Raw genomic sequence first — 52,606 nt, 5'->3', positions numbered from 1 at the left:
ACGCGGCATGGCTGCATCAGGCTTGCGCCCATTGTGCAATATTCCCCACTGCTGCCTCCCGTAGGAGTCTGGACCGTGTCTCAGTTCCAGTGTGGCTGATCATCCTCTCAGACCAGCTAGGGATCGTCGCCTTGGTGAGCCCTTACCTCACCAACTAGCTAATCCCACCTAGGCATATCCTGACGCGAGAGGCCCGAAGGTCCCCCTCTTTGGCCCGTAGGCATCATGCGGTATTAGCCATCGTTTCCAATGGTTATCCCCCACATCAGGGCAATTTCCTAGGCATTACTCACCCGTCCGCCGCTCGACGCCGTTATCGTTCCCCGAAGGTTCAGATAACTCGTTTCCGCTCGACTTGCATGTGTTAGGCCTGCCGCCAGCGTTCAATCTGAGCCATGATCAAACTCTTCAATTTAAGATTTTGTTCGGCTCAATGAAAATACTGAACATTACATAACGTAATGTTTGAATTGACTGTGCTGAATCCGAAGATTCAATGGTCACTTCGTATCATTGAAACCTAATTTGAAACCGCTCTTTATTAAGAGAAATTTCTAATTGGATTATCATCAACGAGTGCCCACACAGATTGATAGGTCTATATTGTTAAAGAGCTTGCTTCGTAAGCTTTGCTATCGAAGCGGAGGCGTATTCTAAGGAATTAACTTTCAGTGTCAAACACTTTTTTAAATTAATTTTTAGAAGCTTTCTTTCGCCTTATTGCCAATTGCTTTTGCGTTTCCGCTTTGCCCTGACAACGGAGGCGCATTATAGGGAGATGATTTTTCTTGGCAACCCCTTTTTAGAAAAAAACTTAAAAAAAAGCATCGAGTGATTAAATCTCACTCAAACGCTTAATTTTAGCACTCAGTTGTTAACTTCAAGTAGCAAATAGGCAATCAGTATGTGTCTACCCAGCTCTCTTTAAAGCTGGTGATATCAAGATCCAGTGATTGCGCCGCTTCGATTTGCTCAATGGCCTCTAATTCTTTATTTACACTATTCATCGTCAATGTGTTGTTGTCTAACTCAAACACTTGTTGTTGAGTTTTGTAATAGAACTTAAGCGTAGTGAGCGCTTTTACATCGTCATTGCTCGCGGCTGCTTTAATGCTTTTTAGTTTACGAAATATTTTGTTGTGCTGTTGCTTGAGCTTCCAAACGTACAGCACCTCTTCCATGTATGGTCGAGTTTTAATTTGATTCAATAAAGAGAGGGAAGTTGCGACTGCGAGAACGACACCAATCAAATTCCAATGAAAGTTTCCCGTTGATTGTTCAGGTACGGCTTGAGTATTGCCAAACAAAACAATAAGCAAGGTACTAAAGGCAAGAGATGAGATAGCGAGCAACGCAACAAAACCGCCAATCACCAGGTTTGCTTTCTTTTTATAAATGTCTTTATTTATCTTTTTGATTTCCATATACCGCTCCTAACAGGGTTGCCTCCTATTCTAACCAGCATACTCCGCACGACAATCGAAGCTTTGTAAGTAAGTTCACATTTACTATTAAACTCGCATCCCTTCCCTGCTTGGGTATATACTTCCGCGCATTCACTCTTCCTATATAGAGGCTAAATTCATGCGCTCTTTTGTTTTACGAGCTCGCGCGGCGCCAACCACCAGCAAAGCACTATTAGAAGGTGTTGGTAACGAGGCGCATACCGAGATCCTTGCTCATACCATGATGAACACTATGTTCGTGGCACAATCTCACCGTGAAGATGTGGTTGTCCACTTGGTATTAGAGAGCACGAAGGATTACTCGCGCACGATTACCATTCGTTCAAACGACATTACCAATATTGGCGGTTTTCACGAGTCAACGTTGATCGCTGCCGTTGCCCGTGCGTTGGACGCATCTGTTGGCATGGGTAAAGAGCAGCTTCGTGAAGTTGAACCAGGTATTACGGTTCGTACAGTGAGCTTTGAACGCTTGGTGCAAGAACTGGCGGAAGATCACCAACTTTATATGTTGGACAAGAAAGGCGAATTTGTTCGTGACGCAGAAATTGGTGAAAACCCATGTTTCTTACTAACCGATCACATTCCGATGCCGAAGAAGTCGTTCAACAGCTTGAAGCGCCTAGGTACTGAGAAGATCAGCTTAGGTCCTAAGATGCTTTTCGCTTCTCAGTGTGTGGTATTGATCCACAATGAGTTGGACATCCGCGAATTTTAGTTATTCGCGTACACGTTGCTAGATGATGAAAGAGGACTCGATTGAGTCCTCTTTTTTTGTTTCTGACTTTCTATGCAACGCTTATTTACCACCAATGCTCAAACGAGCAAAGCGAACGTCTGGCGAGAAGAAAGTGCGGCTATCGTTGATTAGCTGAGTATCACCTACTGCCTCAACTTCTTGCAGCATCTTGTAGAAGTTACCCGCTACCGTGATCCCACGAACTGGTTGAACGCGCTCTCCATCACGGCACAAGAAGCCACTCGCACCAAATGAGAAATCACCACTGACAGCATCCGCACCAGAGTGGACACCTTGCAGTTCGACTAACTCTAGGTACTCACCTGCTTTGACTTCTAACGCACTGCTGTTGCCTGTCGCAATCACTTTGTGATTCGCTGATACGTCTAAGCTCGATTTTGCACTGCGAGATGCACTTGCTGTCGAGACTGCGCCCAAGTAACTTGCGGTCTGGCTGTTGTGTAGCAAGGTTTTCAACTCACCATTAGCAATCATCACATTATCTTGAGTAGCGAAGCCTTCACTATCAAAACTCGCGATTGCCATACCATTTGGCATGTAAGCCGCATCGGTAAAGGTGATCAGTTCACTTGCAACGCTTTGACCAAGCTTGTCACCCAGTGGCGAGATGCCTTTCATCGCACTCACACCAGAAAACGCACTGCCGAAAGCACCGAATAAACTTGCAAGCGCATTGATGTGGAAAATAGCGGGGTAGTTACCCGTCGCAACTGGTGCGCCATCAAGGAGGTCGCGAGCAAGGTTGTAACCGCCTTCTATACAATAAGCTGGATCCAACTCATCAAAACGGCGACCTAGCGACATTCTACCTGCCATCGACTGTTTGCCATCTTTTTCAAATAAGGTATACGCGTAACAAGTGAACGAACGCTCGAAATGTTGACATAACGTACCTTGAGTATTCGCGATGATGAGCTGAGTTTCACCGTCACTGTAACCATTGTATGGTGAGCTTGAAGCGTGAGGCAGGGCCACAACACCTTGCTCAAGTGCAAGGGACAGCTCAATTTTCTCATCGACCGATGTGGTATCTTCTTGCGCAATTTCTGCAATATCAGTGGTGATTTTGCTGTTTACGCAGCTGATGGTTTGATGTTCATCTTGCTTGGAAAAGCGAGCACTTTGCAGCGCGTTGGTGAGCATCAAATCTAAACTTGGTTGCTCGAGTGATTCAGAATAACTGGTCGCAACACGGGCATCTTTAATGACTCGAACGCCCAGCACTTGGCTTGAGCTAACTTTGTACTCATCCAGCTTGCCTTGGTTTGCTTTCAGCGAAAAGCTGCTGTTACGGTTCACAATCACGTCCGCTTCCGCACCTTGGCGTTTGGCTTCTGACAGGACGTAATCAACCGCGTTAAGAAGTTGTTGTTCTTGGCTCATTAGTTACCGCCTCCTACCAGAATATTGTCCACTTTAAGGGTTGGTTGGCCGACTGTTGTAGGTACTGAGCCACTCACTGAACCACACATACCTGGAGCAAGTGCCATGTCCTTACCGACCATACTGATTTCTTTCAATACTTTAGGACCAGTGCTGATCAGTGTCGCCGCTTTCAAAGGCTTGGTAATTTTGCCATTTTCAATCAAATACGCTTCACGAACAGCGAAGTTAAATTCGCCCGTCCCAGGTTGAACGGAGCCACCACCCATCTTCTTGGCGTAAATACCGCGTTCGATTCCCGCAAGCATATCATCGAGTGAATGCTCGCCTTCTTCGATAAAGGTATTGCGCATGCGCGAGGTTGGTGCGAACTTGTAGTTCTGACGACGACCAGAGCCTGTTGGCTCGTAACCTGTCTTCATGCCGCCCATTTTATCGACCATAAAGCTAGTTAGCTTACCGTCTTTGATCAGTTGGGTACGCTGCGTTGGCAAACCTTCGTCATCAACGTGGATTGAGCCCCATTCGTTGGTCATAGTGCCATCATCTACTGCGTTTACTGCGGTATGAGCGATCATCTCACCCATTTTGTCGTGGAATACTGACGCCTTCTTCGCAACCGAAGTGGTTTCGAGTAAGTGACCACACGCTTCGTGGAAGATAACGCCGCCAAAGCCGTTACCAATTACCACCGGCATTTCACCCGATGGACAAGCATCCGCCCCCAATTTCACTAGCGCTTGTTGAGCGATAGTTTGACCCAGCTCTTTCGCTTCGATCTGTTCGCTAAACTCCCAACCGGCAAGTGCCCCTGGGCCTTCCATGCCAGAAGACTGCTCATTACCTTTTTGAGCAACGGTGTTACCCGCCACACGAATGTAGTGACGCGTATCGTCTACATGCAAACCTTCTGAGTTGAAGATAGACACTTGCTGCTCGCGCTGAAGCACACTACCAATGAACTGGCTGATGTACTCACTTTCTGCACGCGCAGCTTGGTCAACTTTCAATAGAAACGCGATTTTTGAATCTAAGTTGGCATCCTGACTTAACGGCATGCGGCAACCGTGTTGGATTGGGTAGCGGTTCAAATTTAAAGAACCTGCTGACGCGATTTGCTCACGCTTGTCTTTTGCCGCAAGCAATGAGGTTACGCGTTTTAGCTCGGCTTCGTCCGTGCTATTGGTGTATCCATAAAGCACTTTGTGACCGAAGAAGAGGCGAATACCGATACCAAAATCAATCCCCGAATTGATCTTGTCCACCTCACCAGATGCGATCTGGACGGTGTTAGTTTGATGATGTTCAACGAATAGTTCAGCGAAATCAGCCCCTAAAAAGAGAGCATGATCGATCACTGACTTCGCTGTTGCAGAATTAAGCATGAAGTCTCCTTGCTCGATGATCGTCTTAGCCTTCCTAATTAACTGTCGAAAAGTTCAACAAAGTTAAATTGGCAACGCGTTAAATTTTAACAGTTTTTTAACCTTGTTTTGTGCTAATCCTTGCTTAGCGAGACCACGATTATTTATTAAATATTCCAGGTTCAGCTCTTTCACCAGAGCGTTGCACTAGTAAATTCCACACGACGAACCATTTAGATGCTTACTCTATCACTCACCTCGCATAATTGAATACTCAATAATAATTACTCTCAAAAAACGTATCCCTTCCGCAATGGTCCTGCTATCATCCGAGCGAAATAGTCGGGGGGCCACGCGATAAGCGTTGGCTGAGATCGAGATTCGAGACCCGTTGAACCTGATTCAGTTAGCACTGACGTAGGGAACTATGCGCACTTTGCCTTTCGCCGCCCCTCTTAGGTAAGCGATAGCGATCGAAAAATCGATCTATCTGCAACGGTCAAAGTCAGTTCCTATACGTCTTGTAGTAGGAGCGACCATGACGCAGCAATCACAACCTCATTCACATCACACGCCAGCCTTGCCTACCCCTATCGTATTGACCATCGCGGGCTCAGACAGTGGTGGCGGTGCAGGTATTCAAGCCGACATCAAAGCGATGTCCGCAACCGGCAGTTTTGCTTGCTCGGTAATCACGGCGATTACTTCGCAAAATACCCAAGGCGTTTCTGCGATTTTCCCCATTCCTCTCGACCATGTAGAGAGCCAACTTGATGCAGTATTTACCGACCTCAACATCGTTGCAGTCAAAGTGGGCATGCTAGCCGACTCCAACATCATCAAAGTTGTTGCAGACAAAATTAAACAATACCAGCCAAAACACCTCGTGATTGACCCTGTAATGGTGGCCACCAGCGGCGATCTATTACTGGAACAGTCGGCAATCAGCACATTAAAAGAAGAGTTAATTCCACTGGCAGACATCATCACTCCTAACCTGCCAGAAGGTGCAGCATTGACGGGTAAGCCAGTGCCTCAATCAGAATCTGAAATGAACGATATGATTACCGACCTTCGTGCACTTGGTGCCAAAGCTATTCTGCTCAAAGGCGGTCATCTTGAAGAAAATGAAAACAGCAACGATCTGCTGATCATGCAAGACTGTGCCGAGTTAATCAGCGCCAAGCGTTTTCCGACCAAAAACACCCACGGTACGGGCTGTACACTGTCTTCCGCCATTGCGTCTTACCTTAGCCAAGGCAACAACCTACACAAAGCAGTGCACCTTGGTAAGCAGTACATCAGCCAAGCTATCGCACACGCTGATGAATTGGATGTCGGTAAAGGTCACGGCCCTGTGAATCACTTTTTTTCGGGTCATACTTATGTTCGCTAACGCGATTGGCATTCAGCTTTCCGACGCCAGTTTGCAATACAAAGACAGCCAAACACCGACTTTAGCGAAAGTGAACATGGTCATTCCTATCGGTCAATGGACGGTATTACTCGGGCGAAGTGGCTGCGGAAAAACCACGATATTGCGTTACTTAGCTGGCCTACTGGATAACCAAGTTGACTGGCATGGCGAACTCATCACAACCGATGGCGCCGCACTGCATGACCGTATCGCTTACATGGCTCAGCAGGATTTATTGCTACCGTGGCTTAACGTGCTGGATAACGTCTGCCTTAGCTCGCGCTTTTCTCACGCCAACTCAAATTCAGCGGATGATAAACAACGTGCTCTCAACTTATTAGAGCACGTTGGGTTGGCTGATTATGCTAACGCCAAACCCGCTCAACTCTCTGGAGGTATGCGACAACGCGTAGCCCTTGCTCGCACTCTGATGCAAGACAAACCTTTGGTTTTGATGGATGAACCTTTCTCGGCATTGGACGCCGTGACTCGCCACAAATTGCAAACTCTCTCTGCCGAGCTACTAAAGGACAAAACCGTTGTCTTGATTACGCACGACCCACAAGAAGCGGTGCGATTGTCACACCAACTCTATGTGTTGCAAGGCACGCCTGCTCAAGCGCAGCACTTGGTTGTTCCGGACGCCAAGCCACCAAGATCTCTCGATGGAGAATGCGCAACATTGCAACAAGCGATTTTGGATCAATTGGAGAAAGACTATGAGTGATATGACTCAGTACAACTCCGTTTCGGCGCGTATTAATAAAAAGGAACGCGTGACTAACCCAGCTCTGCGTCTGCTGATCAGCGCAGCCGTGATCTTAGGTTTGTGGCAGCTCATTGTAGTGGTGTTCGACATGCCAAGCTTCATCTTGCCATCACCAATTGAAGTATTGGATAGATTAGTCACTCGATACGACGTGCTGCTCAAACACACTTGGGTAACGGCACAAGAGATCCTACTTGGCCTCACACTCGGCTTATCGGTGGGTTTGCTATTTGCTTTGCAAATGCTGATGTTCGAGCCGCTCAAACGCTGGTTATTGCCGATTCTTATCGCTAGCCAAGCCATTCCAGTATTTGCTATCGCGCCCGTGTTGATGCTGTGGCTCGGTTACGGCATCGCGTCAAAAGTGGTGATGGCGGCGATCATCATCTTTTTCCCTGTAACAACTTGTTGTTACGACGGACTGCGCAACACCCCCACCGGCTATCTCGATCTTGCCAAAACCATGGGCGCATCGAAATGGCAATTACTGCGCCATATTCAACTACCTGCCGCCCTACCAACGTTAGCGTCTGGTATTCGTGTTGCCGTGGTTATTGCGCCGATTGGTGCCGTGGTCGGTGAATGGGTTGGTTCAAGTGAGGGCCTAGGCTATCTGATGCTGCAAGCCAACGCTCGCATGATCATCAATGAAATGTTCGCGGCGCTGTTTATTCTCGCCGCACTGTCTATCACACTCTATTTCACCACTGACAAATTACTGAAAAAAGCCATTCCCTGGGAAAACAAATAGGGAAAGAAAAAGGAAGAACCCCGTGAATAAAAACAAACTCATGAGCGCTGTAACTCTGCTCGCATCAATTGTTTCAACTAACGTACTTGCTGCCGAAAAAGAGCTTACTTTAATGCTGGATTGGTTCGTTAACCCGAACCATGGCCCTATAGTGATTGCACAAGAACGAGGCTACTTTAAACAGCAAGGTTTGAAGGTAGATATCCAAGAACCCGCCGACCCAAGCACACCACCTAAACTAGTTGCAGCTGGCAAAGTCGATATGGCGATTTCATACCAACCTAGCCTGACCATCGACGTAGCGGCTGGCTTGCCATTAATTCGCTCTGCGACCTTAATTGCAACTCCCCTCAACACGTTGATGGTGTTGGATAACGGTAAGAACGATAACCTTGGCGACCTTAAAGGCAAGAAAATCGGTATTGCTATCGCAGGTAACGAAGAGGCGACAATCGGCACCATGCTTGCGCAGGAGAACGTGAAGTTTTCTGACGTGCAAATCATCAACGTCGGTTGGGCTCTCTCTTCCTCTCTCGCATCCGGTAAAGTAGACGCTATTTGGGGCGGCTTGCGTAACTTCGAAACCAACCAACTTGCGCTAGAAGGCTACAAAGCCAAAGCCTTCTTCCCAGAAGAACACGGCGTACCAGCGTATGACGAACTGGTGTTTGTGGCGAATGCAAAAACCTATGACAAAGCGGCTATCAAAGCGTTCAACAAAGCGCTGGAGCAAGCGACCACTTACATCGTCAACCATCCTAAAGAGTCTTGGAAAGAGTTTGTCGCTTACTCGCCAGACACACTAAACAACGAGCTCAACCAACGCGCTTGGAATGACACGTTAACTCGTTTCGCGCTTCGCCCATCAGCAGTCGATCTAAAACGCTATGACGACTACGCCGAGTTCATGTATTCACAAAAAATCATCAAAACACTGCCAAAAGCGAAAGATTACGTACCGAGCTTTGACTAATTCTACTGACCTTAGGATCTCAGCCTAGGGTCTTTTGATAACGAGATACCCATAATGAAATACCAAGATTTGATCGACGCTTGCCGCCAAGATTGGCAAGAATACACCGAGCATGCCTTTGTGCAGCAATTGGCCAAAGGCACACTGGCTCAACCTTGTTTTCTGCATTACTTAAAGCAAGATTTCTTATTCCTAAAACAGTACGCACGAGCTTATGCGCTGGCAATCTACAAAGCGCGTACGTTAGACGATATGCGCCGCGCACTACCAAGCGTACATGCGCTTTTAGATTCAGAGATTGCCCACCATGTTACCTACTGCGGGCAGTGGGGATTGACGGAATCTGATCTCGAAAACGAGCCGGAAGATTTTGGCACGGTGGCTTACACGCGCTACGTATTGGATGCGGGAATGACGGGCGACTTAGTTGACTTGTATGCCGCGCTCGCCCCTTGCTCCATCGGCTACGCCGTCATTGGTAAAATGCTGATTGAAGATGAAAACACGGTATTCGAAGGCAACCCTTACGCAAGTTGGATTAACTTGTACGGCGGTGAAGAGTTCCAATCAGGCGTGGCAAGTGGGGCCGAACACTTTAACCAGTTGCTGGCTGAAATCGACATCCACAGCCAGCGCGGTCAAAACCTGATTCAGGTCTTCAAAACCGCAACGCGTATGGAAGTGGCGTTTTGGCAACAAGGTCTAAACGCACAATAAGGTTAATTGGAGAATCTCATGTTAATAGAACAAATCACTCAAACATTAACCGCAGTGCGTCAGCAAAAGCCTTTAGTCGTGAACATTACCAACTACGTGGTGATGAACAACACGGCGAACGCTTTGTTGGCTATCGGTGCTTCGCCAATCATGGCGCATTCAAAGCAAGAAATGGCAGAAATGATGTCGTTTGCTGGCGCTTTGGTGATCAACATCGGCACCCTAGACAGCGTTTGGACACCGCGCATGATCTACGCTGTCGAGCAAGCTAACTCGAACGGTAAAATCGTTGTGCTCGACCCTGTCGGTTGCGGCGCAAGTTCACTACGTACCGAAACCTCGCGCGAAATCGCCCGCCTTGCAAACAAGTTAATCATTCGTGGTAATGCGTCCGAAATCATTGCTCTCGCTGGTGAGCAAGCGCAAAGCAAAGGTGTAGATGCACTCGACAGTAGCGATACTGCGCTAGGAGCCGCTCACTTCTTAGTTGAAGAATACGGAGCAAGTGTGGTGATCTCCGGCGAAACTGACTACATCGTGACAAAAGAGCAAACCGTACAGCTGAATAATGGTCACGAGATGATGCCATACGTAACCGGAATGGGCTGCACACTGACGGCACTGACTGGCGCTTTCGCAGCAATCGGCGACGAAACAGGCCTTGCTGCGGCAGCGGTGCTTGGCGTTGTGGGTGAAATTGCGGCTGAGCAAGTGCGAGGGCCAGGTAGCTTGCAAATGCATCTTTTGGATGAGCTTTACCAACTGGATGAAGAAACACTGGCAACACGTCTTAAATTACAAGTGAGATAAATCACTTCTCAATGCTTTAAACGCCTCTCACTCCAAAGACAGTGGGAGGCAAAAGGAAACATAATGAACGCCTATCGTTTGTATTTGGTCACCGACGACCAACAAGATTTATCCACTCTCAAACACGTTGTAAGAAAGGCGGTAGAAGGTGGGGTCACCATGGTACAGGTGCGCGAAAAACATGGTGACGTTCGTGCATTTATTGAACGAGCTCAAGCCGTAAAGACGATCCTTGAAGGCACTGGAGTCCCGTTAATCATCAATGATCGTGTTGATGTTGCCCTTGCTGTTGATGCTGATGGTGTCCACTTGGGGCAATCAGATATGCCCGCAACTATCGCTCGCGAGTTGATTGGACCAAACAAAATTCTCGGTTTATCCATCGAAAATGAAGAGCAGCTTGCAGAAGCGGACTCTCTTCCGATTGATTACATCGGTTTGAGCGCGATCTTCGTGACGCCAACCAAAACCAACACCAAAAAACATTGGGGTATTGATGGTTTGAAGATGGCGTTAGAGACGACTTCACTACCGATTGTTGCCATTGGCGGCATTAACGAGAGTAACATTCCGCAGCTTAGCGCCACTGGTGTTCATGGTTTGGCTTTGGTTTCTGCCATTTGTCATGCAGAAAATCCAACCAAAGCAGCAGAATACTTACTTTCTCTGATGGATTAAGACCCCAACGCTTAAGGATGAGCGCCTTTACCCTTCGGATAAATGTCATCAATTCATCACTCAACCTTCATTCTCTCGTCAAATTGACAAAGCGTTGATAAGTTTTTCACGCCAGATAACGTAAGATAAGCCCCTTATTTTCACGTGGTTGAATAACCCTCAATAAAAACAAAACGCTCTCAATGAAAACCAAAAAATATGGATTGATGATGCTCGCCTTGTTTGTTCTTGGCATCATCCCAATGTCGCTGTTTGGCTCTTATCATGATCTCACCTCACAGGTGCCTGAAAGTCTGGGTATTACTTTTACTTTGCTCACTGATTCTGCTGGCAGCAAAGGCTTTTTAATTACCTTAACACTGCTACTGCTTTCTTTATTTCGCTTTAAACCAAGTCGCACTGAGTGGATGCAAAAACTCTCAATGTTAGGGCTGTTACTTGTGATTGGCTTTGCCAGCAAAACGGGGCTAAAACTGATGACAGAAAGCCCGCGCCCGTACACGGAATTGCTCGCAGCAGAACAATTGATTGAAACACCAGAAACGTTTTATCAGTTGGAGACAAAGCAACAAGCCAACGTAATTAACCAGATTTCTGAACAAGTCAGTGATTGGCGGACACGCCATTGGCAAGGCGAGAAAGACTATTCTTTCCCATCCGGCCATACGATTTTCGTTTCGATTTGTTTGGCTTTCTTTGGTGGGTTGTTCTTACAGAACAAGTGCTATATCTCTGCACTGTCATTGTGGATGTGGGGAATGAGCGTCGCATATAGCCGCTTATGGCTGGGCATGCATCGCCCTGAAGATTTAATAGGTTCGGTCTTGTTTGTCGCTATTGTATTTACTTTACTCCCGACATTTCAAATTAAGAAACAGATGCCATTTGTTTCTCTCGCTTCGCGCTAATGTGAACGATGACTAGATAAAAAAGAAGCCAGCGATTCGCTGGCTTCTTGCTTTCAAGCGCTACTTTTTTCTAGCCATTTTTTGGTGGTTCAAACGCCGTTAGTTCTAATTCTGGGCCAGTGTATTTTTCAATACGAACCAGTGCCGAGTTCGCCGCACAGCCGTTTGCAAGTCGAGAGGTCGGAATATCCAACGTTAACACGTTACAACCGCCGTTCTTACAAATGCCGGTTTTCGGATCCAAATCCGGCCAACCGCCTTCATGAATACACACTGAACCTTGCTTGATTCGGTCAGTCACTTCTGCACCAACCAATACTTGGCCACGGTTGTTAAACGCACGAACTAGATCGCCCGTTTTAATACCACGCGCTTTCGCATCTTCAGGGTGAATCCAAATAGGTTCACGGTTTGCAATTGCGTACTCTTCGCGAATCTTCGCGTAGTTAAACTGGCTGTGTAGACGATGCGCTGCGTGCGCGGTCATCAGCTGCAACTCGCCATCTTTTGCATTGCCGGTGTACTCGGTTGGTGCCATCCATGTTGGGTGTGGAGGACAGTCTTCCAACTGGTAACCTTCAATCGTTTTCGAGAAGATTTCAATCTTACCACTTGGCGTACCTAGCGGGTTCATGATCGGGTCTTCACGGAAATCCGCGTAACGAACAAACTGTGCGTTCTTCTCGTTCCACTTCATCTCGATCAGTTGGTTATCTTCCCAGAACTTGCTGAAGTTCGGCATTGCTACGCGAGAGCCACGGCCACCTTGTTGCGCCACCTTGTAGAAGCCGTACAGCCATTCCATTTCAGTTTTACCTTCGGTGTACACATCACGTCCACCCGGTGCTAGCATCTCCGCCATGTCCGCGAATACATCGAAGTCATTACGCGCTTCACCTTGCGGCTCAACCACTTGCTTCATTGGCACCAAGTGTTGGTTACTGTAGTCACCCGTCATCGTTAAGTCGTTGCGCTCGAACGATGTGGTGATTGGTAGGACGATGTCCGCGTGCTTCGCAGCCGCTGTCCAGTAAGGTTCTGAAATCACGATCAGTTCAGGCTTTTGCCATGCTTTAATCAAGCGGTTGGTATCTTGGTGGTGAGTAAAGTTCGCACCACCTGCCCACCAAATCATCTTGATATCTGGGAACGTCAGTTCATGGCCGTTGTGATGGTAGGATTGACCTGGGTTTTCCAACGCCTCGACAATACGCGCCACAGGGAAGCTTTGCACCGCGCCAGATACCGCCCAGTCGTTACCCGCAGAAGAGCCGCCACCCAGTGATGCTGAAATCGCAGGAAGCACGCCAGCGTCACGAGCAGGGTTACCACCGTTTGAGTAGTGGTAAGAGAAACCAAAACCACCGCCCGGTAAGCCGATTTGACCCAACATCGTTGCCAGTGTAACCAGCATCCAGTGACGCTGTTCACCGTATTGTTGGCGCTGCATGCCCCAACCCGCCATCAGCATGGTGCGGTTTTTACTGAAGATGTCAGCTAAGAGCTCAAGTTGCTTCGCGGGTACGCCACAGATTTGCGATGCCCACTCCGCTGATTTTTCTACGCCGTCTTCTTCGCCCATCAGGTACGCTTCAAATTTGTCGTAACCAGCGGTGTATTTATCGAGGAAGGCTTTATCGTGCTTACCTTGTTTCACCAAGGTGTGTGCGATACCCATCATCATCGCTACGTCGGTCATTGGGTGAGGAGCAATCCACTCCGCATTCTCGCCAAAGAACTCGATGGTTTCAGAACGAATAGGGTCAATCGCAATAACCGTCTTGCCTGATTTTTTTAATTGATGGAAGAACTCAAGACCAGCACAGTCTGTTGAGCTCCACGCGATTTTTAGGGTGTTGATCGGGTTTAAGCCCCAAAGTACAACCACGTCGCTGTGCTCTAGTACCACTGGGTACGTGGTTTGTTGCTCGTACACTTCGATAGAGCCCACAACGTGCGGCATGATGATCTGCGCAGCACCCGTTGAGTAGTCACCCAAGTGGCCTGAATAGCCGCCCGCCATGCTCATGTAACGTTGCAGCAAGGTTTGTGCTTTGTGCAGCACGCCACTTGAACGCCAGCCGTAAGAACCAGCAAACACAGAAGCTGGGCCATATTCTTTGCGAATTCGCATGTGCTGTTCGTGGATCAGCTTGTAAGCCTCATCCCAAGACACACGCACAAACTCATCACTACCGCGCACACCTTCTGGCGACGATGGGTTTGCCAAGTAGCCTTTACGTACCATTGGGTACTTCACACGCGCCTTGGTATGCACTTGGTCAGGCCCAGTAGTTTGTAGACTATTTGGTACAGTTTGTGGAAGAGCATTAGTAGTCGAAACCAACTTACCATCTTTCACTTCACATAACATTGGGCCCATGCGGCCCGCTGTCAAAATGCCCTTGCCACGCTGGTTTGAAGACGCAACAGACATAGGTGCAAAAGAAGTAAATGCCATGGCGCCAGCCGCCATACCTGTGCCTTTTAGAAATCCACGACGGGTTAAATTAGTCATAATCTTATCCTTCTATTTATCGTTAGTGACCAACCACATCTTTCGCGTGGTGCTGGAAGAACTTAGTAAGAATTTCTAGGTTTTCGGCAGTGATGTCTGTTCGATCACCCATACTCTTCGCCACTGGTCCCCATGCGTTCACTGTGAAGTGATTTGAAGGAATTTTCGCGTGACAAGTTGCACAATAAACGTTGTCTAGCTCTTCTGCGTATGACCAAACTGGGTCAAGTGTATCCACAACAGGAGAATCGATCGTGCCTGTTAGTGACACTGCGCGCCATTCGTTGCCGTAAACGTCGGCCTTAAACTCACCGCCCTCAAGAGCTTGCTGACCTTGCTCGGTTAGCGTTGCTACGATGGCACGTTGACCTTCACCCATGTACAGCACTTGCTCTGCGCCTTTCATTTGGAATGCGTCCAACTTAACAGTACGCTCATCACCTTCAGAGCTGATTACTTCTAACTTCGTCGTTGGGTTAATTTTACCCATCTCACCCATTGCGATTTCAGTCACAGGGTAAACGACTTTGGCACCAGGTGATGTTTTTGTGGTGAAGCTCATCAACGTTTCAAATGCCTTGCTGTCTAGCTCAGCTTCTGGTGCAAAGTGAGCAACGCCTTTGTGACAATCGATACACGTTTGATCGTTCGCTTTTGCGTACTCGTGCATTTTCGCTGCATCGCGAGATTGCTCAAATTCTTCCATCGCGTCAAAGTCGTGGCAAGAACGGCACGTTGCAGAGTCGTTTTCACGGAACTGCTCCCACACCATCTCCGCAAGCTCTTTGCGGTGCGCTTCGTATTTTTCTGGCGTGTCGATCTTGCCAGTCACAAACTCATGGTAGATGTCTTTCGATGCACGAATCTTCGTGATCAGGTAGTCCATCGGTTCTTGTGGGATGTGGCAATCAGAACACTCGGCACGAATGCCTTTCGCATTACTGAAGTGCACTGAGCCTTGGTACTCTTTGTAAGGGATTTCCATAGAGTGGCACGAGAGACAGAACTCAGTATCAGAGGTGTAATGCATTACCGCTGCAGTACCACCTAATGTTAACCAGCCCACACCAATGCCGGCAGCAACCAGCAGTGCAACATATCGTTTTTTTATTGACATAATTAGCAACACTTCCAAATAAAATGTAATTATAGATCGCAAAATACTACTTTATAGGTAGTTCTCTCTTGATCCACATCATTTCCGTGTTGCTCTATGTGTCTCAAGTATGAAATTTCGTTATTTTCATCCCATAAATGAATATTCAGTAAGAATTCATTACCCAACCAGGCATTCACCACACAAATCACTTTTGTAAGTGCAACCGTTTGATTAAAGAGATAAGAGGATGAGAAACTGGCTCTCTACATAAATGCTGTAAGGACACGCATGTCAGTTTATATTGAGACTCACCGAAGCCGATTAAGACCTATCGAAGCCAGCGATTGGGAACTATTTCAGCGATTACATTCCGAACCAGAGATCATTGAGCTCTGTTTTGATCGCCCGAGCGAAAAACAAATAAAAGAAAAATTTGCTTCGCGATTATTACCATGGACACCAGACAGTCCGCACTGGCTTTGCCTCGTCATACTAGATAAGCAATCTGAACAACCGATTGGCGTCACTGGCCTTGCCATTGAAGAAGGTAACGCAGAGGTGGGTTACTTACTTTTGCCTGAATTTCATGGCCGACAGTTTGGAACAGAAACCCTTCAAGCGCTTCTAAATTGGGCGAGAGCAACACATGACATCGACCGCTTTTCCGCTACGGTCACTGAAGGGAATATTGCTTCAGAGCGTGTTCTCATGAAGTGCGGATTCGAGCTATCTGAAGTCATTCCTGACGCATACCAAATTGGCGACAAGCGTTACGCCGACAAAATCTACTCGCTACAAAAATAAGGATGTATTTTGAATAAAGTAGTCATCGTTACTGGCGCAAGCCGAGGCATTGGAGCCGCAACAGCGAAAAAACTGGCCGAGCAAGGCTATGCCGTGTGTGTTAATTACCGTGCGCAAAGTGAAGCAGCTCACCAAGTGGTCAGAGATATACAAGCAAATGGCGGAAAAGCGATCGCCGTTCAAGCAGATGTATCGGACGAGCAACAAGTGCTCAATCTTTTCGATGCAACAGAAAACGCACTAGGCTCAGTCACCCATTTGGTCAACAACGTTGGCATTCTATTTACTCAGTCACCGTTGGCGGAAATCAGCTTGGAACGCTTTCAGAAAGTAATGAACACTAATGTGAATAGCTGCTTTCTTTGTTGTAGAGAAGCGGCGAAGCGATTCAGTACTGGTGGCGCAATTGTGAATGTTTCTTCTGGGGCATCACGCTCAGGCGCGCCATTCGAATATGTCGATTACGCCACATCAAAAGGCGCAATGGATACCTTAACCAAAGGGCTATCGCTTGAATTGGCAGACCGAAATATTCGCGTCAATGGCGTTCGACCTGGTTTCATTTATACCGATATGCACGCCGATGGTGGAGAACCAAACCGAGTGGATAGGCTCAGCCCTCAAATTCCACTGAAACGGGGCGGTACGGTAGAAGAAGTGGCGAATGCGATCACTTGGCTACTCAGTGATGAAGCTTCTTATGTTACAGGCTCTTTTATCGATCTTTCAGGCGGTAAGTAAAATGGAAGTCAACATTCGACAAGCAACTCCTGACGATTTGGATGCAATTTTTGAATTAAACCTACAAATCAACGCACTGCATTTTGCCAACGCGCCTGAAGCTTTTGTAGCACCTTCGGAAGACGACCGAGCGTTCCTCACTCAGGCTCTCGAGAATGATGAACGCTTGTTTTTAGTCGCAGAACATGAAAAGGAGGTAGTCGGCTTTTTAACCGCGATGATCACTCAGAATGAAACCGTCAGCTTTCTGATCAAAGATCCAATTTGTCGAGTAGGAACGATTGTCGTCAATGAAGAACATAAGCAGCAGGGCATCGGTCGCCAACTGCTTGAGGCTTGTGAGCAATGGGCTCGCGATGCCAATGCTACACAAGTTCGATTAGAAGTGATGGAATTCAATCAATCAGCACAGCGGTTTTACGACAAGCAAGGTTTTAAAACTAACTCACGCATTATGCTGAAACATTTGTAACGATAACGACAATTAAGCGCTTTTCACGACTAAAGCCACCTAAATCGCATTTATCGATGCAATTTATCCCCTGATTTTAGAAAAGACGATATGATGTGCGGATAAAGGAGATTCGAACATGATTTATCTTTTCGATTGGGGGAACACCTTAATGGTGGATTTCCCTCACGCACAAGGAAAAATGTGCGATTGGGAACACGTAGAAACGATTCCTCTGGCCAAAAAAACACTGGCAACACTTTCCCAAAATCATGCTATTTACATCGCGACCAGTGCGTCTGATTCCAACATGGAAGAGGTTCAGCGTGCGTTCGTCCGCGTCGACTTAGACCAGCACTTAAATGGCTACTTTTGTTTTGCCAATCTCGGCATCGCTAAAAACCAACCTGAGTTTTATCTTGCTATCGCAAAACAGCTAGGGGTTAACGTGAGTGAGTTAACTATGGTTGGCGACTTGCCCTATAAAGACATTTACCCTGCAATGCAAGCTGGCGTAAATACGATTTGGTTTAATCCAACAGGAGCCAATGCGCCAGCCGATCCCATTCCGAATCAAATTCGCTGTTTATCTGAACTCGTACCTTAACCATCACTAACCTGCACTAATCAAGGAAGATGAATGCAAATCAGACCCATCCAGGTAAGCGATATCGAGCGCTTTACCGAACTGTGGAACCGAGTCTATGCCGAAGGTAAATACCTGCGCAGTCCGGCTCCAGATAAAGACACCCTGACCAATATTTTACGTCGCGTAGAACTTGAATCGATTCCTCAATTTGTTGCTTTGGACCATCACGTTCTGATTGGTAGTGTAGAGATTTTTCCTGCCGAACTGTGCGGTTATGAAGGCGGTCAACTCACTAGCACAGGCATTTTAGGTATTCATATTGATAGAACATTCAGAGGAAAAGGGCTAGGTAAGCAGCTATTGTCTGTCGCACTTAAAAGTGCCTGGGAATATGGTTACGACACCATTGTACTTAATGTTTATAAGGACAACCTTGCCGCGATAGCGTTGTACGAACGATTTGGATTTGAGCACCATGGTGAACTAGGAGAAGTCACTCTCCCCAATGGCGAAGTGTTGATGAGTCAGAAGATGATGTTAAGCGCGCCTAACAACCCTCAGTAACGTGTCCTCGGACGATAGACTCTGTGGATGCTTGATTTACATAATAGAAATAGCATGCCTCTTCTGCCAAGGTATAACCTTGCGGCCAAATGTACACCACCCGATCAAGACCTGACTGGTCGACAAATTGATAATCGGGAATAGATACAAAGTGGGTACTGTTTGGGTGTTGCTGACCAATAATACAAAAGTCACTGCCTTTGCAGGGAACAGCAATTTTGGACACGCCACTCTGCGGCAAATCGATTTCTAATAACGCGCCAATGCTATTGGCGCTCGCTTCTGGCATACCACTTAAGGTTTTTACGTTCCTATCAATATAGTGGACTTGGTTTTGCTCGGCAGCATTGTCTATCACCACTCGGGCGTTAAAAAATTTAAGCGCGGTACCCAATGACGAATTGGAACTGTGTAACATCGACGCATAGGCTTGGCGATGAATGTGGAGTAGTGTTGGCAACGCAGCCAAAGCGATGAAAGCCAAAGTGGCGAGCACCATGGTGATTTCCATCAGAGTAAATCCCTTTAATCTCACTTTTTTATCTCAGCAGAATGAATGGTCGTTTGCCTCACATCCATGTGAGACCTTGCCAATATATCGCTGATTTAAAACGTTTAAAGCCCTAGTAGATGACAAACAAGAGTCATGGGCCAAAGTTGAGACCGCTCGCCAAGTTACTATGCAAACGCACACATTTATGTGTCAATTTTAGGACTTTATTTATCAATCACTTATTTACTGAAGTAGATTACCCGAGTAGTGGAACGTTATTACGAACAAGTCCGCGACGTACGTTAGTGCACATCTTCCCGAAACGACGGATCTCATCAAACTGCGGAATCACACCCCGCTCCATGGCTGACTCCCAATAAGTAACCTCTGAATCCACCATTTCCAGTAACTTCTTTGGACAACCGATGCACTGCCCTTCCGGCCCACACACAAAGGTTTCCGGTTCGTAAATCGGTAGTTCAGCTTTTACTTGCTCGATGATATTACGCATCGCGGTCATTCGGTCTGGCTTTGCCGTCATCACTCTGCTCCACGGATTAAGATGAAGCAGAATTGTACTCACTGGCACGTGAATGTCCCTACCCAATTTAGGTATATTCTGTTTGAACCGATTTTTTTATCGTCAGATCTGGCTTTTTAACCACTAGATAGACCGCCGTGGCCGCCAATGCAAAGCCAGAAATGCCCATCCAATCAAACGACTCACCAAACGCGAGCCAAGCTTGAATCGCGGTTGTTGGCGGCACGAGGTAAAACACAGACGCCACACTCGAAGACGCGCCATTTCTCACCATGTACAGCAGCAGTAGGATAGCCACACAAGAGAGCACGACGACCAACCACAACACGGTCAAAATAAACTCCAGTTCCCACTGAACTTGCATGGTTTCAAACTGCATCGCAACAGGCAGAAACATGATGAGTGCGGCCAAATATTGCACCGTCGCACCACCAACCATATCCACCTGTTGGCAATGTTTTTTCTGATACAGCGTCCCTAACGTTATACCAACCAAAGACAGTAAACAGACTCCAATGGCTAAGAACTTATGTTGCTCAGACTGCCACTCCATGTTTCCCATCAGCACCATAGCGATGCCGACAAAGCCAAGAGCCAAACCCAGCCATTGCGAGGGTTTAAATTCCTCTTGAACAAACACCACCAGCAAAGCCGCGGTTAAAATCGGCTGAATGCCCACCAACAACGAACTCAGCCCTGCAGGCATACCCAAATCAATAGCGAAATAAGTGCCGCCTAAATAGAAGCCATGGATCAACACACCCACCACACAGCTGTGCCAGAAATCGCTTCCTGTTGGCAACCTTCTACGCAACATCGCCACAAGAACCAAAAACAGTAAGACATTGAATGCCATACGGATAGAAAGTAGTGTCGCTGGCTCGGCATACTGCAAACCAAAACGCGCACCAACAAATCCAGAAGCCCAAAGGATGACAAATACAAAAGGGATGGCTCGGATTAACATGATCGCCTCACTCACGCTTGTTTTATGTTTTGAGATACTGTTAATGTAATTAGGTACAGTGTTTTCAAAAAGTGACAGATGGAAGTGTTTTTATGGGTACAGATTTATTGGAAAGCGTTGAAGGGAATAAGTACCTCGTGGTGGAAAAGCACCTTAAACAAGCCATCAATGGTGGCGTTTACCAAGTGGATGATCGACTACCCTCCATTCGCTCGTTGAGCCAAGAATTAAACGTCAGTAAAAATACCGTGATTCGTGCGTATCAAGAGCTGGAAGCACAAAACTTGGTGTACTCGGTTCCCAAATCGGGTTATCGAGTTAAAGTCGCTTTGCCGACCTCTCGCTCGATTCCGGATCCGACTCGCGTGGATTTGCTCTCGATCTGCAAAGAAATCCTCACGTACCCTGAATACCAAGAGCGTTTGCCCGCAGGCTCTGCCCACCCAAACATTGACTCCCCCGCGATCAAAAGCTTGTACGCCGAGATTGGCCGCCACAGCCGCCAGCAAACGCATGTACCGAGCCATTACCAATTGCCACCCGGTGATCACCTCTTAATCAAACAACTGGCGAAAATCACACAAGATTTGGGCACGCCAACCAAGTTGGATGAGATCATGGTGACGCACGGCGCGCAGCAAGCAATTAGCCTAGCGCTGCGCGCAACGACACAAAAAGGCGATATCGTCGCGGTGGAGTCCCCTTGCTATTTTGGTAATTTATTGATGCTCGAATCACTCGGCCTCAAAGTGGTGGAAATTCCGAGTTGCCCACGAGACGGTATGTGCCCCGAAGCCTTAGCAAAAGCAATGGCGACATGGGACATAAAAGCGATCATCGTAACGCCAAACTTCACCAACCCAACTGGTGCCATGATGCCGCTAGAAAAGCGCCAGCAATTGCTATTGGCGTCTGGCAATATTCCTATTATCGAAGACGATGTGTTTGGCGGGTTAAGTTATAACAAGCCTTTGCCAAGCTTGAGGTTGCTCGATGACAAGCAACGCGTAATTTACGTGAATTCGTTATCCAAAACGCTCGATTCGCGTTTGAGAATTGGTTGGATGTTGGCGGGGCGATATCGAGATCAAATTGAGCAATATCTACTGTGTGAGAACATGGGCAGTTTGAATCTGATGCAATCTGCCGTGGCAACGTTTCTAACGTCAGGCAAGTATCGAACGCATACTGCGCGAATGGGTCGGGTTTATCAAAACAACATGCGCCGATTTATCCAGATGCTTCATCAATACTTAGATGAATACGAATCTCTAAAAAATCGATACCAGATCAACGCCGTGCAAGGTTCGTTCTTGCTTTGGTTGCGCCTGCCCAAAGAAACGGACAGCTATGCGTTGTATCAAGCGTGTAATCAACACAGAATCAGCCTACTTCCCGGTACCGTATTTGGCACTCAAGGACAATATCGACATTGCGTGCGCCTCAGCGTAGCAAACTTTGGTAGTGAAACCGATTGGATTCACGCGATGCAAACACTGGCAAAGTTGATAGCAAAGCATGTTCGTTAACTCGCTCTTGCTAAATGAACTTATGCCCGCATACGTAGACTGGTAACAACAAAAAACTCCACGCAAAGGTGGAGTTTTTTCGTATCGTTATCGCCCTCAGTGCGACTTAATTTGCCACATTCTCGCGACGTTTTCGGCTAAATTGGCAACGTTGACGTCGGCCTCTTTCATGGCCTCAGGTAAGCTCATCGCCCTTGGTACACAAGCAAACACCGCATCAATGCCGCACTCATAAACCGCCTGATAGTTGTCGCCCACACAGCCTGCTAATGCAATGACTGGTAAATTACACTGCTTAGCCACCTGAGCAACGCCCATCGGCGTTTTGCCATGTGCGGTTTGATGATCGATTCGACCCTCGCCTGTAAATACGATATCCGCATCCGCAACATGCTGAGCAAGTTTGACCGTTTCAAGCACAATCTCAATTCCCGGTTGCAAACGTGCTGGCGTGTACCCAAGCAAGGCCGCTCCCATACCACCAGCAGCACCCGCCCCTTCACGAGTCAGTACGTGCTTACCCGTCGCTTGTTCCGTCAACTCGCCAAACTTGCGCAATGCGTTATCGAGCAGAGTGACGTCTGACGCCGTCGCTCCCTTTTGTGGGCCAAAGATAGCCGACGCGCCTTTGTCACCACAGAGTGGGTTATCAACATCGCACGCTACCAACACTTCGCAAGTTGCTAAACGAGGGTCAAGACCAGAAATATCGATGGACGCAAGCGCCGCTAACCCGTCTCCATTTGGGGTAATTGCATGACCAGATTCATCAAGAAACGCCACCCCCAACGCGGTCAACATGCCCACGCCACCATCATTGGTAGCGCTGCCACCCAAACCAATGATTAAGCGTTGAATACCTCTGTCTAGCGCGTGTTTGATCAGCTGTCCGGTACCAATGCTGCTGGTCAGTTTTGGGTCGCGAGCATCACTCGGCACAAGGTGCAGCCCACTGGCCTCCGCCATTTCAATAACCGCGGTTTCGCCGTCGCCGAGGATGCCATAAAACGCTTCAACATCATTCCCTAATGGCGCGGTCACCGTTGTGAAGACTTGTTCGCCTTGAGTTGCATCAATCAAAGATTGAACCGTGCCTTCGCCACCGTCTGCGACCGGAACCGTAACAAACTCAGCATCATGCCATACGCGAGCAAGACCTGTTTTGATTGCCTCGCTCACTTGTTTGGCGGTTAAGCTTTCTTTAAATGAATCAGGTGCAATTACCACTTTCATACGTATTTCCAGAGACTTATAAGAGAACGAGGCTCAAAATGTACACCAATGCCATTGCCGTGACACCTTGAACGAGCGTAGCCATGGTTTGCGCGCGGTACGCTAAGCCCACCGACATGCGACTAAACTGCGAAACTACCCAGAAGAAACTGTCGTTTGCATGAGAAACCGTCATCGCACCTGCACCGATCGCCATCACCGTTAATACGCGGCCCATTTCTGAATCGAGCCCCAATTGCGTAAGCATAGGCGCAACCAAAGCCGATGTGGTCACCAATGCAACCGTTGATGACCCTTGCGCCGACTTTAGCGCAGCCGCAACGATAAATGGCATGAAAATACCCACGCCCAGCGCCGATAGCGTCGTACCTAAGTATTCACCTAGCGGCGTGGCTTTTAATACCGCGCCAAATGCACCACCCGCACCGGTAATCAAAAGAATAGGCGCAGCAGCCGTAATACCTTGGCTGATTCGCTCGCCAAATTCTTCAATCTTGTTGTCTGACTTGAGTAGGCGAACAGAAAGGAACAGGCCAATCACCAATGCCGTTAGTGGCTGTCCTAAGAAAGTCAGAACATCAAACACAAAACCTTCGCCCAACGGTAAGCTTGGGAATTTCGCGATAGAGCCAAAACAGATCAATAAGATAGGAACAAAAATAGGAGCGAATGCTTGGCTCGCCGTTGGCAATTTGCCGTAAGACGCTTTGAGTGCTTGCCAGTCTTGCTGAATTTCTTCTACGGCTTCAATGCCATCTGGTTCAACATGTTGGAATCGGTTCGCCCACAGCATACCCGCTAACGCCGCAACCGCTGCAACAAACACACCCACACCAATCACTAAACCAAGGTTAGATTCCAGGCCTAAGTTACCCGCAGCGGCAATCGGGCCAGGAGTTGGCGGCACAAACGTGTGCGTCGCGTATAGGCCAGTAGCCAACGCCACACTCATCGCAACGCTTGAGGTTTTTAAACGCTTCGCGAGTGATTCTTTGAGCGAGTTCAGAATGACAAAGCCTGAATCACAAAATACCGGAACAGAAACGATGTAACCGATGATGCTCATAGTCAATGTTGGGAAACGCTCACCCAACACTTTAATAACCGTATCAGCCATGGTGATCGCCGCACCACTTTTCTCCAAAATAACACCGATGATGGTACCTAAAACGATAACCAAGCCAATGTAACCAAGGATGCCGCCAAAGCCAGAAGCAATGGTTTTGGCAATGCTATCTGCCGGTAAGCCGTAAGCAAATGCCGCAAGGAACGCCGCGATGATCAGCGCTAAAAAGGGATGTAATTTGAATTTGGTGGTCGTGAGCACAATAAATGCGATCACCCCGAGCAGGATTAATATAAGGTTCATGATAACTCCATTTATTCTTATTTTGCTGAGCGAGTCCGTGTTGGCTCACTCAACATGTAGGGACGCATGAATTATTAATCGTTTGCTTTCGAATTCCTTTAGGCGGAGTGACAAATGATGTGGTCAAAAAATGACGCGTATTGTGCAAATGCACAATATCACGCCATTTTTGAGAGCCGAGTCGCAATATAAAGCTCCGCTAACCCCACAAAATTGGTGGTTGGCAGCCCTGTTATCTCGGTGATTTTTTCTAACCGATAACGCAGAGTGTTCCGGTGAATAAACAGCATTTTAGAGCATTCCGTCACATTGCCATTGCATTCAAACAATGCATCTAGGGTTTTCAGCAATTGCCCAGACTTGTCTTTCTCTTTCAATCGTTTCACGCCATCAATAATTTGTTCACCTTGCCAAATATCCGCCAACGGCGCTAACAGCACAGGCAAACGAAGTTCATCGAACAGGTACTTACGTTTCTCTGGGTAGAACTGCTTGCCAATGGCTAATACCTGCTTCGCGCTTTGGTATGACAACGCGACATCTTTAGGCTCATTAAACAGCTGCCCTAGCGCAATGTGAAACGTATGCGAATCGTGATCGCTTAAACGCGACATCAACTTATCAATGCGTTCACTTTCGATTTGGCTATCCCACTGCTTGGCGGAATGACATGGTTTCAACACCACAATTTCATTCACCGAGACAATCGCAACCAGATTGTTACGCTCCGGATATTCAAGCAGCTCAACAATATTGCGCACGCTCTTCATGCTTTTTGAAGCGGACGGCGTCGAGACTTCAATCACCGTTGCCACTCTTGGTTGAGTCACATCGATAGAAAGACGCATCGCCCAATCTTTCAGCTCTTCATCGGTCAATTTGCCATTGATCCAAGCCAGAATAAACTCTTCGCGATGACGTCTGTCCCACTGAAATTTTTCCACCAGCGCGGCTTGCTCGATTGTTAGTTCAGCGGTCATTTTGACCAGCTTGGCGAAATCTCGGATTTTCTCCGGCTCGCCTGTCACACCAACAATACCGACCACGTCGCCATGCAATTTCAACAGCATATTGATTCCGGGTTTGACACCTTGCAACGTCAAGCATTGCTGCTCATTCAGCTCTAGTGAATCGCCGTGATTCAACGCCAATACCGCGCCATCATGCACTTGCCCAACGCGTTTTGGATCACCACTGCCAATGATGATGCCCGCTGAGTTCATCACATTTACGTTGTGACCAATGATGGACATGGTTCGATCGACAATTTGCTGTGCTAAGGAGTGGTCGAGAATAACCATTTCGATTTTCCAGATTGACAATTTAATCATTCAATAAATCACAAATAGCCAACTATCGCGACGATACAGTTAAAAATAACTGAAGCAGCTCAAAGCATTACTCAATTAACCACACGATAAAAATGGATTAAACCCTCATTTTGAGCTGAGAGTTATATACTTAGAACAAAGGTCACCGATGCATTCGTCACTGTGCATCGATACCGCTCGTCTACCTACAGAGGAGGAAACAACATGGAATTACGTAATAAATCGGGTGAAGTCGCAAAAATTGCAGATAACCTCACATTAAAGGAAATCACAGAAATGGGCTACACCGTAGATTTATGCGATGAAGCATTTGACCCCGGTGAGCATTGGAAAGCGGAAGGTAAAACGCAAGGTATGGGCGAGTACCCAGAGGAGTAAACGTCCTGACGGGCCAGCGCACGAAGCGATCCATAAACAGAAAAACCGAGCGACTTAACGCTCGGTTTTTTACTTTTGAACTTCTTGAATAAACAAGCCCATCTCTTCAAGATAATTGCCGTTTGAGCATCCCCAATCGGTGACTTCAATCAGCTCGGTAACTAACTGTCCAGATTCATCATTTTGTACTCGCTGCACAAACGCTTCAAAGCGTTCGAACTGCGCCTGAGTTTTAATGCCATGCACAGCATATTCTACAAGCAAGCCGTTGTATGTCTGCCAGCGCTGTTCACCTGAAACATCACTGCTTAAAATTACAGAGCACTTTTGTTGAATGTTCTCAACCGCATCATTTCTTGGCGGCGTGACTGAAGAGCATCCAACCAAAATCGTACCTAGCGCCAATAGCGTAACTTTTGTCTTATTTATCATATCGTTTCCATATGTACTGCCGCGATATAGAAATATTATTACACATGACAAAGATCATCGAGAGCGCCTCGCAGATTAATTAACTGATGAACTGTAAAACCCGTGCCAGCCTTAACACTGCGCACTCCGAACGCGTAACAACTCTTGCTAACTCATTAAAATGTAAACAAATAGTAAAATCACGTTTACGCAGTACACTACCAGCAAATTAATTTGTCCCTCCTTTATTATCAACAAGCGTGCAATAATTAGGGGTCTACTCCCAACCATTTGAAGGATCAAAATGACCGCAACGGATTATCTCAACGACCTCAATCAACGTTACCTCGCGATTCACCGCACCAAAGAAGATTTCTTTTGGGAAACTTACATGGGGATCAGCGATGACCATGATGGCTCGACGCAAGCACAAACCGCATGGACAAGCTTTTTAAGCAACGCCGAGCAAATTACTGCCATCAAACAACAGCTTGAAGCCGCGGACTCAATTACCGACCCACAAGAGAAACAGCAAACCATTACGGGTCTTTCTGGTTGGCTGGCGATGTTTGAATCTCACGCAATCGAGGGCGAAAAAGCACAAGCGTTGAAAAATCAGCTCATTGCCTTTGAAGCTGAGCTGTTCGAGAAAAAACAGAACCACGTACAAACGTTTACCGATGAAAACGGCGAGCAAGTGGAAGGTTCACTGCCAGTATTGAGCTCAACCATTCGCACCAACAATCATGAAGAAGTTCGCCAATCGGCTCACCAAGCGTTGCTGAACCTTGAACAATGGCTACTGCAAAACGGCTTTATAGAACTGATCAAACTGCGCAACCAGTTCGCTCGCTCACTGGGTTATGCGACCTTCTTTGATTACTCCGTGCAAAAAACGGAAAAGATGAGCTCTGAGCAGCTATTCGAGATTTTGGAAGATTTCGAACAACGCACGCGAGATGCGCACCTAAACAGCTTAGAAAACTTGGCGAAAGAGAAAGGCGCAAGCGCGCTAACAGGCTTCAACTTTGTTTACTCGTTCGCGGGTGACGTCATGCGTGACCTTGACCCATACGTGCCGTTCTCAAAATCTCTGAGACGCTGGGTAGAATCGTTTGGTCGTCTGAATATTGATTACTCTGGCGCGACGCTAACGCTTGATTTGTTAGACCGCAAAGGTAAGTACCCGAACGGGTTCTGCCACGGCCCTATCCCTTCTTTCTACAATCAAGGTGAATGGGTCGCAGCACAGGTGAACTTCACCAGCAATGCCAAACCAGACCAAGTGGGCAGCGGCTACGATGGCATTAACACGCTGTTCCACGAAGGTGGCCACGCAGCACACTTTGCGAACGTAAAAATGAACGCGCCTTGTTTCTCGCAGGAGTTTGCGCCGACTTCAATGGCTTATGCAGAAACTCAGTCGATGTTCTGTGACAGCCTGTTAACCGATGCCGATTGGCTAAAACAATACGCACTGGATGATGAAGGGAATCCGGTTCCTGATGAGATCATTCAAGCGATGATCAACAGTCGTCAGCCATTCAAAGCTTATGAAGAACGTAGCATCTTGGTTGTGCCGTACTTTGAACGCGCGTTATATCAACTTAGCGATGACGAGTTAACGCCAGAGCGCATCACTAAGCTGGCTCGCGATTGTGAAAAACAGATCCTTGGTTTGGAATGCAGCCCTCGCCCACTGATGGCGATTCCACATTTGCTATCCGACGAAGCGGCTTGTGCGTATCAAGGTTATCTACTCGCGCACATGGCGGTGTATCAGACCCGCGCATACTTCCTTGAGAAGTTTGGCTATCTGACGGATAACCCAGAAATTGGCCCACTGCTGGCAAAACACTACTGGCATGCAGGCAATCATTTGTCGCACAACGAAACCATTTTCAGCCTGACTGGCGAGGGGTTCAATGCTAAGTACTTGGCAGATGTATGTAATCTATCGCCAGAGCAAGCGTGGGAAGTACAGCAGAAGAAAATCGACTCACTTGCAACACGAGAACGAGCACCAGTTGCTTCACTGAACGCGACAATTAAAGTCGTCGACGGCAGTAAAGAACTGGCAAGCAACGTCATCTCTGACGAACAAATGTGTGACGATTTTGAACGTTACATCGTAGAGACTTACGGTCGATAACACGCCAAAAGCCAGAAGCCACGCTTCTGGCTTTTTGCTATTAAGGCACAACAAAAGGAAGCGCCATGCATCAACAAATCATCAAGTTCTGGTTCGAAGAGCTAACGCCTCAAAACTGGTTTGAAAACAACCCAGAACTGGACAAACATATTGCATCACGATTTGCCTCGGTACTAGAACAAGCCGCTCGTTGTGAACTGTTTAATTGGCGTGACAGCGCACAAGGACGATTGGCCGAAATCATCGTCCTCGATCAGTTTTCACGTAATGTGTATCGCAACACCCCAAAAGCGTTTGCGCAAGACCCGCTCGCATTAGCATTGGCTCAAGAAGCAATTCGGTTAGGACACGATCAAGAATTAGTGCCTGAGCAGCTAAGCTTTTTGTACATGCCTTTTATGCACAGCGAATCTCGCCTCATTCATGTCGAAGCAGAGAAATTGTTTCGCGCATCAGGGCTTGAAAATAACTACGATTTTGAGCTAAAACACAAAGCCATCATCGACCAATTTGGACGTTACCCACATCGCAACGCCATCTTGGGTAGAGAAAGCACACCCGAAGAGTTAGCATTTTTGCAGCAACCCGGTTCCAGCTTTTAACCATCAATAACAACGAGAACGTTGAATGAAATTAGACGCCATATTGTGGGATTACGATGGGACACTCGTAAACTCTGTACCGAAAAACATCGACATCACCAAAGCGATCTTAGCCATCGTAGCCCCGCATTTAACTGGCGATAATTTACCGAAATATCTCCATTCAGAAGCCAACTATCACTACGCAAACCACGCGGCGAAAAACTGGCAAGAGCTCTACGTGGATTACTACGGCATGTCCCATGATGAAATGCTAAAAGCTGGTGGTTTATGGGCAGAGCATCAAGAGAAAAACCAAACACCAGTAACCCTGTTTGAAGGCATTGATGGCGTTATTAAAGAGTTTGCGCAGCTGCCTCACGGCATTTGCTCTCAAAACTCACAAAGCAATATTCATCGAGTGCTGTCCGACAACGGCATCAGCGCGCCGTTTAAATCCATCGTCGGGTATGATGACGTCTCGAATGGGCACCAAAAGCCCGATGCGTACAGTGGCATCAAATGCGTTGAGTCGATTTTTGGTCGCGCAGAAAATAGACAGCTGATGTACATCGGTGACCATGAAGCCGACACGCAATTCGCACGCAACATCGAACAGCAGTTGGGTGGCCAAAGTAAGGTGATTGCCGTTGCAGCAGCGTACAGCGGCGCGATGCCAGAGCATTGGAGCGTGCAACCAGATTACGTGGCAAGAACGGTTGACGAGCTGTTTTCGATTATTGCTCAACACACGTAATTTTTGACTGCGGTTTAAGGCCAACACCTTGAAAGCCAGCGCTCACCTTGCCCTTTCAGACATTGAAACAATTTTAGCCACTACACTGGAGGCCCCATGGTTACATGGCCATGTTTATTGAAACTCGATGGCGACGATGAACTTATCTATTTGCGTTCTCATGCCGATCTTGATTCCGAATGCGAAGCGCTCATTTGGGGGCCAGATGATTACGTAATTGACTCAAATGGCAGCACGTTCGGGTTGCAATACAACGATTCGAACGCCACCGTTTTACAACCGGAAGAACGCACTCTGTCCGTCGAGGAAGTTACGTCACTCATCCAGTCGCATGAGTTTAGTCTCGCACAAAGGTGCATCATCAAAATTCACTTCACCTCGGTACAGCAAGCTGTTGAGGCATTAGCCAATTAACTCGAACTGTGCCCATAATGATTGCATAAAATTATTATTTTTATAATTTATGATAATTTCATGTAATTAACACCGCACCATATACTCTCCCACATCGAAACAAGACAACGTTTAAGTACACATGTTGGGAGCAAACAAATGAAAATGAATCATGTCGGTATTATGGTCGGAGATATGGATAAAGCGGTTGAGTTTTACACGCAAGCGCTTGGTCTAAAAGTCGTTATGGGCAACACGAAAGTGATTGAAGAACGCGAAACCGCAATTGGCAGAATGTGTATTGCGGTCTTTGGTGAGGGCTTTAAAGGCTTCAACATTGCGCATCTAGTGACAAGCGATGGCATCGGACTTGAGTTATTTGAAATGAAAGAGCGTCAAGCGCGCCATGAAGTGGATTTTTCTCGCATCGGTATCTTCCATTTCTGTTTGCAGACGGACGACTTTGAAGGTGCAATCAAGCGCACTGAAGCGTTTGGAGGCAAAGTTCGTATGGACATCATGCGTTACCACCCAGAAGACGATAACAAGCCTGCGAAAATGGTCTATCTAGAAGACCCATTCGGCAACCTGTTCGAGCTTTACTCGCACACTTATGAAGAAACTTACGCTTCTGAATACGAGTAATTACATCAAGCAACACAACCGGGAGCAGTGCGTTATCGAACCCGGTTGTTCAAACCGTTTCACCAACCATTGTTACGACTCAATGCCTAACGACTTCATCAACGATTCAACGGTATTGTTAACCCACAATATCAACGGATCATTACGGCGCTTTACGCTGTAAACGTAACCGAAGTTACCCTCTAATTTCGGCAGCGCGTCATCAAATTCGATAAAAGAAAAACGCTTATCTAACTGATTGATCAAGTGACGCGAACAAGGAAACAGCACATCGCTATCCGCAACCAAATTCAAAATGGTGTTGATGTGCGTGGTACGCAGTTGAATTCTTGGGACAACTGAAAAAGGCTGTAATAAGCGCGAGATGTGATCTTCTTTTTCATTCCAATGTTGGATGATGTGAACCGCGTACGCGTACTCTGAAATGTCATCCAAATACATGCGTTTGCCACCATGCGGATGCGTCGCGCGACAGGCCAGAGCAAAGTCGTCCCGCCCGCCTTTTTTCTGAACCAGATGCTTCGGCAATTCCATAGGGAAATAGTTGATTCCAAAAGCGATTTCACCCGCATCGATTTTGTCTGGCGTGATTTCCGTCCAGTCTTCGATCACCAAGTTCATAAACGGCGCTTCTTTGGCTAGCAGCTGAGTAAACGCGGCAGAAAACCATTGCGCAATGGACGAGTTGATCGCAACACGCATCACACTGCTCTCGGTCGCGGGATCAAAACTATGAGAAACATTCACCAGCTTGTCGATGTCGTTGATGATCCCAGAAAGCTGCGCTTTGATCTCTTCGGCTTTCGGCGTGAGCTCCATATTGGTGCCCTTACGCACTAAAATGTCGTCGTTAAACAAATCCCGAATTTTACGCAAGCTTCGGCTCACAGCAGGCTGGCTGGTGCACAAACGCTCCGCAGCCGTTGTGGTGTTGCGTGTTTCAAGAATCACCGCAAGCACCTTGAGCAAATTGTAATCAAAGTTCATCAACGTTATCTCTTTAGCTTTTCTCAAAGCATATCACTTTTGATATAGACTAAATACTCACAATTCATTTCTGTAATAAACGGGTTAACGACTAAGCTTAGCTGGAAACATATCCTCACAACCAAATGGATGAAACCAGCCATGAAACAAAAATTACTCGTTACTCTATTGGGATTATCAGCGCTAGGAGCCAGCTCTGTATTTGCGGCTAACACCAATGTTGATCTTGCAGAAGATGCTTATATCTACGGCTACTCTATTGATGAAGCGTACAAGTTTTTCTATCACACGGCGGTAGAAAACAACTATCCGCTCAACCGCTTTCAGAATATTCGTGCTCTAGCTGATGACTCTTACACCGCTCACCCAACCATTAATAACGATACGCTTCACCTTATGGGCTGGTTAGATGTTGCTGCAGAACCTGTCATTGTGAGCGTGCCTGGTATGGATGAAGGCCGTTACTGGATCTTGCACACAATGGACATGGGCCATTACACCAACGCAGCGTTCAGTTCTCGTACTCGCGGCACAAAAGGTGGCCAGTTCATGTTTGCAGCACAAGATTGGCAAGGTGAAGTGCCAGCGTCTGTCGACGAAGTGGTTCGCGTAGACAGCAATCTTGTGAAGCTGATGGGTCGCATCATGGCAGTGAATGACGAAGATGCGAAAGTCGCGCATAACTACATGGACCAATGGAACATTCGTACCCTATCGGAATATTTAGGTAAGAACGGTCCAAAACCAGTACAAAGAACGTATCCAGATCCAAAAAATTCAACATGGCTTGAACGCGTGAACTTCGTGCTATGTGATGGCTCGATGGGCAATGCAGACAAACAGTGGTTGGACAAATACCAATCTATCGGCGTTGAACCATGCAAAACTGACTTCACACCTGAGCAGCTAAAACTGGCAAAAGTTGGTGAGAAGAAAGGCATGGAACACCTCGTCGAACTTGCACCTAAAATGACAGATGCTCGTACGTTGCTTGGTACACGCGATACCTTGGGCGATGCGCCACGCGATATTTTTGCAGAAGGTACTTACCTTGGTCAGTGGGGCTTACCACCTATCGAAGCGTCTTACCGTAAATCAGATTTCGACAGCACTGGTCAAAAACTGGATGGTTCGAAGCATGATTACGTGATGCGCTTTAAGGCGCCGAACGTCAGCGAATTCTGGTCTGTTACTATTTACGGCAACGACAACCGTTTGATGGCGAAAAATGACCTAAACCGTCACAGTCGTGGCGACCGAACCATGAAAGCGGACAAAGACGGTTACTACACCATTTACATGAGTGCGAACGAGCAAGGCCGTGCAGACGATCCAAACTTCTTGCCAGTACCTGAAAAACCGTTCTACGCCATCATGCGTTTCTACGGCGCAGACGATGCAATCCAAAGTGGTGAGTATCAAATGCCTGAAATCAAAGTAGTTAAGTAATTCGTTTTAACGAACCACTGCTCTGTCGCCTCCTTAGCTCGTAAGTGCGTTAAGGAGGCTTAATTCAAGGTGGGTGCCTAGGACAAACATCTAGCCCCAAAATCAAAGAGCCACGCACTCAATCTAGTGATTATTTTTATTTAGGTATCGTATGGATTTTAATCTAATCCAAACCTTTTTAATTGTTGCTGAATATCAATCTTACTCTCGCGCCGCAGAGCACCTAGGGCTAACTCAGCCAGCGATTAGCGCATCCATGAAGCGTTTGGAAAAAGAAACCAACAAATCGTTATTTGTGAAGGATGGGCGACAAATCAAACTGACTTCTGTAGCGCATCAGTTGCTACCTAAATTTCATCAGGCGTTTGCGATGATTAATGATGCCATTTCCGATCAAAGTACTTTCCGCCTGAGCTGTAACGAAGCGCTGATCCACCGCATCACACCAACCAACACGATCAGCATTTGCGCCGATACGGATTTACCTTCGTTATTGAATGATCTACGACTTAAACAGATCGATTTGATTATTAGCCCAACGACCATTCATGACCCATCGTTTATCAGTAAATCAATTTTTGAAGAGCCAATGGTGGTGATTTGTCGTCAAGATCACCCACGTATCGCAGGAAAAATCGAACAAGAACAGTTTTATTCTGAAAAGCACTGTCGGTTTGTCGGAGACGAAGACTTCCCAGTTAGCAACACCGAAATTCACCAGCCAGGGCTGCAAGAGCGTGATGTGGAAATGATGACAACATCGCTCTCTGGCATGATGCTTTATGTGGCGAAACACGATTGCTTAGGCGTGCTTCCCCTGTCTTTGGCGCAGAAATGGCAATCGGCTTTGAATCTGCAAGTCATTCAAACTCCAATGTTTTCCGAACCGGTCAGCTATAAACTGATTTTCCATAAACGAGATGAATCCAGTACTTCCCATCAATGTTTGCGAGCTTGGGCGCGTGACCAATTTGCTACAGGCCTAAACGCCTGACTCGGTCGCACATCAAGGCGTTTCGCCAAAAACTCTTTCTCTCTTCTTAAACGCACTGTTTATGACTAAATGCGCATATGTTAAAAATGGTTTAACGATCAATATGGACGTTCAGGTCGTATACTTTTCCATAACCGCACAAAAGGAGTGAAGCATGCCCACCAACAACCCAATCGCAATCCAAGCCCTTGATCATGTCGTGTTAAGAACGTGCAACCTCGACGCCATGTTGCATTTCTATCGAGATGTTTTGGGTTGCCCAGTCGAGCGCGAAGTAATGGAGCTTGGTTTAACCCAGCTTAGGGCTGGTAACGCATTGATTGATGTGGTGACGGTGGACAGCGAGTTAGGGCAACTTGGCGGAAAACCACCAGTTCAAAATGGTCGTAATATTGACCATTTTTGCCTGCAACTAGCGCCTTTTTCCGAAAATGAAATACTGGAATATCTGCGTTCGAACGGCATTGAAACCGAAGAGTTTGCGCAGCGGTATGGCGCACAAGGGTTCGGTAGATCACTCTATATACATGATCCGGAAGGAAATGTCGTCGAGTTAAAACCTCAAGTGATTTATGAGTAAGCTACACTTAACTGTGTTACTGACCATTTGTTTCTCATCATTGTAGAAGGCTCAAAAAAATGAACGCGATCTCGTTAGTCCAAGGCGACATTACCACCGCACATGTCGATGCCATCGTGAATGCAGCAAACCCGAGAATGCTCGGCGGAGGTGGCGTCGATGGTGCCATTCATCGCGCAGCAGGGCCTGCGCTTATCAATGCGTGTTATGCCGTTGATGATGTCGGCGGTATTCGATGTCCGTTTGGTGACGCACGCATTACTGAGGCTGGCAATTTAAACGCGCGTTACGTCATTCATGCCGTTGGCCCGATTTACGATAAATTCGCCGATCCAAAAGCGGTGTTGGAATCTGCATATCAACGCTCGCTGGATCTCGCGCTCGCCAACCACTGCCAAAGTGTGGCACTGCCTGCGATTTCTTGCGGAGTGTATGGTTACCCACCTCAAGAAGCAGCAGAAGTCGCGATGGCTGTTTGTCAAAGACCGGAATACGCGGTACTCGACATGCGCTTTTACTTGTTTAGTGAAGAGATGCTTTCGATATGGCAACACGCCCTGACCCAGCACTAAAATCTGTGTGACAAGAGGCATAAAAAAACCGGACTGCCAATACAGTCCGGTTTGTCTTATTTATCAATGAATTATCGTTCGTTAAGCGCTACGAATGCTAGGGGGGTCATCCAAAGCGCCTAATGTGTGCGATCTAGTTTTTGAAGAATCCGTTATACATCATGTACAAATGCGCCGCAGACCAAGAGAAGTTCGACGCACCTTGTACCGCGCCCGTCTCTGGGTTGTAGTTTTCACGAATTGGCATGTCACCCGTCATACCTTCTGCGTTGTTAAACAGTTCATTCGCCATTGCAATCGCTTCTTCTTTGTAGCCGTAGTTTTCCATCGCACGGAAGCCAAAGTACACTTGGTCTAGCCATACACGACCACGCCAGTACACATCTTTACCGTAAGCAGGGTTGGTTTGCGATGCGGTCGGCAAAGGCACACCCGTTCCTTGGAATTTATCTGGCGTGTTGAACTCGTCTTGATCACGCATTACCGCGATCACTTTATCGGCATGCTCTTGCGTTGCTGCACCATTAAACAGCGGCGACCAACCTTCAGGGCCACGTCCACGCTCTACAATCGGCAAACCCGCACAGCCATTTGCAAGAGGTTCAGGAGTAGTGCCATCTTCAGCCACATTTAAGTGAATGTCGTAGAAGAATCCTGTGCTTTCATCAAACATACATTGGTTAATGTACGTTTTGATTTTTTCTGCGCCGTTCAGGAATTCTTGCGCGCGGTCTTTACCTTCTACGCCATCGGACACCAACTTCGCCATTTCCGCTAAGTATTTGTTGTCTGAGTACATGTAAGAGGCTTGATCCACCGATTCTTGCAGCATAGAGAAGCCAAGCAGCTCACCGTCCGCTGCGTTATTGTTGGTGCGGTTTTCTGCAAAACGAACTTCCCAATCTTTCTTCGCTAGATCGAGTTTCGCTAAGTTTTCCGCTGACGTATTGCTGTACACCCACTCTTCGCCTTCCAGCTTGATGCTGTTATCAAAGCCGTACGCACTTGCCGCGTAGCGACCAAGTTGATCCACATTTCTGTCTGGATTACTGATGTCTTCAGCTTGCGAATTCATGTTGTGGATATTGTAGATAAAGCCAAAACGAGCCGCGTTATCCATGCCCGATTCCCAGCCCGCCGCTTCTTGTGCGCCGACGTGAATCGTCATGTAATCCACTTCATCGAGAATCTTATTGTAAGACGCCATGCCTTTTACTTTGTAAGAATTGCCGTTTTGCTCGATGATGTCTTCTGCAGGAATAATGGTCGTGAAGTTAGGATCGCGCGTTTCTACCCAAACGTACATCACGCCTTCTTCCGTGTTGTGTGCTGGGTCTACTGCCGCGCCGTATTCAGGCACACCATTTTGGTTGTGGTCGCGGTTGGATAGCCACCAATCGTGGTATGCCACCAACTTCGGATACATTTCATCAATGAATTTTTGCGCGTCTTCTGGGCGATCAAACTGGTTCACGAGAGCGTAATACACCTCCATCACAGACCATGCCGCCAACGATGGTTTCGTATTGCGTTCGTTCCAGTTTTCAGAGCCAGCACCACCACGACTAACAGGTTTGGTGTACGTCAACACATCCAGCAAGTAGCCTTTATCTTGCGGACGGATCTTGTCATCAGCTTGAACTTGCTCTTGGAATACCGTGCGAATGTTGTCCATCGCAACATCTGGGTTGAAATGCGCCATCGCGTACGCTTGTTTCCACGAATCCCACGGCCACGTTAAGTTACCAGAGAACCAACGCGCAGTCACCGATGGCGTGACTGTCGCTTGTTCAATATCGCCCGCCGCAGAGCGCCAGTTACCGTTTAGGGTCTCCATCGCTTTTACCGCTACGCGAGCTTGGTCTGCTGTCGCTTCTTTGTTGATAAGACCATTCGCTAAATAGCCGTCCCAACGCGCTTTCGACGCTTCCATGTATTGAGTTGGATTCGCCAATACATCTTGCAATTTCAACGATTCTGACTGCACTTCTTTCGCATTGTGCAGGTTAGAATACGCCGTATAAACCGCCGATGTTTGCTCAGCTGGTAGGCTCATCTCCGCGGTAGAACTGAATGAGGTTTCGTTGGTGAACGTCTTCGTCGGTAGAGAACGAGTAATGCGGAACTCGGCATCGCGGTCATTACGGATCGCCCAGTTGTCTTTCATCTCGCTAAAGTTAATTTTAATGCCGTTTTCGATGGTCGAAATCTGGCGCTTGTAATCTGGGTAGTACTGCGCCACGGTTTGGTTTTTGCGCGTCGACAGCGCGTATTTCACCAACTCGCCGTCCCACTCCAACGCCAAGTTCATATCACGATCAGTTTTGTTAGTGATGAGCGTTTCCACCAGCGAAGAGCGGTCAGTCACGAAGCGCAGCACCATTTGCACGTGAATATCGTCCAAGTCCAACACCTGCACTAACGCACCTGGAATGGAATAGACTTTCGCTTCTGCGTTCGATAAATCGTAAGTTTGGCCACTCACTTTGTCGGTCAACGTGAGCTTGTCGAACGTTTGGCCAGACATAAAATGTGCGTACTCTTGCGTCACTTGCATAATACCGCCGAAAGCGCCATAACCCGCCGCATCTTCAGGTAGCAAATGGCCATGCCACGCGCCGTTATCCGTCAACGCGTTGTACTTCAGGTTCGAATAACTGTCGTAATCACGCAGGTAAGTTGGATTACCAGTACGATCAATCACGTTAGTAAATTCCGAAGTTGGCGCCTGTGGTAAACGGATTTCAGTTTTATCATTGGAACCACATCCAACAAGCGAAATAGTAGCCCCGATCAGAATGGCAAGTGTGCTCTTTTTAAACATACTTTTTCCCTATTATTTACGTTATTTTTATATTCTTATTTATATAAATGAGTGTTTTTAGTGTGCAGAAGCCCGGCTCGCACTAAATAAGCACAAGCTTCCGATAATTATTCTTTTATTTTTCTTTAGCGATAGTGATGGCTTTTAATAAATCGCCATTAATATTCGGAATTGTGTCAGCCAAAAATATCTGATTACCAGGTGTAAAAGTGAGTAAAACGTTTTTTAGTCGTTGACTGTTTTCACTGGTTTTATTTTGAACATCAAACTCAATTAATTTGTTGTACACTTCATTTGCCAGCTTTTCTTCTTGTTCTTCGGTAATCGCAATACGTCCAACACAAATTGGGGGTCGAATATCGTGACTAAACACTTCTTCACGAAAGCGCTGTGCAAATAGCGTGTCTAAATTTGAACCTTCTTCAAAAATAAAGCGGCCTGTATCTTTAAATTGATAGTGTTTATCCCCTTTCAGTTCAATGTAATCCATCATTTCTAGTGCACGTAAATAGAGCGCAACGGAAGTATCACTCAGCTGGTATCTCCGTGCGATCTCTTCTAAAGACCACTCAGGTCGACGCAAAAGATAAAGAAAATCAAATAAGTGAGGATATTGATGGAAAATCTCACTGTTGGTGTCGGTGATAAACTGTTCACTCTCTTGCTGCAGCTGCTTACCTCGCATGGATAACTCAACCAAATCCGTATCTAGGTGCGTGGCGTACAACAAGATTTTATCTAAACCAAGAGACGTATTGTGAAGCTGTCTTTTTATAGTAGAAAGCGGGATTCCAAGTCCAATAGAAAGCTCAGAATATCCAATGCCTTTTTCTTTTATTTTTTCTCGTAAAGCAGCAAGTAAATACGTTGCAGAATTATTCATCTAACAATGCCTGTATTTTATTTATTCAGCATCCATGATGATAAATTCAAGAGAGTCCTACTCTTGTGATTTTGGTCTCAATATTCTATCTTGTTGGCGTAAAACATGTCTTATCCATTAGATTTTTTACTTTTCTTTAACTGGATACATTTTACCCATCCAGAACAAGTTATAGCCATTGCTCTATGGGCTTATCAAGATAATAGTCAGTATAATTGTTTTGAAGAGTAAAATTAAGATGGCAAAGATTTTTACTAAAACTTTTCTGATAAGAGCGCAAATTTTCAGATGAAAAGTATCAAAAAATGACACCAATCGATTTATAAAAGCGTGAGATCACAATTGGAAAGTGAATCTATGGAAATTTTTAATTTCAATGACCAGTAAAAACCTTGTTATATTCTGAAAATAACAAGGTTAATTTATAAAATAATTATTGAAGTAAGATCATGTTATTAAGTAAAAATTATATCTGGCTCACATATTTCTTTTTCTCGCCACCATTGTTTATTTATATGTTCTTGATGAACGTAAAAACTCTGCCCCGGCATTGGCGTCAGCAGCGTTATATGTTCTTTTTGACAATGGGTAAGCAAATCTAAAATCGGTTCGTCCCAGCGGTGAGTAAACAGTTCGTATGTAGCCCAATGTACTGGCAACAGTTTTTTCGCATTTAAATCGCGAAACGCTTGCACGGTATGATGAGCCTGCATGTGCCCCCAGTTTTCGACCGGATAACCTTGGCCTTTCACATCGGCAGCCACTTCCAAACAGGCAATGTCGATTGGCCCACATCGCTGTGCGATCTCAGAAAAGTGCGAATCGTAAGCTGAATCACCACTAAAATAGAGCGTCTCTTCTTTGCCTTTGATGACCCAAGAAGCCCACAAGGTCGAGTTTTTATCGAAATAAGTACGACCCGAATTATGGTTAGCGGGCGTACAAATCAGTTCGATTCCAGCATAGTGCACGCTATCCCACCAATCGAATTCCACGATGTTGTCTGCGCAAACGCCCCATTTTATCAGATGCTTACCAACCCCTAAGGGCACATAAAACGTCACGGGTTTATCGGCGTAGAAACGTATGGTCGACGCTTCTAAATGGTCGTAATGATCGTGCGAAATCACGATAATTTCAGGAATCGGCAAACAATCTCTGGCGTGAGTATTGGGAATATTGCGTTCAAACCACGCTTTTGCGATGAACGGAGAAGCGTAATCAAATACCGGATCGGTCAGAATTCGAATGCCATCGACCTCCACCAGCATAGTGGAATGGCCCAGCCAAGTAAGGCGCATCGATTCACTTCGCTGCGCAAACTGCGTGGGTTGAATTGGGGAATGTGGCAGATGTTCGTTAGGACTCAACGGTGTTCTACCACCAAGATAACTCCAACAAACCTGCCAGAACGATTGCGGACTAGGGACATTTGGCATCTCGTTTTTAACGCGGCCGTTTTCAAATTGAGGCGAGTGGTGAACACGGTGCGCCAACTGCGCATGGTAGGTTTGAGGCGGAATCAGTGAACTTGGCTTTTGTGTCTTTTGTTCACTCGTTAGGTATGTGCGCTTAAGTATCGTCTCAGACATATCGTAGTTTTGTCTCGCTTGCGAACGCTCAACAGTAGGTTTATTAAAACGTGCGTGTATGTCTATTTCGTGACCAAAATGAGGTGTAAGATGAAGATTCAGTTTCAATCAAACGTCTTCTATTTAAGGATACGGTTCTCAAACCTTCTGAATACTGCGTCGGTTTGAAAGGAGAAAACTATGGTGACTTGCAGCCAATACGATTTTATTGAAATCGCCTGTATGTTTAAGCCCCCTATCGAGATCACACTAAAAAATGGTGAAACTCATCAGGGCAACGCGTTCGACACAGGCTACGACATGCAGCGACAAGAGTGCTTGTTTTTAGATATGGATGGTGAGCACACCGCTTTCCCGACTGAACAATTAGTCGCAATGCGCGCGCTCAAAGCCAATCCGCATTTTGACGAAGTGACGTTTGAGTAAACGTTCTTCTTTCACTGACGCCGTCCAATAAAAAACGCCTCTCAAGCTGACACAACTTGAGAAGCGTTCTCTTACACGGTTCACCTGAACTTGTTGTTATTCACGCGACCGGATGAAAACTAGCATCGGCATCATGATCACGAACATCACTCCCACAAGCTGGAAGGTGTGCACAAACGCGACCATTTGCGATTGCTGCTGCAACATCTGTTGGTATTGGTCTAACGCAACCGGGTCAGTAATGGAAAGCCCCTGATTGGCCGCCCAGTCATGCAAGTTGGGGTTATAAGGATTAATACCCTCTCCCAGCGCATGCCATTGCTGCTGACTATCTCGATATTGGAACGTGGTGGCGATAGAGATACCAAACGAACTACCAATGGTACGGAACAGATTGTAAATACTCGCCGCCGCAACAGATTGCTCTTTCGGAATCGTTAAATACGCCAAGGTGGACAACGTCGAGAAGGTTAAGCCAAGCCCCATCCCCTGAATCATACTCGGCATCACAATCCAAAATGTATCGATCTGCAGTGAGTATTGCATCATCAAATAACTACCAATCCCGATGCAGCTCAAGCCAAAGACTATTTTGATTCTGGGATCGAATTGCGGATTGAGCGTAATCACCAAAATCAACATCGCCGCTGACGCCAACCCACGCGGTGCCATTAATAAGCCAGTGGTTGAGACCGGATAATCCAGCAAGCTTTCCAACAGCATCGGTTGTTGAGTCGTCAGACCAAACATCGCCATCGACACCACGGCAATCATCAATGACGAGACCATAAGGTTTCGGTCTTTCAGTAGCCACAATGGCGCTATTGGACTTTTGGTTTTCCAGCTGCGATAGATCCACATCACCAATCCCATTACTGCGAGCAATATCGCCGCCTGAATCATGCGTGAGTCGAGCCAGTCGTCTTCATTCCCTTTATCCAACACAAACTGCAACGCGCCCACACCTAACGCCATGTAACCGATGATCCACCAGTCAAAGTTAGGTTTGGATTTGTTGTCGATGTGGATATAGCGATAAATCAAAGAGGTACAGATCAAACCGAATGGCAAGTTAATGTAAAAAATCCAGCGCCAATTGATATTGTCGGTGATCACGCCACCCACGACTGGGCCCAAAATAGGACCAAGCAAAATGCCGATGGAGAAAATCGCCATCGCTTTGCCTTTTTGCTCGTACGGATAAATCTGCACTAACGTCGACTGCGCCAATGGAATCACCGACGCGCCGAAAGCGCCTTGGATAATGCGAAATAGCACCATCTCTTCAAGAGACTGTGCTTGCCCACAAAGCGCACTGGCAATCACAAAACCGATCACGGCAACCAGCATGACTTTGCGTTCACCAAAGCGCGACACCCAGAAACTGGTCATCGGAATGAAGATCGCTTCCGCCATGCTGTAACCCGTCAGCCCCCAAGTAATTTGGTCTGCCGTTGCGCCCAATGCGCCCATCATGTGCGATAGCGACACGTTCGCAACGGTCATATCGATTAACACCATGATGGCAGAAAGCATCACGGCGACGGTGGCAATCCCCCGTTTGTCTGCCGTAATTTGATGACTCATTGCACGCTACTTTGCAAATCAATTGTGACTTCTGAGCTCGCACCCACGCGAAGTTGCGGCGCATCGGCCGGTACTTCTAATGCCAAACGTACAGGGAAACGCTGTTTGATTTTAACCCAGTTACCCGTTGCGTTTTCTGGTGGCATCAAGGAGAACGATGTACCACTCGCAGGCGACAGCTGTTCTACCGTTGCTTTCCACACCACGTCTGGGTACATATCAATCACCACATCCGCATGCATGCCAGGTTTAATATAAGTAAGATCGGTTTCTTTAAAGTTCGCGCGTACCCAATAGCTGTCTTTTAAAATCACAGGGAACAGCGTTTGACCCACGCTAACGACCGAGCCTACGTGCGTATTGATTTCACCGGCAATGCCATCCACTGGTGACGTAATGTGGGTGTAACTCAAGTTCAGCTCCGCTTGCGCTAACTGAGCTGCCGCTTGTTGAACGACCGCAGCCTCTGCGCCTTCTTCACCACGGTTCGCAATGGCTTTTTCTACCGTCGCGCGCGCTTGCTCTAAGCTCGCTTGGGCATTGGCTAGTTTGTTTTTCGCCGTATCTAAATCTTGGTCCGACGCCAGTTTGCGTTTCACCAAGGAATCCGTACGTTTGTACTCCACTTGCGCTTCTGTCAGGTTAGAGCGCGCCGCATCTAAGCCCGCAACGGCTTCAGTTACCTGCTTATCGGCAACGTCATGTTGCTGGACCGCCAATTGGTATGCCGCTTTTGCCTGCTTCACTGCCAACAGATATGGGCGCGAATCAATCTTCAGCAGTAGATCACCTTTGTTAACAGATTGGAAGTCTTTGACATCCACAGAAACCACTTGGCCTTTTACTTGAGGGGCTACCGATAAAATTTTTGCCCTAACGTAGGCATCTTCCGTGCTTGGATGACTATCTGAATACTGCCAAGACCAATACATCGCACCAAATGCGATAACACATAGAGTAAAGAAAAGAATTTTTACCAGCTTAGATCTAGAGGAAGAATGCTTCGCGATGTCGCCGCTCATTTATATTGTCCACTTGTTCAATTATGTGATCAGTGTAGGACTTTTCGATCTTCCGACAATAAAATGATCTGCAAGGTAAAGATCCAATTTTGCATGTTGCTAAGTGGAGTAAATGATGTGCAATCAAAACGAGGATAAAAAGAGGGGCAGTCCCCGTAACCGCCCCCAAAGTCATGCCAATAATAGTAATGTGCGTGTAACTACTGGTTTTTCTTAGAACTTGTAACCGCCGCTGATCATAAATACCCAAGGGTTAATTTTGACGTCGGTTTTTTGCTTCGCTCCACCTGCTTTGTAAGTTGCTTCTGTTTCAATGTTTGCGTACCACGCAGCAGCGTTGAGGAACCATTGATCGTTGATCATGTAGTCCACACCAATATTCGCTGCTAGACCGAATGAGTCATCCAACTTAAGATCTGAAAGACCAGCGCCTTTACCCGTGCTATTGAAACCCTCATCAAAGAACATGGTGTAGTTGAGACCTGCACCAACATATGGACGGAATTTACTTTGTGGCTCGCCAAAGTAGTACTGAACCATAAGCGTTGGTGGAAGATGTTTGGTGTCCGCGATATCACCAAGACCTAACAAATCTGTTGAGATATCGTGGCTGAATGGTGTTGCTGCTAGAAGCTCTAGGCTGATGTTATCTGTGAACATGTAGCCAAACGTCAAACCAAGCTGCGTATTTGAATCCACTTTCAATTCTTCTTGAGAACCAAGAATCTTATCGCTGCTGTCATTTGGAACGACAGACGCCGCACCAACACGAAGAACGAAGTCACCTTGTTTATGAGCGAAAACACTTGGTGACACGAGTGCAGCAACCACTGCTAGACTGCAGATTGTTTTTTTCATTTTTTATTTCCTTTTATAGGGCTTCGTTATGTCGTACCCAAAGGTGTGCCTGCTGACTGGCCTTAGATTTCAAGTAAACTCAGCGCCTTGAAGCACACGGGCATCTATATTTTTTTGAGCTGCGCGCAATCTAGCACATAGAAACCCTACTATTTTGATGGAAATCAATTTGTGAAAAATATAGGTTTTTTGTATAGAGAAACGCCATACCGATCAACAAATTATGCAAATCGGATACAATTCTGTAATGCAAACTGTGCGTGTGAGAAGCTATGCATGCTCAAAAACACGAATCCTCTCGCTAAGGCTCGTAGCTAGCAAAAACTTTTTTCTTCCTCTACGTCTTCTATTTTCAAAAAACAACCCACTTAGAACACTCGTTTGACCCCTTAAAATCGCGATTTGAGGGGTTTGTAAAACACTGAAATACAAGAAGTTATTTTTCTGGAAAATCAGTCACTTGGAGTGCTAGTCTGCTCGCAGATAAGGAGAAGACATGTTAAAAACCGATCTCATTTTTGAACGAGAAAACTTTTCTCATCACGATTTTCAGAATGCCACCTTTAAAAACTGCCACTTTTATATGTGCAGTTTCGACCATGCCGATCTGCGCGATGCTAAGTTCATCGACTGTCGCTTTATCGAATCCAAAGCGCTAGAAGGGTGTAGTTTTCGCTTCGCGAACTTAAAAGATGCCAGCTTTACGAACTGTATGTTGGCGATGAGCCTGTTTAACGGCGCAAATTGTATGGGCTTGGAGCTGCGTAAGTGCGATCTCAAAGGGGCAAACTTTCAAGGTGCGAACTTTGCCAATCGCGTCAGTAACACCATGTTTTTCTGTTCTGCTTTTATTACTGGCTGCAACCTCACCTACTGTAACTTCGAGCGAGTGTTACTAGAAAAATGTGACCTCTTTGAAAACCGTTGGAACGGTGCGAACCTCGCAGGGGCAACTCTCAAAGGCTCGGATTTATCTCGCTGCGAATTCTCGCCAGAACAATGGGGAACCTTTAACGTTGAGCTGTGTGATCTGACTCATGTCGAACTAGACGGGCTGGATGTTCGCCGCGTTTCTCTGTTTGGTGTTAAAATTTGTGATTGGCAACAAGAGCAATTGCTTGCGCCTTTTGGACTGATCATTATCTAAGGAAAGGCCATGAACCTGTTTAAAGACTTACCGAATAACCTCGACGAGGAAGTGTTCGAAGACCTGCTGACCCACAAAAACCTGCGTATAGAACGCATTGTCTCAACAGGGCAAACCTCGCCCAAAAGTGGCTGGTACGATCAACAAGAACATGAATGGGTATTGGTTCTTAAAGGAGCTGGAGAGCTGACTTTGGAATCAGGTGTAGTGAAACGACTTGAGGCAGGCGATCACGTTACGATTCCGGCGCATACCAAACACAAAGTGAGCTGGACTGACCCAACGCAAGAAACCATTTGGTTGGCAGTGTTTTATCAATAAACACAAAACGATCTTAAATCGAAAAATAGGCGCTGAATTTGCTCGATACTACCAAGCCGTCACTGGCACTGTTTGATTTTGATGGCACCATTACCCGAGAGGATATGTTTAGCCTTTTCCTCCACTATTCTGCTTATGGCCTGCGCAAGCGAGTAGGAAAGGTCGCTATCATGCCATTTTATGCGCTGTACAAACTCGGAGTGTTACCCGCTCGTCTTATGCGTCCGCTCAGCAGTTTTATTGCATTTTCAGGGAAAGAAACGCAGCAAATTGAAGCGATTGGCGCTCAGTTTGCCCATGACGTGATCCCGCTGTACTTACGACCAGAAGCGATGGAAAGGTTGGCGTGGCATCAACACAGAGGCGATACCATTGTGGTGGTGTCGGCATCACTCAATGCGTATCTCAAGCCTTGGTGTGAAGCGAACGGTTACCACTTGCTGTGCAGTGAACTGATCTCAGAGCAGCCAAAACTGAGTGGCTTTTACCAGCAAGGTGATTGCTGTTTAGAAAGAAAAGTCTCGCGCGTTAAGGCGGCGTTTTCGCTCGACGAGTTTGCGTCTATTTATGCCTACGGTGATACACACGAAGACATTCCGATGCTCAAACTGGCAGACTACGCGATGCTCAACTGGATCGAGTGGAGAGCAAGCGAATAACGATAAGTGCTCTGATTTTCAAGACAACCACTCTGCCAAAGTGGTCGTTTTAGACTGAAAAAACAAACCCTTCTCACATGAGAAGGGTTTTATTGATCAGGGCCCGAATAAATGGCTTAACGCCATACACCCCATTGACCCGTTGTGCCTGGTTCCTCACCAGACGTCCACCACTGAGCGGTCCATTCTTTGCCGTTGTGCGTCACCACATCACCTTGGTTGTAAACGGCCGTCTTGTTCCACAAGTTGGTTGGCTCAACAGGTGGCGGTACATCCGCTTTGATCAGTGACAACGCATAACTGAAGTCTGCACTTGGCGCTAATACTTGGTTCGCATTCACGTTCTTACTATCGAACATGTAGTGGTTCATCTCTTGATGCCAAATGCCCACATACCAATCGCCCGTTTGCTGCGCGTTAAATTGATCCGCAATTTCTGCCGCCCAAGTCGTCGTATTGTTTGCGCTGATTGGCAGTGAAATATCAACAATTTCATTGCCTGTCGCATTAAACGTACGGAAACGGATGGTGTCACCCGCTTCTACTGGTCCAAAACCTTGCTGAACAAAGTAGCCCAGAGATGTCAGATTGTTGCCCGGTTCGGTTGGATCAACGGGGTCAGTCGGCGGCGTCGTACCTGTTCCGTTTAACGTAATGTCACTACAGTTGTAGAAACCTTCACCAGCGACATCAATGCGCTGCCAACGAGTATAAAGCACCGCATCGCCGGAGCGATCGGCAGGGAAAGTGACTTGAATACGGTAGCGTTTTTCCGCATCAACATACACGTCACCTGCGGTGTCAATCAGCTCTAAATCCCCCCAAGTAAGAGGTTTTGAATCATCATAGGTCGGCTTGGTGAGATAGAATTCCCAGTACGATGGGTTGTGCGGCGCCTTGCCGTAAAACACCAATTCAATCTGGTTATTTGCATCTGGCGTAACATTGGTGCGCTGCCAGTTTGGAGAAGGAATGTTCAAGCCTTTCTTAGCGGCATCGCCGGCAGAACACAGTTCGCCGTCACGGACTACGGCTTTAACATGCTCCATATCTCGGTAATTTGGTACGTTTGCTGCAATTTCACTGCGTTGCACAAACGGGTAAGCACCAGATTCTTCAAAAGCCGCTTTACACGCTTGGTTGGGGATCTCATTGGTCCAAAAACCACCGTCTAAATAACACGTATTCTGACGAGCACTTGGAAATTCTACCCAGCCGTGGGCGTTGACGTTAAATGAGCTCAATGCGGCAACAGCGCTTAAGCTCAAAAGAGGAAGTGTTACATGTGATTTCATCGTTCATCCTTAAATTTGCTGACTCGCCGCTCATGAACACAAGCGGTTTAAGCAAAACTAGCAGGATGAGATTATTTCGAAGGTGAGAATAAAGGTGGAAATTGTAAGAGTGCCATCTGCTTTCCAGCATTTGTTGTGTACTTATCTCATACTCGACTGACTCTTTCGAGTCACTTCAAATTCATGTGCCACAAAACCATGCCAATCTTGACCGACTAACGTTCGTCTTTCGGTGTGTCCATTACCACCATGGTTGTGATCGACTTGACGTGCTCACACTCACCCAGTACATCGGCATGGAACGCTTTATATGCGGCTAAACTTTGCGTTTCTACGCGTATTAAATATTCATTGGCTCCCGTAATATTGTGACATTCCACCACTTCATCCACAAAGCGCACGTGTTCTTCAAAACCAAGCTGTGCTTGCTTAGAGTGCGAGGCCAAACCAATCGACACATAAGCGACAAAACCTACGCCAAGTTGCTGATTATCCAGCACCGCTCGGTAGCCTTTGATCACGCCTTTACGCTCTAAATCTTGCACTCGGCGTAAGGTTGCAGACGGAGATAAACCAACGCGTTCCGACAGCTCCACATTGGAGATTCTTCCGTCTCGCTTGAGCACTTGCAATATTCTTTCGTCAAATCTATCCATAATGATGTTTCATTGCTTATTTAGTTTCTAATCATCAAATAAAAGCACAATATTGACCTCAGTTCTACTTATAGTTGTTCTCAACTTATCGAGAACAGATTCAAGGAACAATCTATGGAATATCATCAACTGGGCGCTTTGGCGTTGTTCGCTTTTATCTCCACTTTTACGCCGGGTCCCAATAACATTATGTTGATGACCTCAGGGGCAAATGTTGGATTTAAACGCACCATTCCACACATGTTGGGCATTACCTTCGGTTTTGGTGCCATGCTAATTTTGGTGGGCATTGGCTTGATGAGCCTCTTCAACGCTTACCCGATTACTCACTCCATTTTGAAAGTATTGAGCTTGAGTTATTTGCTGTACTTGACGTACAAAATCGCCACGAGCGGCAAAACCGAAGCAAAACACGATTTTCGCCCGATGTCTTTTTTAGGGGCGGTGGCATTCCAGTGGGTGAACCCAAAAGGTTGGTCGATGGCGTTGACGGCCATTACGGTATACACCAGTGGCGGTTCTTGGCTTGAACTGACTTTTATCGCCGGTATCTTCTGTTTAGCCAACTTGCCATCGGTAACATTTTGGACCGCGGCAGGCATGCAACTTCAACGCTGGTTGACCACATCTAGGCGTGTAAAAGGGTTTAACTATGGGATGGCAGCGCTTTTACTGCTGTCGACTATCCCAATGATATAGAAGACAAAATATCCGTAAAACCGTGATCTAATACAAAGTTCAGGTAGATACTGAATCAATAATCACAATCTAACGCCACTTTTGGACAATGCCAGGGTCATAGTAGCGAAGCAATGCGCTATTTATTAAAAGCACACTAATCATAAGCCACAGCTATTTTAATGTTCGTTGCTTGCTCGCAGTAACTGCGATGAATCTATCACCCTGGCCAAAAGCTCATTAGCTTAAGGTCCTTTACACAAGGAGCGTTACACAATGCACACTCGCAAGCTTATTCTTGCTGCCACTTTTGGATTATTATTGGCGGGTTGCAGTCAAACATCCACCACAACCAATGCTGAAGTCATTCCACCCGAGTATCCAGTGGATTATTTCTTTAAAAACAGCGAAGTTTCTAGCTATCAAATCTCTCCTGCTGGTGACTACATCTCAATGATGAAGCCATGGCAAGACCGTAAGAACGTCTTTGTTTATCCCACAGATAACCCCGATCAGATAAAACGCGTCACATCCGTAACAGGGCGCGACATTGCATACTACTACTGGGTTGGCGAAGACACCGTAATTTACTCTCGTGATACGGGAGGAGATGAAAACTTTTATCTCGTGACGGTTAATGTCAAAACAGGCGAAGAGAAAACCATCACACCGACATCCGGCGTTGTGGCATACGTCATCGACACACTAGACAATCAACCCGATGACATTTTGATTTCGAGTAACGAGCGTAACCCGCAAGTCTTTGATGTCTATCGACATAATCTAAAAACAGGCGAAAATACTCTCGTCGCGCAAAACCCGGGCAATGTGCGCTCATGGGGTACCGATCACGATGGCAACATTCGTGTCATCACCACATCAGATGGTGTTAATACCTCCGTTTTATATCGCGATACGGTTGAAGATGAATTTAAGCCGCTAAAAAATCTCACTTTCAAAGAGAGCTTTAGCCCCATTTCATTCACGCCGGACAACAAAAACTTATATGTGGCATCACGAATTACGCGTGATAAATCAGCCATCGTTGAATACGATGTAAAAGCCAATAAAGAAATACGAGAAATCTTCTCTCACCCGGAAGTTGACGTGAATAGCGCTCATTACTCTGAAGCGCTTAATAAGCTGGTTTCAGTCTCTTACGTGACAGATAAAAACCACTATCACTTCTTAGATAATTCCTACCAACAAACCTTCGAACGCCTCTCAGAGAAACTGCCAAATGTGGAAATTTCTGTAACCAGTGCGACGCGAGATGAAAGTAAAATGATTGTCGTCACCTACAGCGATGTCGATCGACCGAATTACTACTTCTACGATCGTAAAGCAGACAAATTGGAGAAATTGGCAGAAAACGCTCCATGGCATAAGCCAGAACATATGGCGAAGATGACGCCTATCCAATACACCGCTCGCGATGGAGAAACCATTCATGGCTACCTAACGCTGCCGAAGGGTCGAGAAGCCAAAGATCTGCCTTTGCTTGTGCTCCCACACGGCGGTCCATGGGCTCGTGATCACTGGGGATTTCAGCCTGAGGTGCAATTATTCGCTAACCGCGGTATCGCGGTGCTGCAAATGAACTTCAGGGGCTCAACTGGTTATGGTCGCGAGTTTTGGGAGAAGTCGTTTAAGCAATGGGGACAATCCATGCAGGATGACATTACCGACGGTGTCAAATGGGCTACCGAACAAGGTTACGCACAAGATGGCAACGTATGTATTTATGGTGCCTCTTATGGCGGCTACGCAACTCTGGCGGGGGTGACATTCACTCCTGATTTGTATAAGTGCGGAATCGACTACGTTGGCGTATCTAACTTATTTACCTTTATGGACTCCATTCCACCTTATTGGGCACCATTCCTTGCAATGTTACACGAGCAAGTAGGCAATCCGAATGATCCTGAAGACGCGAAAATGATGAAAGCCTACTCACCAGTGTTCCATGTCGACCAAATTAAGGCACCTTTATTGGTCCTACAAGGTGCACAAGATCCACGCGTGGTGAAGAGCGAGTCAGACCAAATCGTTGATGCACTACGCGAACGAGGCGTCGAGGTCGAATACATCGTGAAGGAAAATGAGGGGCACGGATTCCGCTCTTTGGAGAACCGTCTTGATGGTTACCAAGCGATGGATAGATTCCTAAAAACACATTTACTTGAGCAGACTCAGTAAGCCTTTACATCGCTAAGTTCGAAAGGGCATGTTGGCGTGCCCTTTCTTATTTTTTCTACGTATTTTGCTCGACCCAGTCCACAGTACTACTGCAATACTCCAATAATCCAGCTCAATTCACAGTGTAAATTTATATAAAGACACTACCCTCTTATGAGAGATCTTGATAACCTTAAATGAGAAAGAGAATAATTATCGAGTAGAGTCAAAGATGAAGAAGAAGCCTCAACCTAAAACGATTGTTGTCACAGATACAGAGACAATTACCCCAAATATGCAGCGTATTACTTTGCAAGGTGAAGCGCTAAGCCAGTTTCCACGCGACTGCGAAGGTA

53 protein-coding genes, 1 rRNA gene and 1 riboswitch (1 of these 55 only partly in view) are annotated in these 52,606 nt (G+C 46.7%); of the genes, 32 read left to right on the top strand and 22 right to left on the bottom strand.

The annotated features are described in order from the left end of the window. Both L3V27_RS08025 and L3V27_RS08020 read right to left on the bottom strand, forming a co-directional pair. Positions 1-415: ribosomal RNA gene (locus tag L3V27_RS08025) — 16S ribosomal RNA — on the bottom strand; the annotation flags it as partial. A 484-nt stretch (positions 416-899) separates the two neighbouring features. Further along, positions 900-1,424, bottom strand: a complete 525-nt coding sequence (locus L3V27_RS08020; RefSeq protein WP_237311537.1) for a DUF3087 domain-containing protein — start codon at positions 1,422-1,424, stop codon at positions 900-902. A 160-nt stretch (positions 1,425-1,584) separates the two neighbouring features. Between L3V27_RS08020 and trmY the strand changes: the two genes are divergently transcribed. Then, complete coding sequence (gene trmY / locus L3V27_RS08015; protein ID WP_005459965.1) at positions 1,585-2,184, top strand: tRNA (pseudouridine(54)-N(1))-methyltransferase TrmY; 600 nt, start codon at positions 1,585-1,587, stop codon at positions 2,182-2,184. Between the two features lie 81 nt (positions 2,185-2,265). Here the strand turns inward: trmY and L3V27_RS08010 are convergent, their stop codons facing one another. Continuing rightward, positions 2,266-3,609 carry a TldD/PmbA family protein gene (locus L3V27_RS08010; protein ID WP_237311535.1) on the bottom strand — a complete coding sequence of 448 codons (1,344 nt, stop codon included), beginning with the start codon at positions 3,607-3,609 and terminating at the stop codon, positions 2,266-2,268. Further along, positions 3,609-4,994 carry a TldD/PmbA family protein gene (locus L3V27_RS08005; RefSeq protein ID WP_237311534.1) on the bottom strand — a complete coding sequence of 462 codons (1,386 nt, stop codon included), beginning with the start codon at positions 4,992-4,994 and terminating at the stop codon, positions 3,609-3,611. Before L3V27_RS08005 ends, L3V27_RS08010 begins: the two co-directional genes overlap by 1 nt. Positions 4,995-5,306: 312 nt before the next feature. Then, a riboswitch (TPP riboswitch) is annotated at positions 5,307-5,414 on the top strand. 97 nt (positions 5,415-5,511) lie between these two features. Between L3V27_RS08005 and thiD the strand changes: the two genes are divergently transcribed. The 8 genes from thiD (at position 5,512) to L3V27_RS07965 (ending at position 11,996) form a co-directional block, all read left to right on the top strand. After that, the gene (gene thiD, locus L3V27_RS08000) at positions 5,512-6,369 is read left to right on the top strand and encodes a bifunctional hydroxymethylpyrimidine kinase/phosphomethylpyrimidine kinase (RefSeq protein ID WP_161445034.1); all 858 of its coding nucleotides are present in this window, start codon (positions 5,512-5,514) and stop codon (positions 6,367-6,369) included. Continuing rightward, on the top strand, positions 6,359-7,117 hold the full coding sequence (locus L3V27_RS07995; RefSeq protein WP_237311533.1) for an ABC transporter ATP-binding protein: 759 nt from the start codon (positions 6,359-6,361) through the stop codon (positions 7,115-7,117). Before thiD ends, L3V27_RS07995 begins: the two co-directional genes overlap by 11 nt. Further along, complete coding sequence (locus tag L3V27_RS07990; RefSeq protein ID WP_237311532.1) at positions 7,110-7,910, top strand: ABC transporter permease; 801 nt, start codon at positions 7,110-7,112, stop codon at positions 7,908-7,910. Before L3V27_RS07995 ends, L3V27_RS07990 begins: the two co-directional genes overlap by 8 nt. Positions 7,911-7,932: 22 nt before the next feature. Beyond that, complete coding sequence (locus L3V27_RS07985) at positions 7,933-8,883, top strand: ABC transporter substrate-binding protein (RefSeq protein ID WP_157626571.1); 951 nt, start codon at positions 7,933-7,935, stop codon at positions 8,881-8,883. A 54-nt stretch (positions 8,884-8,937) separates the two neighbouring features. After that, a complete protein-coding gene (gene tenA / locus L3V27_RS07980; RefSeq protein WP_006740999.1) occupies positions 8,938-9,600 on the top strand; it encodes a thiaminase II in 663 nt (220 codons plus the stop codon). An 18-nt stretch (positions 9,601-9,618) separates the two neighbouring features. After that, entirely contained in the window at positions 9,619-10,410 is a 792-nt protein-coding gene (gene thiM, locus L3V27_RS07975) for a hydroxyethylthiazole kinase (RefSeq protein WP_048625554.1), read from the top strand. 63 nt (positions 10,411-10,473) lie between these two features. Beyond that, positions 10,474-11,088 (top strand): thiamine phosphate synthase, encoded by a 615-nt coding sequence (gene thiE, locus L3V27_RS07970; protein WP_170902863.1) that lies wholly within the window; start codon positions 10,474-10,476, stop codon positions 11,086-11,088. 182 nt (positions 11,089-11,270) lie between these two features. Next, positions 11,271-11,996, top strand: a complete 726-nt coding sequence (locus L3V27_RS07965; RefSeq protein ID WP_109169383.1) for a phosphatase PAP2 family protein — start codon at positions 11,271-11,273, stop codon at positions 11,994-11,996. Positions 11,997-12,066: 70 nt separating this feature from the next. Here L3V27_RS07965 and L3V27_RS07960 read toward each other — a convergent pair whose 3' ends face one another. Together L3V27_RS07960 and L3V27_RS07955 are read right to left on the bottom strand one after the other, a co-directional pair. Then, the gene (locus tag L3V27_RS07960; RefSeq protein ID WP_104972195.1) at positions 12,067-14,514 is read right to left on the bottom strand and encodes a trimethylamine-N-oxide reductase 2; all 2,448 of its coding nucleotides are present in this window, start codon (positions 14,512-14,514) and stop codon (positions 12,067-12,069) included. A gap of 22 nt (positions 14,515-14,536) precedes the next feature. Then, positions 14,537-15,631, bottom strand: coding sequence for a NapC/NirT family cytochrome c (locus tag L3V27_RS07955; RefSeq protein ID WP_005391870.1), 1,095 nt, complete (start codon positions 15,629-15,631; stop codon positions 14,537-14,539). A 270-nt stretch (positions 15,632-15,901) separates the two neighbouring features. Here L3V27_RS07955 and L3V27_RS07950 point away from each other — a divergent pair, with 270 nt between their 5' ends. The 5 genes from L3V27_RS07950 to L3V27_RS07930 all read left to right on the top strand — a co-directional run bounded on the left by L3V27_RS07950 (position 15,902) and on the right by L3V27_RS07930 (position 18,762). Next, positions 15,902-16,417 (top strand): GNAT family N-acetyltransferase, encoded by a 516-nt coding sequence (locus tag L3V27_RS07950; RefSeq protein WP_005391871.1) that lies wholly within the window; start codon positions 15,902-15,904, stop codon positions 16,415-16,417. 9 nt (positions 16,418-16,426) lie between these two features. Next, entirely contained in the window at positions 16,427-17,158 is a 732-nt protein-coding gene (locus L3V27_RS07945) for a glucose 1-dehydrogenase (RefSeq protein ID WP_237311531.1), read from the top strand. Between the two features lies 1 nt (position 17,159). Further along, a complete protein-coding gene (locus tag L3V27_RS07940; RefSeq protein WP_237311530.1) occupies positions 17,160-17,630 on the top strand; it encodes a GNAT family N-acetyltransferase in 471 nt (156 codons plus the stop codon). Positions 17,631-17,748: 118 nt separating this feature from the next. Further along, entirely contained in the window at positions 17,749-18,216 is a 468-nt protein-coding gene (locus L3V27_RS07935; protein WP_237311529.1) for an HAD family hydrolase, read from the top strand. Positions 18,217-18,249: 33 nt separating this feature from the next. Then, a complete protein-coding gene (locus L3V27_RS07930) occupies positions 18,250-18,762 on the top strand; it encodes a GNAT family N-acetyltransferase (RefSeq protein WP_074190229.1) in 513 nt (170 codons plus the stop codon). On the opposite strand, the gene L3V27_RS07925 is transcribed toward L3V27_RS07930, so the two are convergent. The 3 genes from L3V27_RS07925 to L3V27_RS07915 all read right to left on the bottom strand — a co-directional run bounded on the left by L3V27_RS07925 (position 18,746) and on the right by L3V27_RS07915 (position 20,763). Then, positions 18,746-19,273 (bottom strand): hypothetical protein, encoded by a 528-nt coding sequence (locus L3V27_RS07925; RefSeq protein ID WP_237311528.1) that lies wholly within the window; start codon positions 19,271-19,273, stop codon positions 18,746-18,748. The two genes, L3V27_RS07930 and L3V27_RS07925, sit on opposite strands and share 17 nt — an antisense overlap. Positions 19,274-19,511: 238 nt before the next feature. Beyond that, positions 19,512-19,796 (bottom strand): hypothetical protein, encoded by a 285-nt coding sequence (locus L3V27_RS07920; RefSeq protein WP_046875577.1) that lies wholly within the window; start codon positions 19,794-19,796, stop codon positions 19,512-19,514. Between the two features lie 67 nt (positions 19,797-19,863). Next, positions 19,864-20,763 (bottom strand): DMT family transporter, encoded by a 900-nt coding sequence (locus tag L3V27_RS07915; protein ID WP_237311526.1) that lies wholly within the window; start codon positions 20,761-20,763, stop codon positions 19,864-19,866. Positions 20,764-20,855: 92 nt separating this feature from the next. On the opposite strand from L3V27_RS07915, the gene L3V27_RS07910 reads away from it, so the two are divergent. Further along, on the top strand, positions 20,856-22,292 hold the full coding sequence (locus L3V27_RS07910) for a PLP-dependent aminotransferase family protein (RefSeq protein WP_237311525.1): 1,437 nt from the start codon (positions 20,856-20,858) through the stop codon (positions 22,290-22,292). A gap of 96 nt (positions 22,293-22,388) precedes the next feature. Here L3V27_RS07910 and L3V27_RS07905 read toward each other — a convergent pair whose 3' ends face one another. The 3 genes from L3V27_RS07905 to L3V27_RS07895 all read right to left on the bottom strand — a co-directional run bounded on the left by L3V27_RS07905 (position 22,389) and on the right by L3V27_RS07895 (position 26,195). Then, positions 22,389-23,525 (bottom strand): glycerate kinase, encoded by a 1,137-nt coding sequence (locus L3V27_RS07905; protein WP_048625545.1) that lies wholly within the window; start codon positions 23,523-23,525, stop codon positions 22,389-22,391. Between the two features lie 16 nt (positions 23,526-23,541). Beyond that, entirely contained in the window at positions 23,542-24,894 is a 1,353-nt protein-coding gene (locus L3V27_RS07900) for a GntP family permease (RefSeq protein WP_005391886.1), read from the bottom strand. 158 nt (positions 24,895-25,052) lie between these two features. After that, the gene (locus tag L3V27_RS07895; protein ID WP_005460816.1) at positions 25,053-26,195 is read right to left on the bottom strand and encodes a sugar diacid recognition domain-containing protein; all 1,143 of its coding nucleotides are present in this window, start codon (positions 26,193-26,195) and stop codon (positions 25,053-25,055) included. A gap of 234 nt (positions 26,196-26,429) precedes the next feature. Between L3V27_RS07895 and L3V27_RS07890 the strand changes: the two genes are divergently transcribed. Continuing rightward, positions 26,430-26,603 (top strand): hypothetical protein, encoded by a 174-nt coding sequence (locus tag L3V27_RS07890; protein ID WP_005391896.1) that lies wholly within the window; start codon positions 26,430-26,432, stop codon positions 26,601-26,603. Between the two features lie 69 nt (positions 26,604-26,672). On the opposite strand, the gene L3V27_RS07885 is transcribed toward L3V27_RS07890, so the two are convergent. Next, positions 26,673-27,035 (bottom strand): hypothetical protein, encoded by a 363-nt coding sequence (locus tag L3V27_RS07885; protein ID WP_006740983.1) that lies wholly within the window; start codon positions 27,033-27,035, stop codon positions 26,673-26,675. A 283-nt stretch (positions 27,036-27,318) separates the two neighbouring features. On the opposite strand from L3V27_RS07885, the gene L3V27_RS07880 reads away from it, so the two are divergent. The 5 genes from L3V27_RS07880 to L3V27_RS07860 all read left to right on the top strand — a co-directional run bounded on the left by L3V27_RS07880 (position 27,319) and on the right by L3V27_RS07860 (position 31,542). Beyond that, on the top strand, positions 27,319-29,166 hold the full coding sequence (locus L3V27_RS07880) for a M3 family metallopeptidase (protein ID WP_005391914.1): 1,848 nt from the start codon (positions 27,319-27,321) through the stop codon (positions 29,164-29,166). A gap of 65 nt (positions 29,167-29,231) precedes the next feature. Then, the gene (locus L3V27_RS07875) at positions 29,232-29,768 is read left to right on the top strand and encodes a DUF924 family protein (protein ID WP_140288289.1); all 537 of its coding nucleotides are present in this window, start codon (positions 29,232-29,234) and stop codon (positions 29,766-29,768) included. Between the two features lie 25 nt (positions 29,769-29,793). Then, positions 29,794-30,504 carry an HAD hydrolase-like protein gene (locus L3V27_RS07870; RefSeq protein WP_237311524.1) on the top strand — a complete coding sequence of 237 codons (711 nt, stop codon included), beginning with the start codon at positions 29,794-29,796 and terminating at the stop codon, positions 30,502-30,504. Positions 30,505-30,600: 96 nt separating this feature from the next. Continuing rightward, positions 30,601-30,918, top strand: coding sequence for a DUF4144 domain-containing protein (locus L3V27_RS07865; protein WP_046875586.1), 318 nt, complete (start codon positions 30,601-30,603; stop codon positions 30,916-30,918). Between the two features lie 138 nt (positions 30,919-31,056). Next, a complete protein-coding gene (locus L3V27_RS07860; protein WP_025522697.1) occupies positions 31,057-31,542 on the top strand; it encodes a VOC family protein in 486 nt (161 codons plus the stop codon). A gap of 72 nt (positions 31,543-31,614) precedes the next feature. Here L3V27_RS07860 and L3V27_RS07855 read toward each other — a convergent pair whose 3' ends face one another. Continuing rightward, positions 31,615-32,529, bottom strand: coding sequence for a LysR family transcriptional regulator (locus L3V27_RS07855; RefSeq protein WP_237311523.1), 915 nt, complete (start codon positions 32,527-32,529; stop codon positions 31,615-31,617). 141 nt (positions 32,530-32,670) lie between these two features. On the opposite strand from L3V27_RS07855, the gene L3V27_RS07850 reads away from it, so the two are divergent. The 4 genes from L3V27_RS07850 (at position 32,671) to L3V27_RS07835 (ending at position 36,124) form a co-directional block, all read left to right on the top strand. Continuing rightward, the gene (locus L3V27_RS07850) at positions 32,671-33,978 is read left to right on the top strand and encodes a DUF1254 domain-containing protein (protein ID WP_237311522.1); all 1,308 of its coding nucleotides are present in this window, start codon (positions 32,671-32,673) and stop codon (positions 33,976-33,978) included. 151 nt (positions 33,979-34,129) lie between these two features. Next, positions 34,130-34,972, top strand: a complete 843-nt coding sequence (locus L3V27_RS07845; protein WP_237311521.1) for a LysR family transcriptional regulator — start codon at positions 34,130-34,132, stop codon at positions 34,970-34,972. Positions 34,973-35,126: 154 nt separating this feature from the next. After that, positions 35,127-35,552 (top strand): VOC family protein, encoded by a 426-nt coding sequence (locus tag L3V27_RS07840; protein ID WP_237311520.1) that lies wholly within the window; start codon positions 35,127-35,129, stop codon positions 35,550-35,552. Between the two features lie 59 nt (positions 35,553-35,611). Continuing rightward, the gene (locus tag L3V27_RS07835; protein WP_237311519.1) at positions 35,612-36,124 is read left to right on the top strand and encodes an O-acetyl-ADP-ribose deacetylase; all 513 of its coding nucleotides are present in this window, start codon (positions 35,612-35,614) and stop codon (positions 36,122-36,124) included. A 133-nt stretch (positions 36,125-36,257) separates the two neighbouring features. On the opposite strand, the gene ygjK is transcribed toward L3V27_RS07835, so the two are convergent. From ygjK to L3V27_RS07820, 3 genes are all read right to left on the bottom strand, one after another. Further along, on the bottom strand, positions 36,258-38,948 hold the full coding sequence (gene ygjK / locus L3V27_RS07830) for an alpha-glucosidase (RefSeq protein ID WP_237311518.1): 2,691 nt from the start codon (positions 38,946-38,948) through the stop codon (positions 36,258-36,260). A gap of 115 nt (positions 38,949-39,063) precedes the next feature. Further along, positions 39,064-39,831 carry a hypothetical protein gene (locus L3V27_RS07825; RefSeq protein WP_020841655.1) on the bottom strand — a complete coding sequence of 256 codons (768 nt, stop codon included), beginning with the start codon at positions 39,829-39,831 and terminating at the stop codon, positions 39,064-39,066. Between the two features lie 455 nt (positions 39,832-40,286). Beyond that, complete coding sequence (locus L3V27_RS07820) at positions 40,287-41,423, bottom strand: MBL fold metallo-hydrolase (protein ID WP_065645290.1); 1,137 nt, start codon at positions 41,421-41,423, stop codon at positions 40,287-40,289. Positions 41,424-41,603: 180 nt separating this feature from the next. Between L3V27_RS07820 and L3V27_RS07815 the strand changes: the two genes are divergently transcribed. Then, a complete protein-coding gene (locus L3V27_RS07815; protein WP_237311516.1) occupies positions 41,604-41,849 on the top strand; it encodes a Rho-binding antiterminator in 246 nt (81 codons plus the stop codon). 96 nt (positions 41,850-41,945) lie between these two features. Here the strand turns inward: L3V27_RS07815 and L3V27_RS07810 are convergent, their stop codons facing one another. The 3 genes from L3V27_RS07810 to ompW form a co-directional block, all read right to left on the bottom strand. After that, positions 41,946-43,436: an MDR family MFS transporter gene (locus L3V27_RS07810; protein WP_237311515.1), complete on the bottom strand. Its 1,491-nt coding sequence runs from the start codon at positions 43,434-43,436 to the stop codon at positions 41,946-41,948. Beyond that, positions 43,433-44,458, bottom strand: coding sequence for an HlyD family secretion protein (locus L3V27_RS07805; RefSeq protein ID WP_237311514.1), 1,026 nt, complete (start codon positions 44,456-44,458; stop codon positions 43,433-43,435). Before L3V27_RS07805 ends, L3V27_RS07810 begins: the two co-directional genes overlap by 4 nt. A gap of 213 nt (positions 44,459-44,671) precedes the next feature. Beyond that, entirely contained in the window at positions 44,672-45,316 is a 645-nt protein-coding gene (gene ompW / locus L3V27_RS07800; protein ID WP_005391962.1) for an outer membrane protein OmpW, read from the bottom strand. A gap of 496 nt (positions 45,317-45,812) precedes the next feature. On the opposite strand from ompW, the gene L3V27_RS07795 reads away from it, so the two are divergent. From L3V27_RS07795 to L3V27_RS07785, 3 genes are read left to right on the top strand one after another with little or no spacing between them, the layout of a single operon-like run. Continuing rightward, positions 45,813-46,463: a Qnr family pentapeptide repeat protein gene (locus L3V27_RS07795; RefSeq protein ID WP_237311513.1), complete on the top strand. Its 651-nt coding sequence runs from the start codon at positions 45,813-45,815 to the stop codon at positions 46,461-46,463. Positions 46,464-46,472: 9 nt separating this feature from the next. Beyond that, positions 46,473-46,784 carry a cupin domain-containing protein gene (locus L3V27_RS07790; protein WP_237311512.1) on the top strand — a complete coding sequence of 104 codons (312 nt, stop codon included), beginning with the start codon at positions 46,473-46,475 and terminating at the stop codon, positions 46,782-46,784. Positions 46,785-46,822: 38 nt separating this feature from the next. After that, positions 46,823-47,443 carry an HAD-IB family hydrolase gene (locus L3V27_RS07785; protein WP_237311511.1) on the top strand — a complete coding sequence of 207 codons (621 nt, stop codon included), beginning with the start codon at positions 46,823-46,825 and terminating at the stop codon, positions 47,441-47,443. Between the two features lie 116 nt (positions 47,444-47,559). On the opposite strand, the gene L3V27_RS07780 is transcribed toward L3V27_RS07785, so the two are convergent. Both L3V27_RS07780 and L3V27_RS07775 read right to left on the bottom strand, forming a co-directional pair. After that, positions 47,560-48,738, bottom strand: a complete 1,179-nt coding sequence (locus L3V27_RS07780) for a lytic polysaccharide monooxygenase (protein ID WP_237311510.1) — start codon at positions 48,736-48,738, stop codon at positions 47,560-47,562. Positions 48,739-48,953: 215 nt separating this feature from the next. Further along, on the bottom strand, positions 48,954-49,394 hold the full coding sequence (locus tag L3V27_RS07775) for an Lrp/AsnC family transcriptional regulator (RefSeq protein WP_029862756.1): 441 nt from the start codon (positions 49,392-49,394) through the stop codon (positions 48,954-48,956). Positions 49,395-49,508: 114 nt separating this feature from the next. Here L3V27_RS07775 and L3V27_RS07770 point away from each other — a divergent pair, with 114 nt between their 5' ends. From L3V27_RS07770 to L3V27_RS07760, 3 genes are all read left to right on the top strand, one after another. Further along, a complete protein-coding gene (locus tag L3V27_RS07770) occupies positions 49,509-50,093 on the top strand; it encodes a LysE family translocator (protein ID WP_237311509.1) in 585 nt (194 codons plus the stop codon). Between the two features lie 255 nt (positions 50,094-50,348). After that, the gene (locus L3V27_RS07765) at positions 50,349-52,271 is read left to right on the top strand and encodes a S9 family peptidase (protein ID WP_237311508.1); all 1,923 of its coding nucleotides are present in this window, start codon (positions 50,349-50,351) and stop codon (positions 52,269-52,271) included. Positions 52,272-52,482: 211 nt separating this feature from the next. Further along, positions 52,483-52,606: the beginning of a siderophore-interacting protein gene (locus L3V27_RS07760; RefSeq protein ID WP_237311506.1), read on the top strand. Its footprint extends 650 nt past the window's final position; 124 of the gene's 774 nt are visible here — the first part of the coding sequence; the start codon lies at positions 52,483-52,485; its stop codon lies beyond the right edge, outside the window.

It is taken from the genome of Vibrio sp. J2-3(2022) (genome assembly GCF_021725735.1).
In the GTDB taxonomy this organism is placed as follows: domain Bacteria; phylum Pseudomonadota; class Gammaproteobacteria; order Enterobacterales; family Vibrionaceae; genus Vibrio; species Vibrio diabolicus.
Note: the sequence above shows the minus strand (reverse complement) of the source record. Positions and strands in the feature narration are given on the sequence as shown.

Bases quoted from the DNA above. Each gene is read 5' to 3' on its own strand.
- thiM (WP_048625554.1), top strand. From the start codon at position 9,619: ATGTTAATAGAACAAATCACTCAAACATTAACCGCAGTGCGTCAGCAA.
- L3V27_RS07905 (WP_048625545.1), bottom strand. From the start codon at position 23,525: ATGAAAGTGGTAATTGCACCTGATTCATTTAAAGAAAGCTTAACCGCC.
- L3V27_RS07860 (WP_025522697.1), top strand. From the start codon at position 31,057: ATGAAAATGAATCATGTCGGTATTATGGTCGGAGATATGGATAAAGCG.
- L3V27_RS07780 (WP_237311510.1), bottom strand. From the start codon at position 48,738: ATGAAATCACATGTAACACTTCCTCTTTTGAGCTTAAGCGCTGTTGCC.
- L3V27_RS07880 (WP_005391914.1), top strand. From the start codon at position 27,319: ATGACCGCAACGGATTATCTCAACGACCTCAATCAACGTTACCTCGCG.
- L3V27_RS07855 (WP_237311523.1), bottom strand. From the start codon at position 32,529: ATGAACTTTGATTACAATTTGCTCAAGGTGCTTGCGGTGATTCTTGAA.
- L3V27_RS07930 (WP_074190229.1), top strand. From the start codon at position 18,250: ATGCAAATCAGACCCATCCAGGTAAGCGATATCGAGCGCTTTACCGAA.
- L3V27_RS08020 (WP_237311537.1), bottom strand. From the start codon at position 1,424: ATGGAAATCAAAAAGATAAATAAAGACATTTATAAAAAGAAAGCAAAC.
- L3V27_RS07925 (WP_237311528.1), bottom strand. From the start codon at position 19,273: ATGGAAATCACCATGGTGCTCGCCACTTTGGCTTTCATCGCTTTGGCT.
- L3V27_RS07870 (WP_237311524.1), top strand. From the start codon at position 29,794: ATGAAATTAGACGCCATATTGTGGGATTACGATGGGACACTCGTAAAC.
- trmY (WP_005459965.1), top strand. From the start codon at position 1,585: ATGCGCTCTTTTGTTTTACGAGCTCGCGCGGCGCCAACCACCAGCAAA.
- tenA (WP_006740999.1), top strand. From the start codon at position 8,938: ATGAAATACCAAGATTTGATCGACGCTTGCCGCCAAGATTGGCAAGAA.
- L3V27_RS07900 (WP_005391886.1), bottom strand. From the start codon at position 24,894: ATGAACCTTATATTAATCCTGCTCGGGGTGATCGCATTTATTGTGCTC.
- L3V27_RS07990 (WP_237311532.1), top strand. From the start codon at position 7,110: ATGAGTGATATGACTCAGTACAACTCCGTTTCGGCGCGTATTAATAAA.
- L3V27_RS07790 (WP_237311512.1), top strand. From the start codon at position 46,473: ATGAACCTGTTTAAAGACTTACCGAATAACCTCGACGAGGAAGTGTTC.
- L3V27_RS07960 (WP_104972195.1), bottom strand. From the start codon at position 14,514: ATGACTAATTTAACCCGTCGTGGATTTCTAAAAGGCACAGGTATGGCG.
- L3V27_RS07965 (WP_109169383.1), top strand. From the start codon at position 11,271: ATGAAAACCAAAAAATATGGATTGATGATGCTCGCCTTGTTTGTTCTT.
- thiE (WP_170902863.1), top strand. From the start codon at position 10,474: ATGAACGCCTATCGTTTGTATTTGGTCACCGACGACCAACAAGATTTA.
- L3V27_RS07910 (WP_237311525.1), top strand. From the start codon at position 20,856: ATGGGTACAGATTTATTGGAAAGCGTTGAAGGGAATAAGTACCTCGTG.
- L3V27_RS07955 (WP_005391870.1), bottom strand. From the start codon at position 15,631: ATGTCAATAAAAAAACGATATGTTGCACTGCTGGTTGCTGCCGGCATT.
- ompW (WP_005391962.1), bottom strand. From the start codon at position 45,316: ATGAAAAAAACAATCTGCAGTCTAGCAGTGGTTGCTGCACTCGTGTCA.
- L3V27_RS07895 (WP_005460816.1), bottom strand. From the start codon at position 26,195: ATGGTTATTCTCGACCACTCCTTAGCACAGCAAATTGTCGATCGAACC.
- L3V27_RS07865 (WP_046875586.1), top strand. From the start codon at position 30,601: ATGGTTACATGGCCATGTTTATTGAAACTCGATGGCGACGATGAACTT.
- L3V27_RS07810 (WP_237311515.1), bottom strand. From the start codon at position 43,436: ATGAGTCATCAAATTACGGCAGACAAACGGGGGATTGCCACCGTCGCC.
- L3V27_RS07835 (WP_237311519.1), top strand. From the start codon at position 35,612: ATGAACGCGATCTCGTTAGTCCAAGGCGACATTACCACCGCACATGTC.
- L3V27_RS07890 (WP_005391896.1), top strand. From the start codon at position 26,430: ATGGAATTACGTAATAAATCGGGTGAAGTCGCAAAAATTGCAGATAAC.
- L3V27_RS07840 (WP_237311520.1), top strand. From the start codon at position 35,127: ATGCCCACCAACAACCCAATCGCAATCCAAGCCCTTGATCATGTCGTG.
- L3V27_RS07850 (WP_237311522.1), top strand. From the start codon at position 32,671: ATGAAACAAAAATTACTCGTTACTCTATTGGGATTATCAGCGCTAGGA.
- L3V27_RS07950 (WP_005391871.1), top strand. From the start codon at position 15,902: ATGTCAGTTTATATTGAGACTCACCGAAGCCGATTAAGACCTATCGAA.
- ygjK (WP_237311518.1), bottom strand. From the start codon at position 38,948: ATGTTTAAAAAGAGCACACTTGCCATTCTGATCGGGGCTACTATTTCG.
- L3V27_RS07765 (WP_237311508.1), top strand. From the start codon at position 50,349: ATGCACACTCGCAAGCTTATTCTTGCTGCCACTTTTGGATTATTATTG.
- L3V27_RS07820 (WP_065645290.1), bottom strand. From the start codon at position 41,423: ATGTCTGAGACGATACTTAAGCGCACATACCTAACGAGTGAACAAAAG.
- L3V27_RS07885 (WP_006740983.1), bottom strand. From the start codon at position 27,035: ATGATAAATAAGACAAAAGTTACGCTATTGGCGCTAGGTACGATTTTG.
- L3V27_RS07940 (WP_237311530.1), top strand. From the start codon at position 17,160: ATGGAAGTCAACATTCGACAAGCAACTCCTGACGATTTGGATGCAATT.
- L3V27_RS07825 (WP_020841655.1), bottom strand. From the start codon at position 39,831: ATGAATAATTCTGCAACGTATTTACTTGCTGCTTTACGAGAAAAAATA.
- L3V27_RS07815 (WP_237311516.1), top strand. From the start codon at position 41,604: ATGGTGACTTGCAGCCAATACGATTTTATTGAAATCGCCTGTATGTTT.
- thiD (WP_161445034.1), top strand. From the start codon at position 5,512: ATGACGCAGCAATCACAACCTCATTCACATCACACGCCAGCCTTGCCT.
- L3V27_RS07995 (WP_237311533.1), top strand. From the start codon at position 6,359: ATGTTCGCTAACGCGATTGGCATTCAGCTTTCCGACGCCAGTTTGCAA.
- L3V27_RS08005 (WP_237311534.1), bottom strand. From the start codon at position 4,994: ATGCTTAATTCTGCAACAGCGAAGTCAGTGATCGATCATGCTCTCTTT.
- L3V27_RS07920 (WP_046875577.1), bottom strand. From the start codon at position 19,796: ATGACGGCAAAGCCAGACCGAATGACCGCGATGCGTAATATCATCGAG.
- L3V27_RS07915 (WP_237311526.1), bottom strand. From the start codon at position 20,763: ATGTTAATCCGAGCCATCCCTTTTGTATTTGTCATCCTTTGGGCTTCT.
- L3V27_RS07845 (WP_237311521.1), top strand. From the start codon at position 34,130: ATGGATTTTAATCTAATCCAAACCTTTTTAATTGTTGCTGAATATCAA.
- L3V27_RS07875 (WP_140288289.1), top strand. From the start codon at position 29,232: ATGCATCAACAAATCATCAAGTTCTGGTTCGAAGAGCTAACGCCTCAA.
- L3V27_RS08010 (WP_237311535.1), bottom strand. From the start codon at position 3,609: ATGAGCCAAGAACAACAACTTCTTAACGCGGTTGATTACGTCCTGTCA.
- L3V27_RS07775 (WP_029862756.1), bottom strand. From the start codon at position 49,394: ATGGATAGATTTGACGAAAGAATATTGCAAGTGCTCAAGCGAGACGGA.
- L3V27_RS07770 (WP_237311509.1), top strand. From the start codon at position 49,509: ATGGAATATCATCAACTGGGCGCTTTGGCGTTGTTCGCTTTTATCTCC.
- L3V27_RS07935 (WP_237311529.1), top strand. From the start codon at position 17,749: ATGATTTATCTTTTCGATTGGGGGAACACCTTAATGGTGGATTTCCCT.
- L3V27_RS07805 (WP_237311514.1), bottom strand. From the start codon at position 44,458: ATGAGCGGCGACATCGCGAAGCATTCTTCCTCTAGATCTAAGCTGGTA.
- L3V27_RS07795 (WP_237311513.1), top strand. From the start codon at position 45,813: ATGTTAAAAACCGATCTCATTTTTGAACGAGAAAACTTTTCTCATCAC.